53 protein-coding genes (1 of these 53 only partly in view) are annotated in these 56033 nt (G+C 69.9%); 35 read left to right on the forward strand and 18 right to left on the reverse strand.

From position 1 onward, the window contains the following. Nucleotides 1-476 precede the first annotated feature (476 nt). The 4 genes from ACZ3I4_RS40920 to ACZ3I4_RS40935 all read right to left on the reverse strand — a co-directional run bounded on the left by ACZ3I4_RS40920 (nucleotide 477) and on the right by ACZ3I4_RS40935 (nucleotide 4274). Entirely contained in the window at nucleotides 477-839 is a 363-nt protein-coding gene (locus ACZ3I4_RS40920) for a hypothetical protein (RefSeq protein ID WP_465387514.1), read from the reverse strand. A gap of 1127 nt (nucleotides 840-1966) precedes the next feature. Next, a complete protein-coding gene (locus ACZ3I4_RS40925) occupies nucleotides 1967-2635 on the reverse strand; it encodes an alpha/beta fold hydrolase (protein WP_465387515.1) in 669 nt (222 codons plus the stop codon). Then, nucleotides 2632-3183, reverse strand: coding sequence for a carboxymuconolactone decarboxylase family protein (locus ACZ3I4_RS40930; RefSeq protein WP_465387516.1), 552 nt, complete (start codon nucleotides 3181-3183; stop codon nucleotides 2632-2634). The genes ACZ3I4_RS40925 and ACZ3I4_RS40930 overlap by 4 nt, the downstream gene beginning before the upstream one ends. After that, complete coding sequence (locus ACZ3I4_RS40935; protein WP_465387517.1) at nucleotides 3180-4274, reverse strand: LLM class flavin-dependent oxidoreductase; 1095 nt, start codon at nucleotides 4272-4274, stop codon at nucleotides 3180-3182. Before ACZ3I4_RS40935 ends, ACZ3I4_RS40930 begins: the two co-directional genes overlap by 4 nt. 163 nt (nucleotides 4275-4437) lie before the next feature. Between ACZ3I4_RS40935 and ACZ3I4_RS40940 the strand changes: the two genes are divergently transcribed. The 3 genes from ACZ3I4_RS40940 (at nucleotide 4438) to ACZ3I4_RS40950 (ending at nucleotide 7283) form a co-directional block, all read left to right on the forward strand. Then, on the forward strand, nucleotides 4438-5931 hold the full coding sequence (locus ACZ3I4_RS40940) for an aldehyde dehydrogenase (protein ID WP_465387518.1): 1494 nt from the start codon (nucleotides 4438-4440) through the stop codon (nucleotides 5929-5931). Then, nucleotides 5931-6626: an enoyl-CoA hydratase/isomerase family protein gene (locus tag ACZ3I4_RS40945; RefSeq protein WP_465387519.1), complete on the forward strand. Its 696-nt coding sequence runs from the start codon at nucleotides 5931-5933 to the stop codon at nucleotides 6624-6626. The genes ACZ3I4_RS40940 and ACZ3I4_RS40945 overlap by 1 nt, the downstream gene beginning before the upstream one ends. Before the next feature lie 81 nt (nucleotides 6627-6707). After that, on the forward strand, nucleotides 6708-7283 hold the full coding sequence (locus ACZ3I4_RS40950; RefSeq protein WP_465387520.1) for a dihydrofolate reductase family protein: 576 nt from the start codon (nucleotides 6708-6710) through the stop codon (nucleotides 7281-7283). Nucleotides 7284-7356: 73 nt separating this feature from the next. Here ACZ3I4_RS40950 and ACZ3I4_RS40955 read toward each other — a convergent pair whose 3' ends face one another. Both ACZ3I4_RS40955 and ACZ3I4_RS40960 read right to left on the reverse strand, forming a co-directional pair. After that, nucleotides 7357-9033 carry a DUF262 domain-containing protein gene (locus ACZ3I4_RS40955; protein WP_465387521.1) on the reverse strand — a complete coding sequence of 559 codons (1677 nt, stop codon included), beginning with the start codon at nucleotides 9031-9033 and terminating at the stop codon, nucleotides 7357-7359. Between the two features lie 50 nt (nucleotides 9034-9083). Continuing rightward, nucleotides 9084-10373: an NAD(P)-binding domain-containing protein gene (locus tag ACZ3I4_RS40960; protein ID WP_465387522.1), complete on the reverse strand. Its 1290-nt coding sequence runs from the start codon at nucleotides 10371-10373 to the stop codon at nucleotides 9084-9086. Nucleotides 10374-10513: 140 nt separating this feature from the next. On the opposite strand from ACZ3I4_RS40960, the gene ACZ3I4_RS40965 reads away from it, so the two are divergent. From ACZ3I4_RS40965 to ACZ3I4_RS40975, 3 genes are read left to right on the forward strand one after another with little or no spacing between them, the layout of a single operon-like run. Next, nucleotides 10514-11209, forward strand: coding sequence for a cyclase family protein (locus tag ACZ3I4_RS40965; protein ID WP_465387523.1), 696 nt, complete (start codon nucleotides 10514-10516; stop codon nucleotides 11207-11209). Continuing rightward, complete coding sequence (locus tag ACZ3I4_RS40970; protein WP_465387524.1) at nucleotides 11206-11955, forward strand: SDR family NAD(P)-dependent oxidoreductase; 750 nt, start codon at nucleotides 11206-11208, stop codon at nucleotides 11953-11955. The genes ACZ3I4_RS40965 and ACZ3I4_RS40970 overlap by 4 nt, the downstream gene beginning before the upstream one ends. 17 nt (nucleotides 11956-11972) lie before the next feature. Next, entirely contained in the window at nucleotides 11973-12761 is a 789-nt protein-coding gene (locus ACZ3I4_RS40975; protein ID WP_465387525.1) for an inositol monophosphatase family protein, read from the forward strand. A 73-nt stretch (nucleotides 12762-12834) separates the two neighbouring features. On the opposite strand, the gene ACZ3I4_RS40980 is transcribed toward ACZ3I4_RS40975, so the two are convergent. Further along, nucleotides 12835-13827: a Gfo/Idh/MocA family protein gene (locus ACZ3I4_RS40980; RefSeq protein ID WP_465387526.1), complete on the reverse strand. Its 993-nt coding sequence runs from the start codon at nucleotides 13825-13827 to the stop codon at nucleotides 12835-12837. A gap of 117 nt (nucleotides 13828-13944) precedes the next feature. On the opposite strand from ACZ3I4_RS40980, the gene ACZ3I4_RS40985 reads away from it, so the two are divergent. From ACZ3I4_RS40985 to ACZ3I4_RS41005, 5 genes are all read left to right on the forward strand, one after another. Next, nucleotides 13945-15060: a flavin reductase gene (locus ACZ3I4_RS40985; RefSeq protein WP_465387527.1), complete on the forward strand. Its 1116-nt coding sequence runs from the start codon at nucleotides 13945-13947 to the stop codon at nucleotides 15058-15060. Nucleotides 15061-15200: 140 nt separating this feature from the next. Then, a complete protein-coding gene (locus ACZ3I4_RS40990; protein WP_465387528.1) occupies nucleotides 15201-15875 on the forward strand; it encodes a TY-Chap2 family putative peptide chaperone in 675 nt (224 codons plus the stop codon). A gap of 191 nt (nucleotides 15876-16066) precedes the next feature. Beyond that, nucleotides 16067-17275 carry a D-mannonate dehydratase ManD gene (gene manD / locus ACZ3I4_RS40995; protein ID WP_465387529.1) on the forward strand — a complete coding sequence of 403 codons (1209 nt, stop codon included), beginning with the start codon at nucleotides 16067-16069 and terminating at the stop codon, nucleotides 17273-17275. A 58-nt stretch (nucleotides 17276-17333) separates the two neighbouring features. Then, entirely contained in the window at nucleotides 17334-17930 is a 597-nt protein-coding gene (locus ACZ3I4_RS41000) for a bifunctional 4-hydroxy-2-oxoglutarate aldolase/2-dehydro-3-deoxy-phosphogluconate aldolase (RefSeq protein WP_465387530.1), read from the forward strand. Nucleotides 17931-18059: 129 nt separating this feature from the next. Then, nucleotides 18060-19826 carry a lectin-like domain-containing protein gene (locus tag ACZ3I4_RS41005; RefSeq protein WP_465387531.1) on the forward strand — a complete coding sequence of 589 codons (1767 nt, stop codon included), beginning with the start codon at nucleotides 18060-18062 and terminating at the stop codon, nucleotides 19824-19826. Nucleotides 19827-20041: 215 nt separating this feature from the next. Here ACZ3I4_RS41005 and ACZ3I4_RS41010 read toward each other — a convergent pair whose 3' ends face one another. Next, complete coding sequence (locus ACZ3I4_RS41010) at nucleotides 20042-21007, reverse strand: alpha/beta hydrolase fold domain-containing protein (RefSeq protein ID WP_465387532.1); 966 nt, start codon at nucleotides 21005-21007, stop codon at nucleotides 20042-20044. Between the two features lie 172 nt (nucleotides 21008-21179). Between ACZ3I4_RS41010 and dhaK the strand changes: the two genes are divergently transcribed. The 9 genes from dhaK to ACZ3I4_RS41055 all read left to right on the forward strand — a co-directional run bounded on the left by dhaK (nucleotide 21180) and on the right by ACZ3I4_RS41055 (nucleotide 30779). Next, complete coding sequence (gene dhaK, locus ACZ3I4_RS41015) at nucleotides 21180-22181, forward strand: dihydroxyacetone kinase subunit DhaK (RefSeq protein ID WP_465387533.1); 1002 nt, start codon at nucleotides 21180-21182, stop codon at nucleotides 22179-22181. A 5-nt stretch (nucleotides 22182-22186) separates the two neighbouring features. Further along, nucleotides 22187-22813, forward strand: a complete 627-nt coding sequence (gene dhaL, locus ACZ3I4_RS41020) for a dihydroxyacetone kinase subunit DhaL (RefSeq protein ID WP_465387534.1) — start codon at nucleotides 22187-22189, stop codon at nucleotides 22811-22813. After that, nucleotides 22810-25086, forward strand: a complete 2277-nt coding sequence (gene ptsP, locus ACZ3I4_RS41025; RefSeq protein WP_465387535.1) for a phosphoenolpyruvate--protein phosphotransferase — start codon at nucleotides 22810-22812, stop codon at nucleotides 25084-25086. The genes dhaL and ptsP overlap by 4 nt, the downstream gene beginning before the upstream one ends. 85 nt (nucleotides 25087-25171) lie before the next feature. Continuing rightward, a complete protein-coding gene (locus ACZ3I4_RS41030) occupies nucleotides 25172-26506 on the forward strand; it encodes a radical SAM protein (protein WP_465387536.1) in 1335 nt (444 codons plus the stop codon). A 24-nt stretch (nucleotides 26507-26530) separates the two neighbouring features. After that, nucleotides 26531-27484, forward strand: coding sequence for an AraC-like ligand-binding domain-containing protein (locus ACZ3I4_RS41035; protein WP_465387537.1), 954 nt, complete (start codon nucleotides 26531-26533; stop codon nucleotides 27482-27484). Nucleotides 27485-27497: 13 nt separating this feature from the next. Further along, the gene (locus tag ACZ3I4_RS41040) at nucleotides 27498-27959 is read left to right on the forward strand and encodes a cupin domain-containing protein (protein WP_465387538.1); all 462 of its coding nucleotides are present in this window, start codon (nucleotides 27498-27500) and stop codon (nucleotides 27957-27959) included. Further along, nucleotides 27956-28870 (forward strand): NADP-dependent oxidoreductase, encoded by a 915-nt coding sequence (locus ACZ3I4_RS41045; RefSeq protein WP_465387539.1) that lies wholly within the window; start codon nucleotides 27956-27958, stop codon nucleotides 28868-28870. Before ACZ3I4_RS41040 ends, ACZ3I4_RS41045 begins: the two co-directional genes overlap by 4 nt. A gap of 55 nt (nucleotides 28871-28925) precedes the next feature. Further along, nucleotides 28926-29684, forward strand: a complete 759-nt coding sequence (locus ACZ3I4_RS41050) for an alpha/beta fold hydrolase (RefSeq protein WP_465387540.1) — start codon at nucleotides 28926-28928, stop codon at nucleotides 29682-29684. A gap of 399 nt (nucleotides 29685-30083) precedes the next feature. Then, nucleotides 30084-30779 (forward strand): hypothetical protein, encoded by a 696-nt coding sequence (locus tag ACZ3I4_RS41055; RefSeq protein ID WP_465387541.1) that lies wholly within the window; start codon nucleotides 30084-30086, stop codon nucleotides 30777-30779. 3 nt (nucleotides 30780-30782) lie between these two features. Here ACZ3I4_RS41055 and ACZ3I4_RS41060 read toward each other — a convergent pair whose 3' ends face one another. The 3 genes from ACZ3I4_RS41060 to ACZ3I4_RS41070 all read right to left on the reverse strand — a co-directional run bounded on the left by ACZ3I4_RS41060 (nucleotide 30783) and on the right by ACZ3I4_RS41070 (nucleotide 32338). Further along, nucleotides 30783-31094 carry a hypothetical protein gene (locus ACZ3I4_RS41060; protein WP_465387542.1) on the reverse strand — a complete coding sequence of 104 codons (312 nt, stop codon included), beginning with the start codon at nucleotides 31092-31094 and terminating at the stop codon, nucleotides 30783-30785. A 125-nt stretch (nucleotides 31095-31219) separates the two neighbouring features. After that, the gene (locus ACZ3I4_RS41065) at nucleotides 31220-31549 is read right to left on the reverse strand and encodes a hypothetical protein (RefSeq protein ID WP_465387543.1); all 330 of its coding nucleotides are present in this window, start codon (nucleotides 31547-31549) and stop codon (nucleotides 31220-31222) included. Between the two features lie 15 nt (nucleotides 31550-31564). Continuing rightward, nucleotides 31565-32338 (reverse strand): IclR family transcriptional regulator, encoded by a 774-nt coding sequence (locus tag ACZ3I4_RS41070; protein ID WP_465387544.1) that lies wholly within the window; start codon nucleotides 32336-32338, stop codon nucleotides 31565-31567. A 91-nt stretch (nucleotides 32339-32429) separates the two neighbouring features. On the opposite strand from ACZ3I4_RS41070, the gene ACZ3I4_RS41075 reads away from it, so the two are divergent. The 5 genes from ACZ3I4_RS41075 (at nucleotide 32430) to ACZ3I4_RS41095 (ending at nucleotide 36685) form a co-directional block, all read left to right on the forward strand. Beyond that, entirely contained in the window at nucleotides 32430-32990 is a 561-nt protein-coding gene (locus ACZ3I4_RS41075; RefSeq protein ID WP_465387545.1) for a TetR/AcrR family transcriptional regulator, read from the forward strand. 73 nt (nucleotides 32991-33063) lie between these two features. Then, complete coding sequence (locus tag ACZ3I4_RS41080; protein ID WP_465387546.1) at nucleotides 33064-34959, forward strand: primary-amine oxidase; 1896 nt, start codon at nucleotides 33064-33066, stop codon at nucleotides 34957-34959. Further along, entirely contained in the window at nucleotides 34950-35285 is a 336-nt protein-coding gene (locus ACZ3I4_RS41085) for a hypothetical protein (protein WP_465387547.1), read from the forward strand. The genes ACZ3I4_RS41080 and ACZ3I4_RS41085 overlap by 10 nt, the downstream gene beginning before the upstream one ends. Nucleotides 35286-35309: 24 nt before the next feature. Continuing rightward, nucleotides 35310-35645, forward strand: a complete 336-nt coding sequence (locus ACZ3I4_RS41090) for a PadR family transcriptional regulator (RefSeq protein WP_465387548.1) — start codon at nucleotides 35310-35312, stop codon at nucleotides 35643-35645. Further along, nucleotides 35642-36685: a hypothetical protein gene (locus ACZ3I4_RS41095; protein WP_465387549.1), complete on the forward strand. Its 1044-nt coding sequence runs from the start codon at nucleotides 35642-35644 to the stop codon at nucleotides 36683-36685. Before ACZ3I4_RS41090 ends, ACZ3I4_RS41095 begins: the two co-directional genes overlap by 4 nt. A 63-nt stretch (nucleotides 36686-36748) precedes the next feature. Here ACZ3I4_RS41095 and ACZ3I4_RS41100 read toward each other — a convergent pair whose 3' ends face one another. Beyond that, nucleotides 36749-37708: a GlxA family transcriptional regulator gene (locus ACZ3I4_RS41100; protein ID WP_465387550.1), complete on the reverse strand. Its 960-nt coding sequence runs from the start codon at nucleotides 37706-37708 to the stop codon at nucleotides 36749-36751. Nucleotides 37709-37778: 70 nt separating this feature from the next. Here ACZ3I4_RS41100 and ACZ3I4_RS41105 point away from each other — a divergent pair, with 70 nt between their 5' ends. The 5 genes from ACZ3I4_RS41105 (at nucleotide 37779) to ACZ3I4_RS41125 (ending at nucleotide 46769) form a co-directional block, all read left to right on the forward strand. Beyond that, nucleotides 37779-38690 carry an EamA family transporter gene (locus ACZ3I4_RS41105; RefSeq protein WP_465387551.1) on the forward strand — a complete coding sequence of 304 codons (912 nt, stop codon included), beginning with the start codon at nucleotides 37779-37781 and terminating at the stop codon, nucleotides 38688-38690. Between the two features lie 142 nt (nucleotides 38691-38832). Beyond that, nucleotides 38833-42936 (forward strand): SpoIIE family protein phosphatase, encoded by a 4104-nt coding sequence (locus tag ACZ3I4_RS41110; protein ID WP_465387552.1) that lies wholly within the window; start codon nucleotides 38833-38835, stop codon nucleotides 42934-42936. Continuing rightward, complete coding sequence (locus ACZ3I4_RS41115) at nucleotides 42933-43235, forward strand: STAS domain-containing protein (RefSeq protein ID WP_465387553.1); 303 nt, start codon at nucleotides 42933-42935, stop codon at nucleotides 43233-43235. Before ACZ3I4_RS41110 ends, ACZ3I4_RS41115 begins: the two co-directional genes overlap by 4 nt. A 175-nt stretch (nucleotides 43236-43410) precedes the next feature. Then, entirely contained in the window at nucleotides 43411-43578 is a 168-nt protein-coding gene (locus ACZ3I4_RS41120; RefSeq protein WP_465387554.1) for a hypothetical protein, read from the forward strand. Between the two features lie 770 nt (nucleotides 43579-44348). After that, nucleotides 44349-46769 (forward strand): penicillin-binding protein, encoded by a 2421-nt coding sequence (locus ACZ3I4_RS41125; RefSeq protein ID WP_465387555.1) that lies wholly within the window; start codon nucleotides 44349-44351, stop codon nucleotides 46767-46769. A gap of 33 nt (nucleotides 46770-46802) precedes the next feature. Here the strand turns inward: ACZ3I4_RS41125 and ACZ3I4_RS41130 are convergent, their stop codons facing one another. After that, nucleotides 46803-47924 (reverse strand): glycoside hydrolase family 12 protein, encoded by a 1122-nt coding sequence (locus ACZ3I4_RS41130; protein WP_465387556.1) that lies wholly within the window; start codon nucleotides 47922-47924, stop codon nucleotides 46803-46805. A gap of 164 nt (nucleotides 47925-48088) precedes the next feature. On the opposite strand from ACZ3I4_RS41130, the gene ACZ3I4_RS41135 reads away from it, so the two are divergent. From ACZ3I4_RS41135 to ACZ3I4_RS41145, 3 genes are all read left to right on the forward strand, one after another. Next, nucleotides 48089-50452: a hypothetical protein gene (locus tag ACZ3I4_RS41135; protein WP_465387557.1), complete on the forward strand. Its 2364-nt coding sequence runs from the start codon at nucleotides 48089-48091 to the stop codon at nucleotides 50450-50452. A 77-nt stretch (nucleotides 50453-50529) separates the two neighbouring features. After that, the gene (locus ACZ3I4_RS41140) at nucleotides 50530-51174 is read left to right on the forward strand and encodes a DUF3159 domain-containing protein (protein ID WP_465387558.1); all 645 of its coding nucleotides are present in this window, start codon (nucleotides 50530-50532) and stop codon (nucleotides 51172-51174) included. Between the two features lie 59 nt (nucleotides 51175-51233). Next, entirely contained in the window at nucleotides 51234-51407 is a 174-nt protein-coding gene (locus ACZ3I4_RS41145) for a CsbD family protein (protein WP_465387559.1), read from the forward strand. 31 nt (nucleotides 51408-51438) lie between these two features. Here the strand turns inward: ACZ3I4_RS41145 and ACZ3I4_RS41150 are convergent, their stop codons facing one another. Then, complete coding sequence (locus ACZ3I4_RS41150; protein ID WP_465387560.1) at nucleotides 51439-51804, reverse strand: nuclear transport factor 2 family protein; 366 nt, start codon at nucleotides 51802-51804, stop codon at nucleotides 51439-51441. Between the two features lie 253 nt (nucleotides 51805-52057). Between ACZ3I4_RS41150 and ACZ3I4_RS41155 the strand changes: the two genes are divergently transcribed. Continuing rightward, complete coding sequence (locus ACZ3I4_RS41155; protein ID WP_465387561.1) at nucleotides 52058-52636, forward strand: DUF3455 domain-containing protein; 579 nt, start codon at nucleotides 52058-52060, stop codon at nucleotides 52634-52636. A 103-nt stretch (nucleotides 52637-52739) separates the two neighbouring features. On the opposite strand, the gene ACZ3I4_RS41160 is transcribed toward ACZ3I4_RS41155, so the two are convergent. Next, nucleotides 52740-53804 (reverse strand): hypothetical protein, encoded by a 1065-nt coding sequence (locus ACZ3I4_RS41160; RefSeq protein ID WP_465387562.1) that lies wholly within the window; start codon nucleotides 53802-53804, stop codon nucleotides 52740-52742. A gap of 12 nt (nucleotides 53805-53816) precedes the next feature. Next, nucleotides 53817-54398 (reverse strand): hypothetical protein, encoded by a 582-nt coding sequence (locus ACZ3I4_RS41165; RefSeq protein ID WP_465387702.1) that lies wholly within the window; start codon nucleotides 54396-54398, stop codon nucleotides 53817-53819. Nucleotides 54399-54547: 149 nt separating this feature from the next. On the opposite strand from ACZ3I4_RS41165, the gene ACZ3I4_RS41170 reads away from it, so the two are divergent. Then, nucleotides 54548-55147, forward strand: coding sequence for a mycothiol-dependent nitroreductase Rv2466c family protein (locus ACZ3I4_RS41170; protein ID WP_465387563.1), 600 nt, complete (start codon nucleotides 54548-54550; stop codon nucleotides 55145-55147). A 14-nt stretch (nucleotides 55148-55161) separates the two neighbouring features. Here ACZ3I4_RS41170 and ACZ3I4_RS41175 read toward each other — a convergent pair whose 3' ends face one another. Then, the gene (locus ACZ3I4_RS41175; protein ID WP_465387564.1) at nucleotides 55162-55575 is read right to left on the reverse strand and encodes a pyridoxamine 5'-phosphate oxidase family protein; all 414 of its coding nucleotides are present in this window, start codon (nucleotides 55573-55575) and stop codon (nucleotides 55162-55164) included. A gap of 77 nt (nucleotides 55576-55652) precedes the next feature. Then, a protein-coding gene (locus tag ACZ3I4_RS41180) for a LamG-like jellyroll fold domain-containing protein (protein WP_465387565.1) crosses the window boundary here: on the reverse strand, nucleotides 55653-56033 show its 3' portion. It continues 2763 nt past the right edge of the window; the window shows 381 of its 3144 coding nt (coding positions 2764-3144); the start codon falls outside the window, past its right edge; the stop codon is at nucleotides 55653-55655.

Below are 56033 nucleotides of genomic sequence, written 5' to 3' on the forward strand. Positions count from 1 at the left end.
GCACGTTGCCGGCCGCGCCAGCAGCAGCCGCGCTGCCGGTCACCTCCTGCACGTTGCCGGCCGCGCCAGCAGCAGCCGCGCTGCCGGTCACCTCCTGCACGCTGCCGGCCGCGCCAGCAGCAGCCGCGCTACCCGCTGCTGCGGGCTCGTCGCGCCGGTATCACGGGCCGATGGTGACGTGGCGCCGGGCGGTCATGACGGGGGGCCGGACTGCCATATCACTCGCCTGAACCACCGGCCGCCAGGTCCTGCGGCCGACAATCCCGTGCAGGCCAGCACTCGTTGCGCGCGTTCGGCTGTTCAGGGGTGCGTCGCTTGCCGCTTCCTGGAGGTAACGATGTCTGCGACAGCGATGGGTACCATCACGGCGATCCCGATCAAGGCCTTGGCCCACCAAGACCCCTCGATGAAGAGGCCGGCCACCAGGAGACCGAAGAACACCAGTAGATAAGCAACCCGCACTCTCGTGACCATGGTCAGGAGCCTATGAGCTCTGCGACCAGGCCGAAACGGCCGAACGGTCGGTGAGTCCGGGTGGTCCGCACCGGCACCGGACCGCAAGTCATGGCCGCACTCGCAACGCTGCCATCGGCGCCCTGCGTCTTGCCGGCGTCACCAACATCGCCGCCGCCGACACCACGCCCGCGATCCACGAAGGCGCTGAACACCGGCAGGAACGCCAGCGCGATCAAACGGCCACTCGCCTTACTCGGTATCGCCTGACGACTTCGCAGGGTCCAGACAGCGGGTCGCTTTCCCGGGATTCTCGGGCCATTCTCTTCTCGCGGCGCCTGATCGGATCTCGAGAGAATCATGGGGCGCTTCTTGGTGATTGGCATGATCGAATACTGACATTGCGGATTCGGGGTTCGGGATAATTGATTCATGGGTCAGTTGTCGTTCTTTGGTCGGGCCGAAACTGCTGCGATGCGGGATCGGACTGCAGCGCGTAACTATTCACCGGCGAACGATGAATTTCGACGTGTGCATGAGCGGCAGCGTGCTTGGGGTCTGCGGCGCCGTCATGCCGAAAAGCTGAGCCGGATACGAAGTGGTGTTCCGGCCGGGCCTGCCGTTCGCGACGATTCGAGCCGGCCTGGGAGTCGCGCGTCGTCATCGACGGCTATGAGTGGGCAGCGTGCCGCTTCACCGAGTGTCGCCTCGGCCCAGCGGGCATCGGGTCAGCGCGAAGTCTTGCCTTCTACGGTTTCGGGTCGTTCTTCGGCGGTGCCGCCAGAGGTTACGCCGTCTGCGGCCCCTGCCGTGGTGGCCCCACAGCGGACGGCATCACTCGCCGCTTCGGGTCGGCAGTCGGGGGCCGCACAACTTGCGCGGTCGGTCAGGCGGTTGCCTGGTCCGGCGATAAACGCCGCTGCGCCGTGTTTTCCATTGGCCGTAGTCCGCCCTCATCCTGCGGCGGGCATTGGTTGGGCCGTGGGTAAATCCGCGTTGGGTCCGGCTTTGAGTGAGGGCGACGCTGAGTGCATTTTAATGGATTTCTTTGGTTGCTGTCCTGGGGTGGTCGCGGTGACACTCAATGCTGCGTCCAGGCGCCGGGTGGGTGCAACTTACTGTGCTGTGGTTGCGGCGGAAAAGGCAATAGATGTCGCGTCGGGGCGTCAGGTGGGTGTAACTCGATGTGCTGTGGTCGCGATGGGGAAGGCAACAGTTCCCACGCCGCGCGGTCGGATGGGTGAAACTCGTTCAGCTGTGGTTGCGGCGGGGAACGCAATAGATGGCGCGTCGGGCGGTCGGGTGGGTGAAACTGTGGTTGTGGTGGGAAAGGCAGTTCATGCCGCGCCCCGGCACAGTGCGCGCCGCCTCCCGCAGGCGAAGTCGAATGGCGGCGTGGGTGCACGTGCTCCGCATTGGTTAGTTCGTCAGAGTTCCCCGCAACCACAGCACAGCAAGTCACACCCACCGGCCGGCTCGACGCGGCATTCCTCGTCGTTCCCACGGCTTGGTCTCACGGGTAAAGGAAGGTGGCCACCGCGTCGGCGAAGGAGGCTGGGTGTTCGTAAGCGGTGCCGTGGGCGCCTGGCAGCCATTTGACTGTGGGGTCGGGGAGGGTGGCGGTGAAGAAGTCGACGGCCTGGTGGAAGGGGGGCGCGTCGTGTTTGCCGCACAGGATCAGGGTGGGGGCCTTGATCGAGGGGGCCAGGTCTGTTGTGTCGGCGGCGGCCAAGGCCTCGCAATTGCGCGCATAGGTGGCTGGGTCGCCGGAGAGCAGGAGGGCCTTGATTCGCGATACCGCGTCGGGTGGGGCGGCTTCGGTGAACCACAGTTTTTCGGTGGGGGAGACGATGGGGGTGAGGCCCTCGGCTCGTACGAGGGAAGCTCTTTGCCGCCACATCTCGCGCATTGCGGGGGGATAGATGGCGACCGTGTCCACCAGCACAAGGCGGCGCACCCGCGATGGGTGGCGGGCGGCTATCACCTGGGCGACCAGGCCGCCGAGGGAGACGCCGCACAGGTCGATGGGGGCCGGGAAAGTGGCGACGGCGTCGGCCATTTCCTCGATGGTGGCGCCGTTCAGGTCGGGGGTGACCACGTCGGGCTGGAAATAGGGGCGTACGGGGTCCCAGAAACGGTGGTCGACGCCCAGCGGATGCAACAACACCAACGGGACCGTCATTGTGGCTCCCTGAGCGGCAGACGGGGGGCGTGCGGCGGGGGTGGGGTGCGCGCGACGTTCATCGTCATGGCCAGCGTCGTGTAATAGCCGGCCGTTCCGACCGCTTCGACCACTCGGGCCTCGCCGAGAAGCGAAACCGCGGCCGCGTACGTCGGGTCGGTGACCTGGCGTGTGCGGTGCAATTCGTCGAGCAGGTTCCACACGATTTCAAAGCGGCGGCCCGGTGGGCGTTGGCCGTGCGCGACCGCTTCTACGACTTCCGGTGGCAGCCCTGCCTTCAAGGCCAAGGGCTGGTGGAAACCGTACTCGAAATCCTGGTCCCAATGCCGGGCCACGGTCAGAATGACCAGCTCGACCAGGTCGTCGTCGAGGACGCTGTCGAAACGCAGGTATTCGCCGACCAGTTGCAGGCGCGTCATCAGTTCGGGACTGCGCAGCAGCGGCACGAAAGGGCCGAACAGGGCGCCGCGCGGGCCGGAAGCGATTCGTTCGGCCGCGCCGCGCTGTTCCGGGGTCATGTCCTCCAGCGGAGGCATCCGGTCGGTCACGCCAAAGCCGCGTTCACGTCCGGCATCACCTTCTGCGCCATCAGCTCCATCGACCGGCGGGCCAGCCTCGGGTCGGCCCAGTCGAGGCCGGCGTAGACCAGCTCGCCGAAATCTCCGGTCTCCTCGCGCAAAGCCAGAATCTGCTCGGTCACCGACTCCGGCGTGCCGGTGATTACCAGTTTCTCCAGCACATAGTCGAGGGTGATTTCCCCGTCGGGCTGGTCGCGGCGGGTCTTGAAAAGCTCGAGCCGGCCCAGCTTCCGCATCTTCTTCAGCATCTGCGAGTAGTAGAAGCGATAGGGGCTGTCCTCCGAGTCGCGCCCGTACGAGGCCGCCGTCGCCGGGTCGTCGGCCACGAAAATCGTTCGCGCCACCCGCCAGTCCGCCGGGTCCGCGGTTTCGCCGACGGCCTGCTTGCCCTCGACATAGTTGGGCCAGTGCGTCGCCACCCATTGCGGCAGCAGGAAGTTCGCCGACAACGGGTGGAAGTCGCGCTTGCCCATCGCGATGACGCCCTTCGAGAACGGCGCCACCACGGTCCCCACGATCTCCGGCCGCGGCTGCTGCAACGGTTTCGGCAGATAACCCACACCGAAATCCGTGTCCATGGTGGTTTCGGTCGTCACCTTGAAACGGTTCCCGGGCAGATCGATCGCGTACGGGGGTTCGGACTCCCAGATCGCGGTGATGACGTCGATCGCCTCGGCGAACATCTTGTTGCGGTCCTCGGCGAGAATGCCCAGCGCCTCGGCGTCCGACGTGAGCGCGCCCGGGCTGATGCCGAGAATGAAACGCCCGCCGGCCAGGTGGTCGAACATCGCCGAATTCGCGGCCACCAGCACGGGATGCTGCTGCGACAGGTTCGTCGTGCCGGTCGCCAGCTTGATCTGCCGCGTGTCCGAGATCAGCGTGGCCAGAAACAGCAGGCTGTTGGTGATGTTCTCGTGCCGGTCGGTCAGGTGCTCCCCGATGAACGCGTCGTGGAAGCCCAGCGAATCGGCCAGGATGACCGCCTCCCGGTCCTCGCGGAGAGTGTCGGCCCACGTACGGCCGAGCGGGTGCAGCGGCATCGAGAAGTAACCCAGTCTCACGGCGTGACCTCGCTTTCTTTCCGTGCAGTTTTTCCGGTGCCGCGGGGATAAGCAGTGTCGCCGCCTGTGAGCGAAAAGCCGCCGACTGACGTTCGCCGTCAGTGCCGCGGACCGGGCCCGCTGGATACCGTCCGGTCATTCGGCAACAGCCTCAGGAGGCGTGATGGAACTCCCCACCGGCCTGCGCATCGGCGGCCGGGTCGTCGCCGGGCGCGGCCCCCGGCTGGACGTCCTCAACCCCAGCACCGGCGGCGTACTGGCCGTCGCCGACAGCGCCGGCCCGGCCGACGTCGAGGACGCCATCCGGGTCGCCCAGGAGACGTTCGACTCCGGGGTGTGGAGCCGCATGCCGATCCACGAACGCTCCCGGATCCTGCACCGGTTCGCCGACGGCATCGCCGCCCGGATGACCGAGCTGTACGAGCTGGAGACCGCGAACAACGGCCGGCCGCTGACCGAGACGAAGGCGCAGATCACCCGGCTGCCCGAGTGGTACCGCTACAACGCCTCGCTGCTGCTGGCCGACCGGGACTCCGTGATGCCGATGCCCGGCCCCTACCACTCGTACACGACCCGGCTGCCGCTCGGCGTGGTCACGATCCTGGCGTCGTTCAACCACCCCATGATGATCGCGTCCAAGTCGCTCGCCCCCGCGCTGGCCACCGGCAACTCGGTCGTTCTCAAGCCGTCCGAGCAGACGCCGCTGACCGCGATGCTGCTGGCCGACATCGCCCACGCGGCCGGCATCCCCGACGGCGTCCTGAACGTGGTGAACGGTCTCGGCCCGATCGTCGGGGCCGCCCTCTGCGAGCACCCCCTCGTCAAAAAGGTCGTGTTCACCGGGGGTACCGAGCCCGGCCGGTCGATCGCGGTCGCGGCGGCCCAGCGGTTCGCCAAGACGACACTCGAGCTCGGCGGCAAGTCACCGGTGATTGTCTTCGGTGACACGCCGGTCGAGGTGGCGGCCCGGGGCGCGGCGTTCGCCGGGTTCATCGGCGCCGGCCAGACCTGCATCGCGGGCAGCCGCCTGATCGTGCACCGCAGCATCCACGACGAGTTCCTGGAAACGGTCGGCAAGATCGCCGAAAGCATCCGGATCGGTGACCCGGCCGACGCGAGCACCCAGCTCGGCCCGGTCATCTCGGCCAAGGCGCGCGACCGCATCCTGGCCCGGATCGCCGACGGCGTCGCCGGCGGGGCCCGCGTTGTCACCGGTGGCGGACCCGCGACCGTGCCCGGCTTCGAGAACGGCTTCTTCGTCCAGCCGACCGTGCTGGCCGATGTCACCAATGACATGGCCGTCGCCCGCGAAGAGATCTTCGGGCCGGTGGTCGTGGTCATCCCCTTCGACGACGAGGACGAGGCCGTCGCGATCGCCAACGATTCCCCGTACGCCCTGGGGTCGGCGATCTGGACACGCGACATCGCCCGCGGGCACCGGGTCGCGTCGCGGATCGAAGCCGGGATGGTGTGGGTCAACGACCATCACCGTCTCGACCCGTCGTCGCCGTGGGGCGGCCTGAAGGAGAGCGGCATCGGCCGGGAAGGCGGCTGGGAATCGTTCCACGACTTCACCCACGTCCGGGCGGTCACCGTGCGGACGGCCGCCGACGACGTGGACTGGTACGGCGGCATCGCGACCGGGAGGCTGAACTGATGCGGTTCGAGAACACCGACGGCGTGATCGTGGCCGAGCTGGACCGGCCCCCGCAGAACCTGTTCAGCATCGAGCTCTGCGCCGAACTGGCGGCCGTGCTCAGCGACCCGCCCGCCGGCGCGCACGTCCTGCGGCTGCGTGCCACCGGTGACGTGTTCTGCCTGGGTCGCGACCGGGGTGGCGCGACCCCGGCCGAGGTGAAGGCCGAAGCCGAGGCGCTCGCCGGTCTGACCCGGGCCGCCCGCCGCACCCGGCTGGTCACCGTGGCCGAGGTGCAGGGCGACGCGGCCGGCTTCGGCGTCGGGCTCGTCGCCGCGTTCGACGTCGCCGTGGCAACCCGGGCGGCGACCTTCCGCTTCCCCGAGGTGGGCATCGGCCTCGCCCCGGCGCTGGTGCTCGCCTGGCTGCCGAGGATCGTCGGGCGGCGTGAGGCGTTCTGGCTCACCGCGACCGGCGAGCCGTTGGACGCCGTACGGGCGGAAAGATATGGCCTGCTCAACGAGGTGGTGGAGGACAAGCAGGCGCTGACCAAGCGGGTCGACGAGATGGTCGCCGCCCTGCGCGCCCGCAGTCCCCGGGTGCACGCCGACATCAAGGACATGCTGCGGGCGTTCGGCGAACTGGGAGACGACAGCGCCCTCGACGCCAGCGTCGACCGGTTGGTGGTGGGCTCACTACGCCGGGGCGAAGACTGAGGCCGTTTTTTGGCCGGGCTCCGATGAGTTCGGCGGTCGTGCCCGGTCTACCTCGTGACACCGAATGACGAGGAGACCATCATGACCGCCACGTACACCTTCGACGTCTTCAGCAGCCTCGACGGCTTCGGCGCGGCCGGCGGAGACTGGACCGGCTATTGGGGCAAGCAGGGCCCCGAGCTGCTCGAACACCGTCTTGGCCTGTACAGCGAGCCGCAACGCATGGTCTTCGGCGCCAACACCTACCGGGCCTTCGTCGGCCTGCTGGCCTCGGACATCGACGAGGCCGTGTACGACCCGTGGGTCACCCGGATGGTCAACCTGCCCGCCACGATCGTGTCGTCCACCCTGAAAGAAGCCCCCGACTGGCCCGACGCGACCGTGGCGAACGGCGACGCCGTCGAGGTGGTGGCCCGGCTCAAGCAGGAGTCCACCGTCCCGCTGCGCTCACACGGCAGCCTGTCGATGAACCGCGCGCTGATGAAGGCCGGCCTGGTCGACTTCCTCCAGGTCAGCGTCTTCCCGGTGATCACCGGCCGCAACGGCCAGGACCCCATCTTCCGGGGCGCCGAAGACTTCGACCTGGAACTGGTCGACAGCACGCTCCTCGACGGCCGCACCCAGCAGCTCACGTACCGCCCGACTCTGCACGGCTGAGCGTCATGCCCGAGGCCAGCCCGGCCGCCGTACGGGAACAGGATGCCTGTCCGGCGGCCGAGTCCTCAGCCGGTCAGTCGGTCAGCCACGCCTGCTTCAGCACGCTGAGGAGCGCTGTCTGGCGCTTTCGCAGAACTTCCGGCGTCCACCGGTTCTCCACCAGCACCTGACTGGTGAGCGCAAACGCGGCGACACCATTGCGGCCGGTGAAGTAGCCGGCCTTCTTCTTGGCGAAGTCAAAATTGCGCGCCTGCGAGTTCTTGGTCCTGTTGAGCAGCACCAGGTTGGCGATCCGATGAGTCCAGTACTCCCGTTGGTCATCGGTGAAGTTGACCCGCCACAGGGAGTTGGCCGCCGGATTCTGAGGCAACACATGCTCGACTGTGACGCGCGCGTGCTCGTAAGTGACGCCGGGCGCCCGTGCGAGAAGCTCGTCCAGCCGGAGCAGCACATAGCGTCGCACCTTGTCCTGCAGGTAGACGTCGCCGTTCAGCTTCTCGAGGACCTCGGCCTTCTCGACCTCCGACAGGATCAGCGAGGGGGAGGCGAGGCCTTGCCCGTCCGCGAGATCCCGAAGCAGGCCGGCGTACCGCTGGGCCCGGGGTGTCGCATAGACACGGCGGATGAGCATGCTCGCGGCCAGCCGTTCGAGCGCTTGGAAGAAAGCGGCCAGCCAGTCAGGGTCGTCCTGGTGATAGCGGACGGCCCAGAGCGCCGGCGGCAGCCAGTCGCTGTTGTCGATCTGGGTGAGTCGCCGAAACCAGTTGTTGACCTTCTCCGCTCCGGCGGGAGCCGCATAGGTGAAGTCCCGGATCTGGCCGTAGGCCTCGGCGTAGGGCGTCAGTACATCGTCCACGAAGTCGGCGCCCTTGCTGGGCAGATAGTCGACGAGCACCTGCTCGGGGAACTCCTTGAGCAGTTCCTTCTCCGGGCGCTTCTTCGCAAAGATCATCCTGATGTGCTGGAAAAGCTCGGCGAAGAGTTCGCGCCCGACCAGTTCCTCGGCGTTCTCCCACTTGTCGGCGTACACATCCGACGAGCCCAGCTCCAAGTCACCGATAATTCTCGACTTGAAGATGTCGGTCGGCGACAGGTCGAGGCCGCGCGCGTTCATGACGCTGAAGATTCTGTGCGCGCTCGCCAGACTGGGCGTGCTCACCACGACCAAGTAGGTGCGGACGCTGAGCATTCGCATGAGCTCGACACGTCGCTCCGCCGGCCACTCGGCAAGCCGCTTGTACAGGGCGGAAGCATTCTCGAGGATCGCCTCCTGAGCTTCGTTCTTTGCCACGCTGGGCTTCAGTTCCAGCAAGCCGGTGACACCGTTGTTGGTTTGAATGCGGTCGCTGAAGAACGGACGGTCGCGCTTCCGTGGAGTGAGCCGCGGCTTGGGCTCGAGCCCCAGAATCTTGTCACCCGGTTCGGAAATCATCAGCGCCAGGCGGGAGCGGATCTCGTCGTCGTCCGCCAGGTCCCGGAGCACAGCCAGCAAGATGGTGAGGGTGGTGAGGCGCTGCTGACCGTCGATAACCTCGGCGGACGGATCGAGCTTCGTCTTCACCAGTACGAGGGAGCCCAGGAAGTAGGGCTCGGCCGCATCGCGCTCAAGAGCTTCGGTCAAGTCATCCAGCAGTTGAATTGCCTGTTCCTCGCGCCAGGCGTACGGACGCTGATAGTCCGGGATGACGAAGCTGTAGTCGCTGCAGAAGACCTTGTGGAGCGGCATTTCGTGCGCCTCGAGTTGTTGCATTGAGGCATTCTCCGCAGAAACCCTGACGGACTCCCTCACCCATCCGGGTGTCAACCGCCGGGCGAATCGTTCAATCCGGCGAGGGCGCAAGCCTCGTCCACGTCGGAAGTGTCGCCGCTGACGCCGAGGGCGCCGATGATGACACCGGAATCATCGCGGATCAGGACGCCGCCGGCGGCGGGGGCCAGGCGGCCGTTGGTGACGGCGGCCAGCGAAGTGAAGAAGGCGGGCTGCTGCTCGGCGCGTGCGGCGATGTCACGGGAGGACATGCCCATGCCCAGGGCCCCGTACGCCTTGGCGGTGGCGATCTCGACCCGCAGGATGCCGGCGCCGTCCTCGCGTTTGACGACCACGGGATGGCCGCCGGCGTCGAGGACCACGACGGCCAGCGGGGCCGCGCTGATCGAGCGGGCGTGGGCCAGGGTCGCGTCGGCCAGCCGGTCGGCCCGAGCCAGCGTCGTCATCGGCCTTCCTCCAAGACCTCTGTTTTCCTCAAGCACCTCTAGCAGCGCGGCGGCGTCGGCGTCGGCCCAGCCGGTCTCGGCGGCCCGCTGGTAGAGCGGCAGGGTGGCGTCGAGCACGGGGGTGGGGACGTTCACCGACTCGGCCAATTCTTGCACCAGGGCCACGTCCTTGAGGAACATCGAGACCTTGGCGGTGGCGGGGAGGTAGGCGCGGTCGACCATGAGGAGGCCGCGTTTGTCGAAGATGACCGAACCGCCGGCGCCGTCACGGACGGTGTCGTAGAGGACCGCCGGGTCGAGGCCGGCCGCCACGCCCAGGGCGAAGGCCTCGGCCGTGGACGCGTTGTGGATCGAGACGAGCAGGTTGGCGACCAGCTTCATGCGGGTGCCGTCGCCGAACGGGCCCAGGTGGCGTACGGACCGGGCGAACGCCTCCATGACCGGGCGGGCCGTCTCGAACGCGTCCTTGTCGCCGCTGCCGAGCACGACGAGATCGCGTACGCGGGCCTGGGCTCCGGTTCCGCTGATCGGGCAGTCGAGCAGCTCGACACCGGTGGCACTGAGGGCGTCCCGGCATTGCTGCTTCACGGCCAGGGACAGCGTCGACGTCTCGACGACGATGCGCGCGCCGGACAACGATCGGCACACCTCGAGCGCGGCCTGTGCGGTGGGGAGCGAGGTCACCACGACCGCTGATCGGGCGGCGAGGGTGGCCAGGTCGGGGGCGGCCCGGCCACCCCGCGCGACCAGCTCCTCGACGGCCCCGGGGGACACGTCGGTGCCGATCACGTCGAAGCCCGCGTCGAGCAGGTGGCCGGAGATGGCCGATCCCATGATGCCGAGACCGACCACGCCGACCGTCGTCACTGTCGTCATCGGGCCACCGTAGGGCGGTCGGGGCACCGTACGGCTGTCGCTTGCCGTCAGTGCGCAGCCGCCGGACTGCTGCTCGGCGGGAGTCGTCCCGGCGTACCGGAAACCTACGGTTCTTCTACCCGATCGGAAGGAGCGTTGCCGTGCGCCTCGTCGACCTGTCACAGGACATCTACCAGGGGATGCAGGTCTACCCCGGGCACTTGAAGACGGTGGTCTTCGATCACGCGTCGCACGAGGAGACGGCGCTGCGGTTCGTCGGCGGCTTCTCCTTCCAGACCAAGGGCTTCATGATGAACGACAACGGGCCGACCCACGTCGACTCGTTCTCGCACCTCGACCCGGACCCGTCGGCGCAGACCATCGACCAGATGTCGCTCGACCTGTTCTACGGCCCGGCGGTCTGCCTGGACGTGTCGCACGTCGAGGCCCACCAGGACATCACCGCCGAGCATCTGGACGCGGCGCAGGAGGCGTCCGGGCTGACCGTTGACCCCGGTGACATCCTGCTGCTGCACACCGGAACCCACGGCCGGTACGCCGGCACGTCGCGCTACCTCACCGACTTCCCGGGACTGGGCGAGACCGGCAGCGAGTGGATCGTCGAGCACGGCGTCAAGACGTTCGGTGTCGACAGCCCCACGCCCGACAACCCGGTCAGCAAGTCGTACCCGTGTCACATGATGTGCCGCCGTCACCACATCACCCACTACGAGAACCTGACCAACCTCGACCAGCTGCTGGGCAAGCGGTTCACCTTCGCCGGCTTCCCGCTCAAGGTGATCGGCGCCCACGGCGGCCCGACCCGGGCGGTCGCGCTGCTGGACGAGCCGGCATGACCGACCGGGTCGAGGGCCGGACCGCGGTTGTCACCGGGGCCGGCAACGGGCTGGGGCGGGCCATCGCGCTCGCCCTGGCCGCCCGGGGCGCGAAGGTGATAGCGGTCGGGCGCAACCGGGAGCGGCTGGACGCGGTCGCCGGCGAGAACATCCGCGCGGCCACGGCCGACGTCTCCGATCCGGCCAGCGTCGAGGCGCTCGCGGCCGAATTCCCCGACGTCGACATCCTGGTGAACAACGCGGGCGTTCCCGGCCCGGTCGCCGCGCTCACCGACATCGCGCCGGACGAGTGGGACGAGGTGTTCGCGGTCAACGTGCGCGGCACGTACCTGATGTGCCGCGCGTTCCTGCCCGCGATGGTCGCCCGTGGCACCGGTGACATCATCAACGTGGCCTCGGTCAGCGGCAAGCGGCCCCTCATCCGCCGTACGCCGTACACGGCCAGCAAGATGGCCGTCATCGGTTTGACGCGGACCCTGGCGTACGAGGTCGGCCCGTTCGGGGTGTCGGTGAACTCGCTCTCGCCCGGGCCGGTCGACGGTCCGCGGATGACCCGGAACTTCCGGCTCGAGGCCGAGCGCACCGGAGTCACGTACGAGGAAGCGGAAGAGGCCTTCGTGTCGCGCGCCGCCCTGCACCGCATGCTCACCGAGGACGAGGTGGCCGCGGCGGTCATCGCCATGCTGCACATGCCGGGCCTGTGCGCCGCGGACATCGACCTGTCGGCGGGCATGGTCGCACCCTGACGCGATAGCGTGCCGGTGTGGATCGAGACCTTTCCGCGGCCCGTGATCTGGCCGCCAAACTCGCCGTCCAAGCCGGTCGGCTGCAGCTCGAACGGCGCGGCACGCTGCGCATGGGCGCGCCCAAGGCGCACGCCAACGACGTGGTCTCCGATGTCGACATCGCCAGCGAGGAACTCATCGTGGACGCCCTCCACGCCGCCTGGCCGGACGACGCGATGCAGGCCGAGGAGGGGCACGGCCGCGAGGGCACGAGCGGCTGGAACTGGGTGATCGACCCGCTCGACGGCACGCGCAACTACGTCAGCCGTACGGGAGCCTGGTCGGTCTGCATCGCCCTCTACGAGGGTGACCAGGCGCGGGTGGCCGTCGTGCACGAGCCCGTGGCCGGCGAGACGTTCAGCGCCGTCGACGGCGGGGGAGCGTTCCTCAACGGCGAGCCTCTGCCGGTGCCGGGCGGCTCGTCGATGGACAAGGCGCTGGTCGGCGTGAGCTTCCAGCCCAACCCGGCCACCAAGGAACGAGCGGGCCGGATCGTCCGCGAGCTGCTGCCTGTCTCCGGTGACATCCGGCGGCTGCCCGCGGCCCTCAACCTGGTCTATCAGGCCGCCGGGCGCCTCGACGGCGGCCTGGCCCTGGACACGAACCTGTGGGACATCGCGGCCGGCGCCCTCATCGCGCGCGAGGCCGGCGTGATCCTGGGTGGCCACGGCCCCGACTTCACCACCGAACTGACGATCGGCGCCGCGCCCGCCCTGTGGGAGGAACTCTCAGAGCGGGTCCGAACGGCCGACCTCAGGCGGCGGTGAAGGAGCCGACGTAGGCCGAACGCGGCGCTATGTCAACGGTGTCATCGCGAGGGTCTACGGCGGGGAATACGGCCTACTTTCCGCGGAGGCGCTCGATCCGGCCGCTGCGGGCCGAGCGGGTGATGGCCTCGAAGGCGTCCGCGTTGGCCAGCATTTCCTCGTACGGGACGGGGTAGGGCGCCCGGCCCTCGGCCGCCGCCGCGAAGGCCTCGAGGTTGGCTCGCACCGAGGGGTGCGGCGGATAGAACTCGGACGACGGCTCGCCACCCCGGAACACGGTCGTGACGTCCCAGCCGCGTGGCCGCTCGGGGTGGTTGCGATCGCGAATCTCCATCCAGCCCCGCGAGCCCAGCACCGTCACGCGGCCCGCGAACGGTGTCGTCAGGATGGCCGTGATCAGGGCCGTACGCCCGTTCTCGAAGCCCAGCGTGACCGTCAGCGTGTCGCCGTTCGCGAACGACGTGGCATTCGTGCCCAGCCGCGCCCACACCTCGACCGGCCGGCCGAACACGGCGATCGCCAGGTCGACCAGGTGGATGCCGGTCGCCGAGAGCGGGCCCACCGGCGCGTCGGTCGCGGACAGCCGCCAGTTGTCCGGCGGCAGCGCCAGGAACTTGTCCTGACTGAAGTTGCCCTCGAACACCAGAGGCACGCCGAGCTCGCCGTTCCCGCACATGTCGCGCAGCAACTGGACGGCCGGCTCGAAACGCCGTTCGTGGCCGATGCCGAGCTGGACGCCCGCCTTCTCGACCGCGGCCACGGCGGCGCGCGCCTCCTGGCCGTCGGTGGTCAGCGGCTTCTCGCAGAAGACGTGCTTGCCCGCGCCCGCCGCCGCGACGATCTGCTCGGCGTGCCGGCCGTGCGGCGTACAGAGAATGACCGCCTCGACCTCGTCATCCGCGAGCGCCTCGTCGAAGGAGGCGGCCGTGCGCACGCCGGACAGCCGGTCCCGGGCTTCGCGGGAGGGGTCCACGCCGAGCACGACCCGGATCTCCTCACTTGAGGCCAGGTCGTCGACGATCTTCTGGCCCCACCATCCGAGGCCGGCCACCGCTGCTTTGATCACCCCTGCAGTCAAGACCTTCCCGCCCGTACGGGGCACTGACGCGAGCCGTCACATCCGGGCGCGACAGTGACGGCGCCGGACACTCCGTACGGGCGGGAGGCGTTATTCGATGGCCCCATGGACGCAGCGCATTTCCGGCACGTCGTGGGACACCTCGCCAGCGGGGTCACCGTCATCACGACCGGCACCGCCGACCACCGGCACGGCATGACCGCGAGTTCGGTGACATCGCTGTCGGCCGACCCGCCGATGATGCTCGCCTGCATCAACAACGCCGTGCCCACAGCCGGGGCGGTCACTGCTTCCGGCCGGTACGCCGTCAATGTGCTCGGCGACGGCCAGGGCGAACTCGCCCGTCAGTTCGCGTCGCCCGGCCCCGACAAGTTCCGCGGGGTCGCCGTGCATGCCGGAACGCTCGGGCTGCCGCTGCTCAGCGACGCGCTGGCCCACATCGAGTGCGAGGTCGTCGAGCGTGTCACCGGTGGCACGCACACGATCTTCCTGGGCCACGTCCGGTCCGCGACCGCCGGCAAGGGCCAGCCGCTCACCTATTTCCGCGGCGGGTTCGGCCGGTTCGCCTTCGCCAAGGACGACGAGGTCTACGGCCGGGCCCGCGAGCTGGTACTCAGCCGCGCGTACGCCGCCGACCAGGCCCTGCCGCTGGAAGACCTGGCCGCCCGCCTCGGCGTCGACCAGGCGGCCGCCTTCTATGCGCTCACCCGCCTCTCGTCCGACGGCCTGGTGCGCCGCGACACCGACCGCGGCTACGTGATCGCCCCGCTCGACGTGCGGACCTCCGACGAGACCTTCGACGCCCGCCTGACGGTCGAGCTGGGCGTTCTGGCTTTGGCCCTCGACCGTGTCACCGATGACGAGGTGGCCGAACTCCGCCGCCGTTTCGACACCATGGCGGCTTTGCTGGTGGGCGAGCGCTTCGTCGACTTCCACGGCTACCTCGACGCCAACTACGCCCTGCACGAATACCTGGTTTCGCTGGCCCGCAACCCGTTGCTGACCGCCACTTTCGGCCGCCTCGGCATCAAGAACGTCATGACCCGCTCCTTCGGCGTGACACCGGAGACATCACAGAAGTTCGTCGAGGCCCAGGGCCGCCTGGTCACCGGCGTGGCCGACCGCAACCCCGAGGCGGCCCGCCGCGGCGCCATCGAATACTGCGAGCTGGCCAAGGAACGGGTCCGCGAGATCCTGGCCTCCAACGGCGGAACCATCTGACCCGGCCCCACACGATTTGGGGCAGCCGCCGCCTTCCAGCCCGCGATGCCCGCGTGCGGTGCGTGCGCGGCCGGTATTCGTGCGGGCGGCTCGGGTCGCTTTCGCCGCGGGCCGGCGCCGATGGGCGATACGCTGCGGGAATGTCGGCCGGCCCGCTCGTGCGGATGCAGTCGTGGTCGCTGATCGCCGCGCTCGTGCGCCGCCATCCCGGCCTGCGGGTGCTCGAGATTCAGCCCGGCGCCGAGGGCTGCTTGTACCTCAGCCTGCATCGCGACGGGCAGATGCTGATGTCCGTCTCGGAGGACGGCCTGTTCAGCGCCAACAGCGAGGGATACCGTCCGCCGCCGATCGCGGAGCTGCTGCCGCCGGCCGGGCACGCCGACCTGCTGGCCGAACTGGAGCGGGCCGCGGGTCTCGACTCACCGGCCCGGACCCCGTCCTCGACACCGGCGGTGCTCTGTTTCCGCGCGATCGCCGACATTCTGGCGCTCGGCCCCACCGACAAACGGCCGTGGGACGTCCGCAGCATCTGGGAGGACAACTCGTACGGCGGGGGCCTGCGGGAGGAGTACGTCCGGCCCTTCCCGATCGCCGCTCAGCGGGCTCGGATCGAGCAGCCCAACGATCCGTACTACGAGACTCCGGCGGCCCGTTTCTGGGCCGTCCTCCGCGCGGGCGAGCCGATGGCCCTGCTCGACATCGACGGCTTCGCCTACGCCGGTGAACAGGTGCTTTCGCTGCCCACCTTGTACGCGGCCCACGACCGACGCCTGACCTCGACGGTCGCCGCGGCCCTGGGCCCGGTGCTGCCTTGATTCTCCGGTGCCCGCCGGTGAAGGGCGCCGGCAGCGGGCCGCACGCAGGCGGAATCCAAAGCGTCGACTGCGCCCGGGCCGCCGGCCTCACCTGGTGAAGCGCCGCGATGGAACTCATCGACGTCTATGCCGCGGCCTTGACAGCGTTGGCGCGCGGCACTTGTATACAAGGCATCGGAAGGAGCCGTCCGATGGCCACGATCGAGCGCGCCGAGGTGCTGGTCACCTCGCCGGGGCGCAACTTCGTGACGTTGCGGATCACCACCTCCGACGGCGTCACCGGGCTGGGCGACGCCACGCTCAACGGGCGGGAACTGGCCGTGGCGGCCTACCTGCGGGAGCACCTGGTGCCGCTGCTGATCGGGCGTGACCCGGCGCGCATCGAGGACACCTGGCAATACCTCTACAAGGGCGCCTACTGGCGGCGCGGGCCGGTCACGATGACGGCGATCGCGGCGGTCGACGTCGCGCTGTGGGACATCAAGGGCAAGGTTGCCGGGCTGCCGGTCTACCAGCTGCTCGGCGGGCGCTCGCGGGACGGCGTGCTGGTCTACTGCCATGCCAGCGGCGGCAGTGTGGACGAACTGCTCGACGACGTGGCGGCGTACGCGGAAAAGGGTTTTCGGGCGATCCGGGCCCAAGCCGCCGTTCCGGGGCTGAGCGGCAGCTACGGCGTGCGAAAGGGGGCCTTCTACGAGCCCGCGTCGACCGCGCTGCCCGACGAGCAGGCGTGGAGCACCGAGGCCTACCTCGACTTCACCCCGGGCTGTCTGGCCAAGGTGCGCGAGAAGTTCGGCTTCGGCCTGCACCTGCTGCACGACGTGCACCACCGGCTCACCCCGATCGAGGCGGCCCGGTTCGGGCGGAGCGTCGAGGAGCTGCGCCTGTTCTGGATGGAGGACCCGACCCCGGCCGAGAACCAGGAGGCGTTCCGGCTGATCCGGCAGCACACGACGACCCCGATCGCGACCGGTGAGGTGCTCAACTCGATCTGGGACGTGCGGTCGCTGATCACCGAGCAGCTCATCGACTACGTACGCACCACGGTCGTGCACGCCGGCGGCATCACGCACCTGCGCCGCATCTTCGACCTCGCCGCGCTCTATCAGGTGCGCACCGGCTCGCACGGCGCCACCGACCTGTCCCCGGTGACCACCGCCGCGGCCGTGGCCGTCGACATCTCGGTGCCCAACTTCGGCATCCAGGAACACATGGGCCACACCCCCGAGACGTACGAGGTCTTCCGCGGCACGCCCCGGCTGTCCGGCGGCATGCTGTTCCCATCCGAGGCGCCGGGCCTGGGCATCGAATACGACGACGCGGCGGCCGAGCGTTTCCCGTACGAGCCGAAGTATCTGCCCGTGGCGCGGCGCCTCGACGGCTCCATGCACGACTGGTGAGCGCTGGTTGTTACCGTTCGCCGCGTAGCCGTCCGTGCCCATGCAAAGAGGTGATCCGATGAGCAGCCCGATCCTGCCCGTGGTGGTGCTGGACGAACCCGGCCAGGCCGTCCCGCTGGGCCAGGCCTTGCTGGCCGGTGGCATCGACAGCGTCGAGATCACCCTGCGCACGGCGGCCGGCCTGGAGGGCATCCGCCGGGCCCGCGCGGTCGAGGGCCTGCGGGTCGGTGCCGGCTCGGTGCTGACCCCCGAGCACGTCGACCAGGTCGTCGAGGCCGGCGCCGAGTTCATCGTCTGCCCCGGGCTGTCCGAGGCGGTGGTCGGACGGGCCCGCGAACACCGGGTCGACATCCTCCCCGGCGTGGCCACCCCATCCGAGTTGATGGCCGCGGTCGCTCTGGGCCTGGACGAGGTCAAGCTGTTCCCGGCGGGTCTGCTCGGCGGCCCGGCCTACATCGAGGCCCTGTCGGCGCCGTTCCCCGGCATGCGCTTCGTCCCGTCGGGCGGCGTCAGCCTGACCACGCTCCGCGACTACCTGTCCCTCCCGGCGATCCGCACCGTGAGCGGCACGTGGATGGTCGCCCGGAAACTCCTCGCCGCGGGTGACTGGGCCTCGGTCGCCAGGCTGTCGGCCGAAGCCATCGCGGCCGTCTGAGCCTTCGGAATGATTAGTCCGCCCGTCCCTTTCGCGGGGGTCGCGCGCGGGATATCCGAATAGTGCCGCCCGGCGTTAACGTTCTTCACGGCTCTCTTTTAAGTGAGGAACTTTATGCGATTGGCAAGAATGGCGATACCGATCGTCGGTATCCTGACCGGCTCCTTGCTCGGCGGGCCCGCCCAGGCCGATCCGGGACCCCTGGCGGCGGTCGGCTCAGCCTCGGTCGCCGACGGCGTGGTGCGGCTCACGAACGGGGAATTGTGGCAGGCCGGGGCGGTCTGGGACACTGAACCGGTCTCGCTTTCGGGCACGTTCGAGACCTCGGCCCGGCTCAGCATGGCGGCCTCCAGCGGTCGTGCCGACGGCATCGTCTTCGTGCTCCAGGCCGCCGGCACCGAGGCGGTCGGCGCACCCGGGATCGACCTCGGATACACCGGGATCACCCCCAGCTTTGGCGTCGAATTCGATATCTACAAGAATGACTTCGACCCCGATGGCAACCATGTCGGGCTCATTGTCGGCGGCCAGGTCAGTTCGCATGTGAAAACCGCCGACCCGGGATTCGATCTGACGGGCGGCGAATTCAGTACGTGGATCAATTACGAGGCCGGCACCCGAACCGTCGACGTCTATGTCAGCCAGTCGGCCGACAAGCCGGGCCAGCCGGTGCTGAGCGCGAAGATTCCGGCGGAGACGGAGCTCCCGACCGGGAACGTCTACGCGGGATTCACCGCCGGCACCGGCACGGAGTCGGCCGTGCAGGAGGTCAAGGACTGGAAGTCTGGCAACTCCACCCGTCGTTACGTGGCGCTCGGTGACTCGTTCGCATCCGGTGAGGGGGCGGTGGAGCACCTGTTCGAGAAGTACACCGAACGGACGGGTGGCAGCAGCACGATGCCGGACCCGGCCTCGGGCGGGCGTACCAGCACGGGCTGCCATCGGTCGGTCAGTTCCTGGGCGTACGGCGTCTTCGCGGCGGCCAAGAAACGCGGGCTGGTCGACGACATGACCCTGGCCGCCTGCTCGGGCGCCGAGGGCACCGACCTGTTCAACGACAACGACGGCTACACCAACGCGGGCGCCCCCGTCGAACCTCCGCAGATCGACTCCGTCGACCGGACGACGACGCTGGCGACCCTGTCGATCGGCGGCAACGACGCCAACTTCGTGAACCTCCTCAAGAGCTGTACGTCCGGTCTGAGCAGCGGTCACTACGACTGCCGGCAGAAGAAGGAACCGCAGGACTGGGCGGCCACGGGTCTGGACAGGTTGAGCACCAGCGGCCTGAAGGCCCCGTTGAACGGACCCTCCACCTTCTGGATCAGCGATCGCGAACGGCCCGGCCGGATGCAGCTGAACCAGATCTACGTGAACATCGCTCGTGCGATGGCGCCGGGCGGGCAGCTGATCGTCACCGGCTACCCGAAGATGTTCGCCGAGGCCAAGGGCGGATACCGGAAGGTCGGGCCGCTGCGTACCTGCCATGTGGGCTCGGTGGTTCCGGTTGTGACGTACTGGGTCAAATACGAGGACGCCCAGTGGTTGAACGGGCTGGCCGCGCAGGCCAACGAGGCGATCAGCAGGCAGGTGGAGGCGGCCAACGAGTACTTGCGCGCGAATGGCTCCAGCACCTCGGTGGCTTTCGCGCCGACGGTGGACGAGTTCGAGGACAGTCACCGGATCTGTGGCGGCGACAAGTGGATCAACGCGGTGCAGTTCCCGGCCGATCCACGGGCCAAGCAGCAGAAGCGGACCAGCTATCACCCCAGCCTCGAGGGCCAGTTCGCCTACTGCCGGGCCGCCGTCTCCAAGATGCCGCCCGGGCCGGACGACTCGACGGAGGACTGCGCGTTCGACCGTAAGGCGGCCACGTACGAGCAGGCGGCCGAATGACGGCCGACCACGAGCAGGCGGCCGAATGACGGCCAACCACGAGCAGGCGGCCGCATGACGGCCGGGCCCGTGCCCTGGCGGGGGTGCGGGCCCGGCTTCCGCCACCGGCCAGGCCGGTCGGGCGCTACGGCCCGGAGTTTCGCGGAGGTCGCCGTCACAGCGGGTTCGGCCCCGGCGCGGTTGCCGCGCTCGACGAGGCGTACGTCTGCGGTGGGTTATTGCAGGTGGCGGTCGAAGAAGTCGGTGACGTAATCCCACGACAGCTGAACCGGGCCGTCGTGGCCGGACCTCCACTCGTGGGCGCCGGCGTTGATGGCCGGGTCGGTCAGGAAGCCGTTCCACTGGGCGTGATGACCGTTGGGCAGCAGCACGAGGGTGGCGTTGTGGGCGGCCTCGTAGAGCAGGCGGCCCTGCTGCCAGGGGACCAGGGTGTCCTGCTGGCCGTGCAGGATCAGCAGGGGCGGGTCGGCTTCGGAGACGTACGAGATGGGGTTGGCCCGGGCCACGAGATCGGGACGCGTCGTGATCGGATGGCCGAGCAGCAGCGACTCGGGGGAGCGCGCGTCGGCGTGGCAGTCGGTCAGGCCGAACGGCTCGTTGAACGGGCGGCAGCCGTCGAGCATCGCCTCGTCCATCCGCAGGAAGTCGGTCGGCGGATAGAACGCGACCGCCGCGCCGACCCGGGTCGCCGGATCGCCGCTGCCCGTGACCGCGGCCATCGCGGCCGTCCAGCCGCCGGACGACTCACCCATGATGCCGATCCGGTCCGGGTCGAGGCGGAACCGCGCGGCGTTGGCCCGCAGGAACCGGATCGCGGCCTTGATGTCGTTGAGCTGGCCCGGGAACTGCGCGTGGGCGCTGGACCGGATGGCCACGCCGGCCACCGCATACCCGCGCGCGTTGAGCCGGGCCGCCACCACGTCCGCGCCGTCCCGCCCGTTCTCGGACAGCCAGCCCGACCCGTGCGACCAGATGACCAGCGGCGTCGGCTCCCCGGTGCGCCGCGGCAGATAGAGGTCGAGCAGATGCCCGGCGCTCTCCGCGGGCTCGGCCGGCGCGTACGGGATCCGCTTGATCACCCGCCCGCCGCCCACGGCCGGCACCGGGGCCGCGAACAACAACGACGCCGTGAGCCCGACACCGCCCACCACAATCAGCCAGCGCCGTACCGTTCGACCCATCGATGCCCCCTTGGCGACATCTTGCGACCTTTGGTCAAGCTCCGGCATCCCCCGAAGGCGCAGACTCCCTCGACCGGAGCCCTGGTGGAACGTCGCGTGACGGGGTCGTAACGGAGCGATCTCCGGCGTAGCTTGAGGACGGAAGGCCGGTCCCCAGCGGTGAGGAGCCACCATGAAGAAGCTCATCAACGATCCCGCTAACGTCATCGCCGACGCGCTGCACGGAATTGCGGCCGCTCACCCGGAGCTGCGTGTCGACTTCGAGAATCGTGTCATCGTGCGCGGCGACGCCCCCGTACGGGGAAAGGTCGGTCTGGTGTCCGGGGGTGGCTCGGGGCACGAGCCGTTGCACGGTGGGTTCGTCGGGCCGGGCATGCTCGACGCGGCGTGCGCGGGGGAGGTCTTCACGTCGCCGGTGCCGGATCAGATGATGGCGGCCACGCAGGCGGTCGACGGTGGCGCGGGGGTGCTGCACATCGTCAAGAACTACACCGGTGACGTCATGAACTTCGAGCTCGCGGCCGAGATGGTGGCGGCCGACAGCGGCACCGAGGTGACCGCGGTGGTGATCGACGACGACGTGGCGGTGCAGGACAGCCTCTATACGGCCGGGCGGCGCGGGGTGGGGGCCACCGTGCTGGTCGAGAAGATCGCCGGGGCCGCGGCCGAGGAGGGCCGGCCGCTGAGCGAGGTGGCCGAGGTCGCGCGCAAGGTCAACTCGCACGCGCGAAGCATGGGTCTGGCTCTGACCTCGTGCACCGTGCCCTCCTCGGGACGGCCGACGTTCGATCTGCCCGACGACGAGATGGAGATCGGCATCGGGATCCACGGTGAGCCCGGACGGCGGCGGGTGCCGCTCGCGCCGGCCAACGAGATCGCCGAGATGCTGGTCAGCCCCATTCTGAGCGACCTCGACTTCACCGGGGGCGACGGCGTGATCGCGTTCGTCAACGGGATGGGCGCCACCCCGCTGATCGAGCTGTACGTGATGTTCAACGAGGTCAGCCAGCTGCTGGCCAAGAACGGGATCCCGGTCGCGCGGTCGCTCGTGGGGCCCTACATCACCAGCCTCGACATGGCCGGCTGCTCGGTCACGCTCCTCAAGGCCGACGACGAGCTGCTGCGATTGTGGGACGCGCCCGTCAACACGCCGGCCCTGCGGCGCGGGGTCTGACGCCGGTGGACACGACGGCGCTCACCGCTTGGATCCGCGAGTTCGCCCGCCTGATCGCGGAGAACCGGGACGAGCTCACCGCGCTCGACTCGGCCATCGGGGACGGCGACCACGGAGTCAACATGGACCGCGGGCTCACCGCGGTGGTGGCGGCTCTCGACGAATCGCCCCCGGACACGCCGTCGGCACTGTTCAAGAAGGTCGGCATGACCCTGATCAGCAAGGTCGGCGGGGCCAGCGGGCCGCTCTACGGCACGGCGTTCCTGCGCATGTCGGCCGCGGCCGACTCGGTGCTGGACGGGGCCGGGTTCGCGAAGGTGCTGCGGGCCGGTCTGGACGGCGTCGTGGCCCGGGGCAAGGCCGCGCCCGGCGACAAGACGATGGTCGACGCGCTGACCCCGGCCGTGGAGGCGCTCGAGGCCGCCGCCGAGTCGGGTTCCGGCCTGCAGGCGACGCTGCAAGCCGCCTCCGACGCCGCCGGTAAGGGCCGGGAAGCGACGATCCCGCTGGTCGCGCGGAAGGGCCGGGCCAGCTATCTGGGCGAGCGCAGCGCCGGCCATCCCGACCCGGGGGCGACCTCGGTGACCCTGCTGATGCGGGCGGCCGTGTCGACGCTGGGCGCCGCCGGATGACCGTCGGGCTGGTGGTGGTCTGTCACAGCCGGCCCCTGGCCCGGTCCGCGGTGGCCCTCGCGGCCGAGATGACGCAGGGACGGCCGGTCGCCATCGAGATCGCCGCGGGGCTGGACGAGGCGACCTTCGGAACCGACGCGGTGGCGATCAGCGAGGCGATGGCGGCCGCCGACGGCGGGGACGGCGTGGTCGTGCTCATGGACCTCGGCAGCGCCGTCCTCTCCGCCGAGACGGCCCTCGAACTGCTCGACGACGACTTGCGGGAGCGGGTCGTGCTGTGCCCGGCGCCGCTGGTCGAGGGCCTGGTCGCCGCGGCGGTCACGGCCGGTTCGGGTGGTTCGCGGGACGAGGTGGCCGCCGAGGCGCTGTCCGGGCTGGCGGGCAAGGAAGCCCACTTCGGGTCGTCTTTGCCACCAGTTTCCCGTACGGGGTCAGCGGCGCCGCCGGTCGTGGTCCGGGTCCTCAATCCGCACGGCCTGCACGCGCGCCCGGCCGCCCGCCTGGTGACCGAGCTGCGCCCGTTCGACGCGCTGGTCGAGCTGCGCAACGAGACCACGGGTTCCGCCTGGGTCCCGGCGTCCAGCCTCACCCGGGTGGCCACCTTGGGCGTGCTGAAGGGCCACGACCTGGCCGTACGCGCCTCGGGCGATCAAGCTCGGGAGGCCGTCGACCGGTTCGTCGCCCTGGCCGCCGACTCGTTCGGCGAAGCCCCCGCCCAGGCCGCCGGGACCGCCGTCGCCTCCTCGCCCGGAATCGCTGTCGGGCCCGCGCTCCGCCCGCACGAAGTGGCGCTCGAGGTGCCCGACGAGCCGTCCCGGGGCAGCGAGGCGGAGCTGCGGCGGCTCGACGAGGCTCTGACCACGGCCCGGCGCGAGATCGGCCGGCTGGCCGGGGACATCTTCCAGGCCCACCTCATGCTGCTCGACGACGACGCCCTGCTCGACGACACCCGCGCCCGGGTCGAGCGCGGCGCGACCGCCCCGGCCGCCTGGCGCGACGCCACCGAGCGGGTCGCCGCCGAGTTCGACGCCCTGCCCGACGCCTACCTGCGCGGCCGCGCCGACGACGTACGCGCGGTGTCGGCGCAGGTCCTGCGGGCGCTGCTCGGTGTGGCCGCCGCCGCGGTCGAGGGCGAGGGCGTGCTGATCGCGGCCGATCTGACGCCCGCCGAGGCCGCCGGACTCGACCCGGACCGTATCGCCGGCGTGGTGCTGGCCAACGGCAGCCCCACCTCGCACGCCGCGATCCTCGCCCGCACCCGCGGCATCCCGGCCGTCGTCGGCGCCGGCCCGCAGGTGCTCGAGATCGCCGAGGGCGTCCTGGTCGCCCTGGACGGCGGCACCGGCGAGGTGGTCGCCGAGCCCGGCCCGGACGTGCTGGAAGACTTCCGCAAGCGAGCCGAGCAGCAGAAGACCTACCGCGACGAAGCCCTGACAAAGGCCGCAGAACCGGCCCGCACCCGGGGCGGCGTGACGATCCATGTGGGCGCCAACATCGGTTCGGTCGCCGAGGCGGGCGTCGCGGCGGAGCACGGCGCCGACCTGGCCGGGCTGGTGCGCACCGAGTTCCTGTTCCTCGATCGCGAAACCGCGCCCGGCGCCGACGAGCAGATCGCCGTCTATCGCGCGATCGCGCAGGCTCTGGGCGGCCGCCGCATCACCCTGCGCACCCTCGACGCGGGCAGCGACAAACCGCTGCCCTACCTGCCCGCGCCGGCCGAGGCCAACCCCTTCCTGGGCGTACGGGGAATCAGGCACTCCCTGGCCCATCCCGAGATGTTCGCCGAACAGCTGCGGGCGATCGTCACCGTGGCCCGGGAGACGCCGGTCAGCGTGATGTTCCCCATGGTCACCACCGTCGGCGAAATGGTCGCGGCGCGCCGGATGCTCGACGACGCCATCGGCGGGGAGGCGCCCGGGGATCTGCGGGTCGGCATGATGGTCGAGGTGCCGGCGGCCGCGCTCCGGGCGTCCGAATTCATCCCGTACGTGGATTTCCTCAGCATCGGCACCAACGATCTGACCCAGTACACGCTGGCCGTCGAACGCGGCAACGCCGACCTGCTGGCGCTGGCCACCGGGCTCGACCCGGCCGTGGAACAGCTGGTCGCGGCCGTCTGCCGGGCCGCGGGGGACCGGGTGCTGGTGGCGGTCTGCGGCGAACTGGCCGCCGACGAGGCCGTCCTGCCGCGTCTGCTGGCGGCCGGCGTACGGGAACTCAGTGTCGCCCCGGCCCTCGTTCCGCTGACCAAGCAGGCGGTCCGCGGCACGTGACCGAAGGCTCACCTCGGTCCCGCCGCTGGGAGTTGTCGGACCCGTGAGAGAGGATGGGACCGAGGCTGTGGATCTGGAGGGGCTCATGACGTCACGCACCGAGATCGTCGAGGATCTGATGGGGCGGTTCCCGCACGTGCCGCGGGAAGCTGTCATCAAGGAGGACCTGCTCCGAGGCGGGCTGGCCTTCGACGATTCGGCGCTGACCGACAACGAGCACGGCGACGTCAAACCGAAGTCGTATTTCATCTTCTCGTTCGACCACCGCACCCTGCCCGAGCTGGGCACGGCCGCGCTGCGCCGCCCGCCGGAGGAGATCGTGCTCACCGGCGGCCCCTACGAGCTGCGCCGGACGGTCGTGTCGGTCCGCACCAACCCGGGCTCGCCCTACCGGATGAAGACCGACGACGACGGTCGCATGCGTCTCTACCTGGACGGCAAGCCGATCGCCGACGTGGGCCTGCCGCCGATGCCGGACTACTACCGGCACACGCTGGCCAACGGCAAGTCGGTGATGGAGGTCGCCCCGACGATCCAGTGGGGCTACCTGATCTATCTGACCGCCTTCCGCGTCTGTCAGTATTTCGGCGCCAAGGAGGAGTGCCAGTACTGCGACATCAACCACAACTGGCGCCAGCACAAGGCGGCCGGCCGTCCCTACACGGGCGTCAAGCCGGTCGACGAGATCCTCGAGGCGCTCGAGATCATCGACAAGCACGACACCGGGCGTACGTCGCAGGCCTACACGCTGACCGGCGGCAGCATCACCTCGCACGTGGGCGGCAAGACCGAGGCCGACTTCTACGGGCAGTACGCGCAAGCCATCGAGGAGCGGTTCCCCGGGCGCTGGATCGGCAAGGTCGTCGCGCAGGCGCTGCCCAAGGCCGACGTCCAGCGCTTCAAGGACTACGGCATCCAGATCTACCACCCCAACTACGAGGTGTGGGACAAGAAGCTGTTCGAGCTGTACTGCCCGGGCAAGGAGCGTTACGTGGGCCGCGAGGAGTGGCACCGCCGCATCCTCGACTCGGCCGAGATCTTCGGGCCGCGCAACGTGATCCCGAACTTCGTGGCGGGTGTTGAGATGGCCGCGCCGCACGGCTTCACCACGGTCGACGAAGCCATCGCGTCGACCGCCGAGGGTCTCGAATACTTCATGTCGCGCGGCATCACGCCCCGGTTCACCACCTGGTGCCCCGAGCCGACCACGCCGCTGGGCCGCACCAACCCGGAAGGCGCGCCGCTGGAGTACCACGTGCGCCTGCTCGAGACCTACCGCGCGGTCATGGAGGCCAACGGCCTGAGCAGCCCGCCCGGGTACGGCCCGGCCGGAGCCGGCCGGGCGGTGTTCTCGGTGAGCTCGTTCATGGACTCGCTGGCCCCCAACGAGGAGCCCGTCTCAGCGCCAAGTGATGTCTGACGCCGAATAGAGGCAGTTGACGCCGTGATCGGCAACCTTGAGACGTTCCAGGACGCGCTGGCCGCCAGCGGTTTTCCGCCGCTGGTCAACAAGCTGGCCGGGGCCGGCTTCCGGGGCCGGGTCGCCACCCGTGACCTCGGGCCGCTGCGGCTGGTCTCCCTGGGCACGCCCGAGAGCGCCTGCATCGGGCGGGAGCGTGACGCCCTTGACGGCGACAACCTCGCGGTCAAGGTGATGACCCGGGGCCGGACGCGGATCGAGCAGGGGCGCGGCGACGCCGAACTGGGGCCGGCCGACCTGGTGCTGCTCGATCCCACGCGTACGGTCCGGTTCGAGAGCACCGCCGCGGAGCACGTCACCATCCTGGTTCCGCGCCGGGAGCTTCGGATCCGGCCCGCGCAGATCGACCGGCTCATCGGCCAACGCATCGACGGCAGCCACGGTCCGGGCGCTCTCGTCTCGGTGCTGGCTCGCGAATCAGCGCGGTCGGCGAACGAGTTCCGTGAGGCGGAGGCGCTGCGGTCGGCGGCGGCCGTCATCGAGCTGATCGCGGTCGCCCTGGAGGCCCGGCTGGGCGACGAACAACCGGCCCCGGACGAGTGGCTGCGGAACCGGATCGCCGGCTACATCGAAGCCCGGCTGGCCGATCCCGATCTGTCTCCGCTGGGCATCGCCGCCGCCCATCACATTTCCGTACGCCGGCTGCACAAGCTGTTCGAGGACCAGCCGCTCACCGTCGCGGCCCTGATCCGGCGCCGCCGCCTCGAGCGCTGCCGGGCCGAGCTGACCGGAGGCGGACACACGGTCACCGCCGTGGCCGCCCGGTGGGGCTTCTCCGACCCCGCCCATTTCAGCAAGCTCTTCAAGACGACGTACGGCTACAACGCCCGCGCACTGGTAACCAACAACCGTGCGCGGACGACCAAGACGCGCACGGCCGGCTCGGAACAGGATGGTGGTGACCAAGGCAGGCAATAGCAATGGAGAAGTCGTGGCAAAGGTAAACATCGTCCGCCCCGGTGAGGGCGAGATCCTCGGCAGCGGGGCGCAGCAGATCCGCATCCTGGAGAACGGCGAGCACACCGACCACCGGCTGGGGTTCGCCGAGGTCACCATTCCGCCGGGCACCCCGAGCCCGTTGCAGCACCGCCATGCCCAGCACGACGAGGGCTTCTACGTGCTGGCGGGGACGTTCCGGTTCACCGTCGGCGACGAACAGTACGACGCCGGGCCGGGCACCTGGGTCATCGTGCCGACCGGGGCGCCGCACACGTTCGCCAACGTCGGCGACGTGAACGCGGTCATGCTGAACACGTTCACGCCGGACCTGTACGTGCAGTACTTCCGCGACTTCAAGGCCATGATCGATTCCGGGCAGCCGGTCAACGCCGAGACCATGAAACCGCTCTGGAAGAACTACGCCACCGAGATCTCGAACGAATACGCCTCGTGAAGCGCCTCCAGTACGACCGCTACGGCGGCCCGGAGGTGATGCGGCTCGCCGAGTTCGAGCCACCACACCCGGGTCCGGATGAGGTTCTCGTCTCCGTCCGGGCGGCGGCTTCCAACGCGCTGGACTGGAAGATGCGCAACGGCGAGATGAAGCTGTTGACCGGTCGCTCCTTTCCCCGGGCGATGGGGCACGACTTCGCCGGAGTCGTCGAGGCGGTCGGCGCCGGCGTCACCCGCTTGAGGGCCGGCGACGCGGTGCTCGGCGGGGCCCGTTTCCGCCAGGCCGGGGCGTTCGCCGAGATGGTGACGGTCCCGCAGAGCGCGGTCGTGGTCAAACCTGTGGACCTTTCGTATGAGCAAGCCGCCGCGCTGCCGACCGTGGGCGTGACCGCCTACCAGGCCACGGCGCAGGTCCGTCCCGGGCAGGCGGTCTTCGTCAACGGGTGCCTGGGCGGGGTGGGCCGGGCCGCCGTCGAGTTTGCCCGGGCGCGGGGAGCCTCGGTCGCCGGCAGCTGCCGTGATACCGCGACTGACGAGGCCCGCGAGCTCGGCGTCGAGCCGGTCGTGGGTTTCGGGTTCGACCCGGCCGCCCTCGCCGGACGGTTCGATCTCGTCTTCGACACGCCCGGCCTGCTTCCCTTCGCCGCGGCCCGGACGCTGGTCAAGCCGGGCGGAACCATCGTCGACATCGTCCCGACTCCGGCCAAAATGATCAGGAGCGTCCTGCCCGGACCGTTCCGGACGATGACGGGCCGGCCGGTGACCGCCGACCTGGAGGAGGTGGCCCGGACCCTGCGCCTGCCCATCGCCCTGACGGTCCCGTTGGCCGAGGCGATCTCCGCCCTGACCGAGCTGGAGCGCGATCAGCGCCCGAAGGGCGGCAAACTGGTCATCACCATGGCCGGAAGCTGAACCGCCGGTCCGTGTCCGGATGGTGCTTGCCACTGCGGAACGGCAAGATCGGGGGGTGATTCGGACGCCGGATGGGTTCCCGTTGGCTGTGCAGGTCAGCGGGGTTGCGGACGGGCCGCTGCTGCTTCTGCTCTCGGGTCAGGCCAACTCGCACGAGTGGTGGACCGGGCTGCGTGAGACCTTCGAGAGCCGGTTCCGCGTCGTGACCTTCGACTACCGCGGGACGGGCGGGAGCCGGGGGCCGGTGGGGGAGTGGACGACCGAGAGCTTCGCCGAGGACGCGGCGTGGGTGTTGCGCGACCTCGGCGCCGGCGCGGCGGTTGTTTACGGCACGTCGATGGGTGGCCGGGTCGCGCAGCATCTGGCCGCGCGTCATCCGGGGCTGGTTGAGCGGCTCGTGCTCGCCTGCACCTCGCCCGGGGGCCCGCATGCGGTGGAACGCTCGGCCGAAGTGCGGCGCCGGCTGGCCGACCCGCACAACCGCGGGGCGATGCTGCGCGAGCTGTTCTACACCGGGGCCTGGGACGGCGAGAGCCACCTGTTCGGCGACCCGAGCATGACCGTCGAGGAGAGCCGCGCGCACCTGCGGGCCAGCAATCGGCATGATGCGTGGGAGGTGCTGCCGCTGATTCAGGCGCCGACGCTGGTGCTGCACGGAACCGACGATCTGATGGTGCCGTCGGCCAACGCGCCCCTGCTCGCGCGGCGCATTCCGGGGGCGACCATGCACCTGTACGAGGGGGGCCGGCACGGCTTCTTCGACGAGTTCTCGGCCGATATCGCGCCCGTCCTCGACTCCTTTCTGGACGCTTGAGGGACCTCGCGGCTTTTGCGCGTTTACGCTCCGTGTTGTAGACACCGAGTACTGGACTCGGCGAGGTGATCTCTTCCATGATCGGGACTCTCCGTGACCGGGAAATACGAGTCAACCATTCGGCCGGGCGGTGAATGCGGCATTGAGCTGCCATTTCCGGCCCGTCCGGCCTCACCTGACCAGTCAACCGCGGCAATTCGCCAATTGATCAGTCCGAAACGCGCTGAGCTGCACAGATATGGCTTCAGGCAAAAGTCAAGTGAGCATTTACGCGTACGGGAATGGGGTGTTGACCGGCTGTGCAAGATGTGGGTCGTGGCAGCCGAATTAACTGATCTCACCAAACCACGACGTCGGCATCGGCAGAGTTACACACCGTCACCGCCTCGGCATTCGTATGTGATTCCGGTCGAGGCGTCGCCTCCTGGTGCCGTTCGCGGGGACGGCATTCAGGCCCTGAGCCATGACGTGCTGGTCCGCCGTTCGCTCGAGATCTCCCCGGGCGGATTCATCACGATTATCAGCATCATCCAGGGTGTCGCGCTCGCGCTCCTGGCCGAGAACACGTTCGAGAAGCCGAGCCTGCTCGTCGCCGTGCAGAGCATTTCCACGCTGCTCATCTTCGTGGTCGTCTTCTACTGGTACCTGACGATGAGCGTGCTGCTCCGCTGGGCGCCGTCGTTCCTCGACTCGTTCCTGCCGTTCGCGATCGCCGGGCTGGAGATTCCGCCCGCGTTCTTCCTGGGCGACGCCCGCGCCTGGAATCTGTGGCTGGGCCTGTTCTGGTTCGGCACGATGACCGGCCTGATCATCACCAAGAAGTGGTCGCCGCAGTCCCATTTCGGCGATCACGTGGAGGCCCACCGGACCCTGCACTCGCTGCTGCGCGAACTGCAGACAATGGCCGGCATCACCGCGTTCGCCGTCGCGCTGTGCGGTTTCTTCGCCTTCCTCGACTGGACCAACCAGCTGTTCTGGGGCCTCACCGGTTCGATCATCGTGCTGTTCACGGTCGGCGTCATCGTGGCCCGTACGGAAGTCTGCTCGGCCCAGATCCACGGCTATTTCGGAGTGAACCGCCCGCCGTTCAACTAAGAGCTAAGAGTCGGGGTCGAATTCGCGCAGTCCCTGCTCCCAGCGCGCCCGCCGCTCGTCGTCGGACTGCTCCCACCACGGCGTGCCCCGCTCGCCCAGAGCCACCTTCGCCGCCTGAACCCGGGCCCGCGCCGGCGCCGTGTCCGACCCCGCCCGCAGCGCCGCCCCGACATCGCGTCGCGCGGACATCAACGCCTTGCGCAGTTGCGCGGCCACCTCGTCGGGAATGGCCGGATCGGTGGCCCGCCACCGTCGTCCCTTGATGACGACATAACGCCCGTCCTCGGTGGGGGTGGCGGCGGAGGACGGCGGCATGAGCCAACTTTAGGACCCGGCCTGCAGCAAGGCGCGCAGGACGGGTTCCGTGTGCGTCCACAGCAGCGCGCTCCCGGCGTCGGGCAGCAGGTGGCGACGCCCGTGGCGAACACGACCGGCCAGCGTCACGCCGAAGTCGGGGGAGTGCACGGGACTCGTGTCCTGGGCGCCGTACCAGATGTCGACCGGCGGCCCTCGAACGCGGGATGGGCGATCTCGTCGGTGCCGGACACGACGGCGACCGCGTCGAACACTCCGGCCGCCGCGCAGGCCAGCGCGAACGGAGCACCCTGCGAGAAACCGATTCCCCGTACGCCGGTGAACAGCGCGGCGCCCGGGCAGAACACGACGACGGTGCCGGTCGGTGGTCCCCATTCGGCCCAGCCGAGCCGGCGCCCGTCGGGGAGGGGTGTGCTGCCGAGTCGCTGCGGCGGGGCGATTCCGTAGTCGGTCACGGGTCCCCATTTTCATCAGGCGGCCGGCGACTGTCCTCCGATTAACGAGGGCGAGCGGCTGATGTGCGCCGCCGTCGTCCACAGGGCCCGCACCACCTGCTGGTCGTCCCGGCGGCCGATCGGCAGCGTGACCGCTACGGCCGCCACGACCTTGTGCGGGCCGCCGAGGGTGACCGGGACGGCGTACGACTTGTAGCCCTCGACGCATTCCTCGTGCTCGGCCGACCACCGCCGCTCGCGGATGGTGGCGATCTGGGCCCGCAGCTGGGCGGCGCTGCGCACGCTGTGGTGGGTGCGCGGGGTGGCGTCGCCGCGGTCGAAGGCGGCCAGCAGCGGGCCGGCGTCGGGGCTGTGGGCCAGGAACAGCTTGCCTGACGCGGCGTACCAGAGCGGGAGCCGGTTGCCGACGGCCGTGTGCAGGCGGGCGTCGCGCCGGCCGACGAGCCGCTCCAGATAGAGCGTGTCCGAGCCGTGCGGGACGGCCAGGTGCACGACCGCGCGCGTCGCCGAGTGCAGGTCCATCAGCACCGGGCGGGCGACGTGGCGCAGGTTGGCCGGGCCGGGCACGAGCTGGCCCAGCTCGTACATGCGCCAGCCGAGCTGATATCCGGCCCCGGCCCGTTCCAGCAGGTTCAGGTCGACGAGTTCCTGGGCGAGCCGGTGCGCGGTGGCCTTCGGAATGCCGGAGCGGCGACTGAGATCGGTCAGCCCGAGCGTGGTGCGCGCGCCGTCGAACGCTCCGAACAGCAGAAACGCCTTGCCCAGCACGGACGGCGGATGGTCCTGCACGCCGGCCTCCCCTCGAATTGTCCACGTGGACAATTCACATTCTGTGGCCACCGGACGTCACAAGTCCAGGCCGCAATGTAAATTCTGGGAAATGAGCGACCGGCACGAGAAGGCCCCCGTACGGGAGCGGCTGCTCGACGCGGCCATCCACATCGCCGGCGCCGAGGGGCACGACAAGGTCACCTACCGGTCGGTCGCGGCGCTGGTCGGCACCTCGCACAGCCTGGTCCGCTTCTACTTCGGCACCCGCGAGGCCATGCTCACCGAGGCCTTCGAGCGGGCCGCCCGCCGGGACGCCGCCGAGGCCGGTCTGCGAGCCGGCAGCGTCGAGGAGTTCGGGTCCCACCTCGTAGGCCTGATCACCGAGGCCCGGGACAGGCAGCTTCTGCAGTACGACTTCCTGCTGCGCGCGGCCCGCGGCGACGGCCCGATGGAACCGGTCGCCGAGCTGTACGACCACTACGTCGCGCAGGTGGCGGGCACCCTCGGCGCCCTGGGGATCGACGATCCGGACAACCGGGTCGCCTCGCTCGTGTTCGCGGCCCTCGACGGTCTGGTGCTCCAGCACCTGGTCTACGGGTCGGACGCGCGTACGGAAGCAACGCTCGACGTTCTTCGCGACGTGCTGACCCGGATGAAACCGGCCCACTGAGCGGACCGGACCAACGAGACAACCCGGAGGAGCGTGTTTCGCTGAGGCCCAGGACACGAAAGGACCTCACCTGATGCGCAACCCCCTGTTCGACTCCCTGACCGCGGACGAGATCCGCCGTGCCGCGGCCGTGATCCGGAGCGAGAAGATCGGCGGCGACCGCCCCGGCTTCAGCGCCGTCTTCACCGACGAGCCGGACAAGTACGCGCTGCGCGCCGGCGAGACGGTCGCCCGCCGGGCCCGGGCCATGATCCTGGACCGCGACACCGCCCGGACGTTCGACGTCGTCGTCGATCTGGAGGCCGGCAAGCTGGTCTCCACGATCGAGATCACCGACGGTTCGGCGCCGGTGCTGCTCGAGGAGTTCGACCGGGCGCCCGAGCTCATCAAGCAGGACCCGCGGTACGCCGAGGCGCTGGCCAAGCGGGGCATCACCGACCTGTCCAAGGTGCAGATCGACCCGTGGGGCGTCGGCAACATGGCCGGCGTGCCGGTCGACGGGCGGCGCATGTGCGGCTCGGTCTCGTACTACCGCGAGTTCCCCGACGACAACGGCTACGCCCACCCGATCGAGGGCGTCATCGCGATCGTCGACCTGACCAGCGGCGAGGTCGTCGACGTGCACGACTTCGGGGTGCGGCCGATGAATCCCGACCTGTGCAACTACACGGCCGACGCCAACCAGCCCATGCGTACGGACATCGCGCCCCTGGAGATCACCCAGCCCGAGGGCGTCGGCTTCACCCTCGACGGCCCCGAGCTGAGCTGGCAGAAGTGGCGCTTGCGGATCGGCATGCACCCGCTCGAGGGCCTGGTGCTGCACGCCGTCGAATACGCCGACGGCGGGGACTACCGCTCGGTTCTGCACCGCGCGTCGCTGTCCGAGATGGTGGTCCCGTACGGGGATCCGTCGTCGGAGCACTTCTGGCGCAGCGCCTTCGACGTCGGCGAGTTCGGGCTGGGCAAACTGGCCAACCCCCTGCGCCTGGGCTGCGACTGCCTCGGCGAGATCGTCTACATGGACGCGGTGCTCGCGGGCGAGGACGGCGAGCCGGCCACCATCCCGAACGCGATCTGCATCCACGAGGAGGACGACGGGATCCTCTGGAAGCACACCGACTGGGTCACCGGCAAGGTCGACGTACGCCGGTCGCGCCGCCTGGTCGTCAGCTTCATCGCCACCGTCGGCAACTACCACTACGGCTTCTTCTGGTACTTCTATCAGGACGCCTCGATCCAGGTGGAGATCAAGCTGCTCGGCATCGTGCAGACGCGGGCGGTCGCGGACGGCGAGCCCACCCCGCACGGCACCCCGATCGGCACCAACCTGGTCGGCACGTACCACCAGCACCTGTTCTCGTTCCGCCTCGACATGGAGGTGGACGGCTGGCAGAACACCGTGGTGCAGAACGACGCGTACGCCGTGCCGGTGGGCCCGGAGAACCCGCACGGCAACGCCATCGGCGTACGGCGGACCGTCATCGATCGCGAGAACGCCGGCGACTGGGTCACCAACACGCAGAGCTCGCGCAACTGGACCGTCGTCAACCGCGGCAAGACCAACCGCTGGGGCGTGCCGGTCGGCTACAAGTTCCTGCCCGGCTGGAGTTCGGCCACCATGCTGGCCCAGCCGCCGTCGCTGATCGCCCAGCGGGCCGGGTTCGCCACCCGCAACATGTGGGTGACGCCGTACCGGCCCGACGAGATGCGCTCGGCCGGGGAGTACCCCAACCAGAGCCGCTCCGGCGACGGCCTGCCCCGCTGGACCACCGCCGACCGCCCGACCGAGGACACCGATGTGGTGCTGTGGCACACGCTCGGCGTCACCCACATCCCGCGGGCCGAGGACTGGCCGGTCATGCCGGTCGAGAAGGCGGGCTTCCACCTGCTGCCGGCCAACTTCTTCGACAAGAACCCGGCCCTCGACGTCCCGGCGTCGAGCCCCGTGAAGGCCCCGCATTGCCACTGATCGCCCGGGCCGCCGCCGCCCTCTCGGTGCTCTGCCTGCTCGCCCACGCCGCGCTGGTCGCCACGACCGGCGCGGCGGCGGCCCCCATGCTGGCGCTGTCGATCGTCTGCGCGGTCTGCGCCCGGGACGGCTGGCGCGGCCGCACCACACCGGCCGAGCGCCTGACCATGGCCGTCCTGAGCGCCCTGATGCTGCTCCTGCATCTGCAGGGCCACGCGAGCCACCACGCGTGGATGCCGGCCCTCGCCGCGGGGCAGATCGTCCTGGCGCTGGTTTCCGGACCACTGACCCGGTCCGCCCCGGTGGCCGCGTCGATTGACGCATAGTCAGATCATCTTTATATTGCCTGCATGGCGAAAGCGAAGGCGATGCGCGAACCCACCTTCTGGATCCTGACCGCGCTGGTCAAGCAGGCCCGGCACGGTTACGGGATCATCCAGGAGGTGGCCGGTCTCTCCGAGGGTCAGGTCACGCTGCAGGCGGGCACGCTCTATGCCGCGCTCGACCGGCTGCACGCCGAGGGGCTGGTCGAGGTCGACCACGACGAACGGGTCGACGGCCGAGACCGGCGCTACTACCGGCTCACCGAGGGCGGGATCGCCGCGCTCGAGGCCGAGACCGCGCGGCTGCAGCGCAACGTGCGGACGGCGTCGACCCAGCTCGCCGCCCGGCCGGCCACCGCATGAGCCGCGCGTACCGCCTGCTGGTGCGGGCCTACCCGGCGGGCCGCCGCCGCGGCGAACTGCTGGACACCCTGGCCGAGATGGGCCGGGCGCGCCCCGGCGTAAGTGAGGCGCTGAACCTGCTGCGGCACGGCCTGCGGGCGCGCCTGGGCCGCCCGGCCAGCCGCGGCGTGGTCGTGCTGGCCATCCTGATCGCCCTGGTCACCGGTTTTGCCGGCGCGGCCGTGGCAGCCCGGGTGGCGTGGGAGTTCGCGCCGGGCTACCCGACCGGCGCCCGCCTCGAGGCCATCGAGGAATCGCTCTTCCCGGGGCTGCGGCCGAGCTCCGAGCGCAACGGCGACGGGCTGTTCGAGGACGTCAGCGAGCGGTCGTACGCCGAGGTGTTCCTCTACGGCCACGACGAGGACTTCAGCTTCTCCGCCGTCTGGATCGGGCCCGACGGCGGCTTCATCAAGGGCGACTACCCGGCCTGGACGGCGGCCGCCCAGCAGCGCCTGGTCGCCGAGGGCTGGCAGGTCAGCGAGGCCGAGGTCACCGGGGCCACGTTTATCGCCACCGGCGAGATCGACGACAGCGGCCGCCTGTTCACCGCCACCCGCGACGGTCTGTCGCTGAGCGTGCAGACCGAGACCGACGTCGTCGACACCCCGCCCGGCTCGTTCTACGCCACCGCCGAACTCAACCGTCTCACCCCCGGCTGGATCACCGGGGCGGGCGTGCTCGGACTGCTCGCCGGCGGCCTGATCGGCTGGCTGATCACCGGCTGGGCCTCGCGCCGCACCCAGGACTCCCGCGGCGCCGTCCGCTCGCTGACCCGCGAACCCGCCGTGCTCGCGCTCGTCCTGCTGCTGCCGCAGGCGTTGCTCGGCCTGGTCGGCATGGTGTTCGAGGCGTACTCCGGCGGGCCGCCGGGCAAGCCGTTCTGGTGGCTCTTCGTCACCTATGGCTTCGGCTGCTCCTACCTGGGTCTCCTGCTCTTCGCCGTCTCGCTGATCACCGCCGCGGTCGCCGGCCGGCCCACCCGGGTGGGGGTCTCGGCGTGAAATACCGGCCGGCCCGGCCGTCCTGGGCGCCTGGCTGCTCGGTGCCGCGATGACAGCGCTGCGCTATGCCCCGGCGACGGTGCGGAACGCCGCCCGGTAGGCCTCCGGCGCGACACCCCGTACGCGCCGGAACTGACGCCGCAACGTGTCGGCACTGCCGAAACCGCAGCGCCGGGCGACCGAGGCGATCGTCGAACCGTCCCGCTCCAGCAGTTGCTCGGCGTGGCGCACCCGCTGCTCCCGCACCCAGGCAGCGGGGGTCGAGCCGGTGGCCGCCGCGAAATGCCGGACGAACGTCCGCGCCGACATCGCGGCCCGGGCGGCCAGCGCCTCCACCGACAGGTCGGCGTCGAGGTGGTCGCCGGCCCAGTCGAGCAGCTCGGCCAGCCCGTCGCCGCGGGGGACGTCCACCGGCCGGCGGGAGAACTGCGCCTGGCCTCCGCTGCGGTGCGCCGGCATCACCATCTCGCGGGCCACCCGGTTGGCCACGTCGGCGCCGTGCTCCCGGCGGATCAGATGCAGGCACAGGTCGATCGCCGCGGACGCGCCGGCACTGGTCGCGATCGGCCCGTCGACGGTGTAGATGCGGTCCACGTCGACGGTCACCTGCGGGAAACGGGTCGACAGCTCCTCCGCGTACGCCCAATGGGTCGTCACCGTGCGCCCGTCGAGCAGTCCCGTGGCCGCCAGCGTGAACGTCCCCGTGCACAGGGACGCGATCGTGGCCCCGCGCCCGGCCGCCCGGTGCAGGGCGCCGACGAGCTCGGCCGAGGGCGGCGGCACCGGTGGGGCGGCCCCGGTCACGATGATCAGGCCGGCCCGGTCGAGCCGGTCGAGGCCCGCGCCGGGCGTGATGTGAAAGCCGGTCGACGTGCGGAGCGGTCCCGGTTCCGCGGCGCAGACCGCGTAGCCGTACTGCGGCAGCGACGGGTCGGCGCGACGCACCCCGAACACTTCGCTGGCGATGCCGAGCTCGAAGGCGGGCACCGGTTCGGCCACCACGACCACCACGTCGACCGTCATTCTTGCCATCATGGCACGAACTGCCGGTTGCATGGCAGAACTGCCATCCAGGGCCGGGTACGAGCGGGACATGACTTTTCTCGGGCCGCTGCTGATCGTGTACGTCGTCTGGGGTTCCACCTATCTGGCGCAGAAGGTCGGGCTGGAGGGGCTGCCCCCGCTGACCATGAACGCCTTCCGGTTCCTGATCGCCGGGGCGCTGCTCTACGCGTACTGCCGCCTGCGCCGGATGCCGCGACCGGACCGGCCGCAGTGGCGCGCGGGAGCGATCCAGGGGCTGCTGCTGCCCGCGGCGGGCACGGGCGGCGCGGCCTGGGCCGAGCAGTGGCTGTCGTCCGGGATCACCGCGTTGTTCCTGGCCACGATCCCGTTGTGGATCGTGCTGGGCCGCCGGGTGACCGACCGCGAAAAGATCACCTGGCCGGTCGCGCTGGGCCTGGCCGCGGGCTTCACCGGCGTGGTCGTGCTGGCCCGGCCGTCGGGTGGCGGCGACGCGGCGGCGATCGCGGTCGCCCTGGGCGGCGCGCTCTGCTGGGGGCTGGGCACGGTCTACGCCGGGCACGCGCCACGCCCGGCCTCGGCGCTGATGGCCAGCGCCATCGAGATGCTCTGCGCGGGCGCGATCCTGGTCGTGCTGTCCGGCGTCACCGGGGAGTGGTCGCGCATCGAGGTCACCGCCCGATCGGCGGCCGCCGTGGCCTACCTGATCGTCTTCGGCAGCCTGGTCGCCTACACCGCCTACACCTGGCTGCTCGACCACGCGGCGCCCCGGATCGTCGGCACCTACGCCTTCGTCAACCCGGTGGTCGCCGTCCTGCTCGGCTGGTGGATCCTGAGTGAGCCGCTGACCACCCGCACCTTGCTGGCCACCGCGATCATCGCGGCCGGGGTGGCCCTGATCGTGCTGGCGCCGGCGCCGCGGGCTCCCGAGCCGGTGGCGCCCCCGGCTGCCGATTCCGGCGGCCGGCTCGGCCGAGTATGAGAAGCGGAGATCAGGGTATAGGCCACCCGCCCGGAGGACGTTCCGCGCAAGCCAGGCCGAGTATCCTGCGGGAGGATTGACGCGGCGTGGTGCGTAGCGGCCCGGGCCTGGTGGCGGTCGACGAAACGGGAGAGCTCGCACCATGAGTGGGCAGGGGACGGCCGCCGGCGCGGAGGTTTTCGCCGGGGGCGGTGACGTCGGCCGTGATCTGATGGCCGTGTCCTGGCAGGAGACTCCTCTCGGGCCGCCGGAGGAGTGGCCGCAGAGCCTTCGGACCGCGGTCAGCATTCTGCTGTCGTCGCGCTTCCCGATGTGGATGGCGTGGGGGCCGCAGCTGACGTTCTTCTGCAACGCGGCGTATCGCAACGACACGCTGGGCAGCAAATATCCGTGGGCGCTGGGCCGCCCGGCCAGCGAGGTGTGGGCCGAGATCTGGGACGACATCGGCCCCCGCATCCTGAGCGTGCTCGACACCGGCCAGGCCACTTGGGACCAGGGGCTGCTGCTCTTCCTGCAACGCTCCGGCTACCGCGAGGAGACCTACCACACCTTCTCCTACAGCCCCCTGCGCGACGACGACGGCACCCGGGTCGGCATGCTCTGCGTGGTCAGCGAGGACACCGTACGGGTGATCGGTGAGCGCCGGATGGCGACGCTGCGTGACCTCGGCTCCGACCCGAATGTCATCCGCACCGAGGACCAGGTGCTCGCGTTCGCGGCCACCCAGCTCTCGCACAACCGGCACGACCTGCCCTTCACGCTGACGTACCTGTTCGGTGGCGGCGACCCGCGGCTGGCCGGAAGCACCGGGTTCGCCCTCGATGACCCGGCCACCGACCCGGCCCGGTGGCCCACGGCCGAGGTGGCCCGGGGCGAGTCCACCATCGTGGATCTGACCGGCGAGCTGCCGTACGGGGACTGGCACGAGCCCCCGTCCCAGGCCCTGCTCGTGCCTCTGCTGCAGCAGGGCGACATCCCGTACGGCTTCATGGTCGCGGGTCTCAACCGCTTCCGCGCCCTCGACGACGGCTATCGAGGGTTCGTCGAACTGGTCGCCGGGCACATCGCGGCCGGGATCGGCAGCGCCCGCAGCTATCAGGCGCAGCAGCGCCGGGCCGAGGAACTGGCCGAGCTCGACCGGGCCAAGACGGCGTTCTTCTCCAACATCAGCCACGAGTTCCGCACCCCGCTGACCCTCATCATGGGGCCGCTCGACGAGCTGCGGGCCCGGCCCGACATGGTCGACGACGGCGTCCGGGCCGAGCTCGACGTCATCCACCGCAACGGCCTGCGGCTGGGCAAGCTGGTCAACACGCTGCTCGACTTCTCGCGCATCGAAGCCGGCCGCATGCAGGCTCGCTTCACGCCGGCCGACCTGGCCGCCGCCACGGCCGAACTGGCCAGCGTGTTCCGCTCGGCCATCGAGCGGGCCGGGCTGACGTTCGAGGTCGACTGCCCGCCGCTGCCCGAGCCGGTGCACATCGACCGCGGCATGTGGGAAAAGGTCATCCTCAACCTGCTCAGCAACGCGCTCAAGTTCACCTTCGACGGGGGAGTGCGCATCGCCGTACGGGCGGAGGCCGGCACCGCCGTGGTCACCGTGACCGACACCGGCGTCGGCGTGTCCGAGCAGGAGATGCCGCAGCTGTTCGAGCGTTTCCACCGCATCGAGAACTCCCGCTCGCGCTCCAACGAGGGCAGCGGCATCGGCCTGGCCCTCGTCAAGGAGCTCATCGAGCTGCACGGCGCCACGATCACGGCGAGCAGCGTGCCCGGCGAGGGCACCACGTTCACGATCCGGCTGCGGTTCGGCGCCGAGCACCTGCCGCCCGGCTCGGTGACCTCCGACGGCCGCCGCACCTCGGTGTCGTCGGCGGTCGAGCCGTACGTCGAGGAGGCCCTGCGCTGGCTGCCCGGCGTGCCCGAGGAGTCCGCGCCCGAGGACTCCGCGCCCGAGGAGCCCGCGCCCGAGCGGCCGGGCAAGCCGGCCACGGTGCTGGTCGCCGACGACAACGCCGACATGCGCGACTACCTGACCCGGTTGCTGCGCTCGGCCGGCCACCGCGTGCAGGCGGTGCCGGACGGGCAGGCCGCGCTCGAGGCGGCCCGGCTGCGCAACCCCGACCTCGTCGTCAGCGACGTGATGATGCCCCGCCTCGACGGGTTGCAGCTGGTGGCGGCGTTGCGGGCGGATTCGCGTACGGCGGGAACTCCGGTCTTGCTCTTGTCGGCCCGCGCCGGGCAGGAGGCGTCGATCGAGGGCCTGGAGGCCGGGGCCGACGACTATCTGGTCAAGCCGTTCTCGTCGGCCGAGCTGCTGGCCCGCGTACGAGCCAATGTGGAGCTCTCCCGGTTGCGCAACCACCACGCCCGCTGGCGCACCGCCCTGATCGACTCCTTGCAGGAGGCATTCTTCGTCTGCGACGAGGACGGCGCCATCATCGAGATCAACTCGACCTTCACCGACGTCATCGGCTACGGCCCCGAAGGTCTCCCGTACGCACCGACCCACCCGTGGTGGCCCGACCGGGAATCCGACCCCAAGGGCTTCCAGCAGGTCACCGAGGCGTTCGAGATGCTCACCGGGCGCACCCACGGCACCTGCACGGTCCCGGTCAAACACCGCGACGGGCACCGGCTGTGGGTCGCGGCCTCGTTCAACCAGGCCGAAGACCCCGACACCGGCCGCCGCGTCGTCGTCGGCACCTTCCGCGACGTGACCGCCGAGCACTACTCGGTGCAGCGGGAGAGCGCCGTGGCCGCGCTCAGCGTCCGGCTGTCCCAGGCCGACAGCGTCTCGGGCGCGCTCGCCGGCGTGCTGCCCGCGTTCCAGGAGCTGTGGCAGGCAACCCGGGTGTACGCGGCCGTCTTCCACGGTGGCGCCGACCCCACGGTGCTCACCACCGAACCGCAGACGACCTGGGAAACCCTGAGCGACAACCGCCGCCACAGCCTGACCGTCCTGCGCGACAAGCCGCTGCTGACCCCCGTCGCCGAACAGGCCGGTGGGGCCGGCATCGCGCTCGAGCACCCCGACGGCGCCATGGTCCTCTGGATCGAGCTGGCCGAGAAACGGCCGTTCACCGAGCAGGACCAGACCCTGCTCGCCCTGCTGGCCGGCCACCTCGGCCAGGGCCTGCACCGCATACACCAGATCGACCAGCAGCGCGAGACCGCGCTCGCCCTGCAGCACGCCATCCTCGGCCCGGCCCAGCTGCCGGCCGGGTTCGCCGTCCGCTACTCACCCGCGACCCGCCCGCTCAAGGTCGGCGGCGACTGGTACGACACGGTCATGCTGGCCGACGGGCGCATCGGCATCGTCGTCGGCGACTGCGTCGGCCACGGACTGCAGGCGGCCACGGTCATGGGCCAGCTGCGCAGCGCCTGCCGGGCCCTGCTGCTGCAGAACACCGACCCCGCGCAGACACTGACCGCCCTCGACCGGTTCGCGGCCCAGCTGCCCGGGGCGATGTGCGCGACGGTCTTCTGCGGCGTGCTCGACCCGGCCAGTGGCGAGCTCACCTACGCCAGCGCCGGGCACCCGCCGGCCGTCGTCGTCCACCCCGACGGCGAGACCGACCTGCTCGACCAGGGGCGGTCACGACCGTTGGGCGTACGGTCGGCGACGCCCCGCCCCGAGGCCCACTACACCGTCCCGGCCCGCGCCACGCTGTTGCTCTACACCGACGGGCTGGTCGAGCGCCGCCGCCAGCCGCTGACCGCCGGCATCCAGCGGGCGGCCACCGCCGTGCAGAACGCCCGGTCGGCCGCCCTGGAGGAACTGGCCACGGTGGTGATGGAAAGCATGGCCCCCGAAACCGGATACGACGACGACGTGGCCCTGCTGCTGTACCGCCACCCCGGCCCGCTGGAGGTGGACTTCCCGGCCGAGGCGACCCGGCTGGCCACCGTACGCGGGATGCTGCGGGGCTGGCTCGCCCGCTGCGGCATCGACCCCATCACCACACAGAACGTGCTGGTCGCCGCGGGCGAGGCCTGCGCGAACGCGATCGAGCACGGGCACCGCCAGCTCCCCGGCGGCCTGATCCGCCTGCGAGCCGCGGCCACCGCCCACGACCTGCATCTGACCATCACCGACAGCGGCCTGTGGAAAACCCCCCAGCCGGCCGCCAATCCACACAGGGGACGGGGATTCACGCTGATGCGGTCAATGATGACCGAAGTAACCGTGACCACCGGCGCTGCCGGAACAGTCGTCGGCCTGCAAACGAGGATCCCCCGATGAGCACACCACTGACTCTCACCCCGGGCCGCGGCCCCGACGGCGCTGTCGTGCTCACCGCCGTCGGGGAGATCGACATGAGCAACTCGGCCTCGTTCGCGGCCGCGCTGACCGACACCGAGCGCGAAGCGGACGGCAAGTTCATCGTCGACTTGACCGAGGTCGAATACATCGACAGCGCTGGTTTGGCCGCTTTGTTTCCCCACGTTGACCGCTTGCGGTTGCTGTCCAATGACCTATTGGCGCCGGTTCTGACGATCGCCGGCCTGGAAGACATCACAACTTTTCCGGACGGCGCTTAGGAGTCTCGTCCTGTCGCCGGCGCGGCGCTGCCTGCCTTTGCCGACTGAGCCAGCCCGGCTTGATCGCGCCGGGGGTGCCGCGGGCGGGTGCGGTGCTGCGGGAGTGGATCGGGCTGATCTACAGATTCGCGGCAGGCTCGTTGTGGGCTGGGTGGGCCGCTCGCTGGTCCGGTGGGTGGCTCTTGACGAGACATTGGCTTGTCACGGCATGCTGGCTCGTCAGGACGCGCTGGCTTGTCAGGGCGCGCTGGCTCGTCAGAACGCGCTGGCTCGTCAGGACGCGCTGGCTCGTCAGGACGCGCTGGCTCGTCATGAGACGTTGCGATCTGATTGCCTCGCCTGACGGTGTCGATTTGGCACTGCTCGGGCGGCCGGATGCGTATGGCACGGCTCGGCTGGCAGGATACGTATGGCACGGTTTGGCCGGAGCATATGTATGCCACTGTCCGGCTGGCAGGATGCGTGTTTCGTCCCCCACGGCGCGGGCCGGCGTAATCCGGCCGACGCGGCCGGATTGGGCATGCAAACCACCAAAAACAGGGCCCACCCTACCGGGGGACCCCCGCCCACCTCGGATTTTATCGGCCTGCGCTGATCTTGGAGGCGCTGGGACGGGCGGCCTGTGGATAACCGGGGATTGTGGACGACGCGCCGTTCGGGCCGATCTTGTGCTATCCGCTGATGAGGCTGGCGAAGCGCTGGTAACCGGTCCTTTGATCGGGTTTCCGGGGGTTCTGCTCACGGCAGTGCGATTGATCGAGACGCCGCGTACGTCACCACGCCCCCCACGCGAACACATCGGCCGCGGCGCTCTGTTCGATTCCTTGTGGGTCGGGTCGCTGATCTTGACTGGGCGTCCAGGAGCGGCTCCTTCGTCTGCTCGGTGATCCTGTCAGGTGTGGTGGGGCTTCGATGACGGGTGGTTCTGGCTCGGTCAGGTGAAGAAAAGTGACCGACCGGGTGGATGTCGCCAGTGCCCACCCTTGAGGTTCAATATGACCGGCCGGGCGGTCGAAATGCGGGCGCTTGGCCGGGTAAAGACCGCCTTGGGCTTGACAGGGTGGGGTGAAATAGACGGGGCTCGCTTCCGACGTCGCACGGGTGGGTGGTTCGGTGGGTTCCTGGTTTCGCAGGCGCGATCACAACGTGTTCTTCAACGTGTTCGCGCTGCTGACGTGTGGGCTCGTGGCCGGTGTGGTGGTGGCCGCGGCCGCGTTCCCGGTGGCGGCCATGTCGGGGCTCACGGCCAAGGCCGGCGGTGACGCGTTCGCCAGCCTGCCCAGCGAGCTGAAGGACTTTGCCTCGCCGCAGATCACCCGGGTTTACGCGTCGGACAACAAGACGCAGATCGCGCAGTTCTACGACGAGTTCCGCAGCGACGTACGGCTCAAGGACATCTCGAAGCCGATGCGGGACGCGATGGTCGCCGCCGAGGACCGGGATTTCTACAACCACAACGGTGTCGACCTCAAGGGTGTCGCCCGCGCGGTGGTCAACAACAGCGGCAAGTCGGACTCCAAGCAGGGCGCCTCGACGATCACCATGCAGTGGGTGCGCATGTCGCTGGCCTACTCGGCGACCAGCCCGTCCGAGGTGGTCAAGGCGACCGAGGACACGAACAAGCGCAAGGTCACCGAGATCAAGTACGCCATGCAGGTCGAGAAGAAGTTCAGCAAGGACGAGATCCTCGAGCGCTATCTCAACATGGCGCCGTTCGGCAAGGCGACGTACGGGATCTTCGCGGCCAGCAAGGTCTACTTCAACAAGAAGCCGAAGGACCTCACGGTCGGCCAGGCCGCGATGCTCGCCGCGATCGTGCGGGCGCCGTCCTACTACGACCCGACGACCAAGAGCGGGCACGACGAGATCCGTCAGCGCCGCAACAACTACGTCATCCCGGGCATGGTCGAGGCGGGGGCCATCACCGCTTCTCAGGCCGAGGCGGCCAAGAAGGAAGCGATCCCGCGCAAGGTGCAGGCGATCGGCAACGGCTGTGTCTCGGTGGCCAACAACAACTGGGGCTTCTTCTGCGACTTCTTCTACCGCTGGTGGATGGAGCGCCCCGAGTTCGGCGCGTCCCAGTTCGACCGGGAGCGGCGCCTGAAGAGCGGTGGCTACCGCATCACCACCACGATCGACCTGAAGGCGACCGAGCAGGCCCGCGGCCGGATCGCCGACCTGATCAAGGAGAAGAGCAAGAACGCCCTGCTCCTGGCGGCGGTTGAACCCCGTACGGGCAAGGTCAAGCTTCTTGCCACGAACCGTAAGTACAAACTCGACAACTCGGACAACCCGCTGTCCAGTGATCCGGCCAAGCGGCGCGAGAAGGTCAAGGCGACCTACCCCAACACGGTGAACCCGCTGCTCAGCGGGGGTGGCGACATCACCGGCTATCAGGCCGGCTCGGTCATGAAGATCTTCACGCTGATCGCGGCGCTGGAGAAGGGCTATCCGCTGCACTACACGATCAAGGCGGAGAAGTTCTTCCGGTCGAAGTACATCGTCGAGCGCAGCAGCGACTCGGCCTGCCCGGGCACGCATTTCTGGTGTCCGCAGAACTCGGGCGGCGGCGGCGAGGGCGTCTACAACATGTGGACCGGCTTCGGCCGTTCGATCAACACGTTCTTCGTGCCGCTCGAGGAGCGCGTCGGCGCCGAGAACGTGGTCGACGTGGCCAAGCGTTTCGGCATCAAGTTCCGCGACCCCAGCGACGCCCGGTACGCCTCGCCTGGTTACTCGAATCAGTGGGGCGCCTTCACGCTGGGCGTCTCGGCGACCACCCCGCTCGACATGGCCAACGCGTACGCCACCCTGGCCGCCGACGGCATGTATTGCGAGCCCACCCCGATCGAGCAGATCACCACTCGCGACAACGAGAAGCTCGACATCGGCAAGCCGCACTGCGTCAAGGCGACCAGCCCCGATGTGGCCCGGGCGGCGGTCGACGCGGCCCGCTGCCCGGTCGGCGACCAGGCCCGTACGGGAAGCTGCGGCGGCGGGACGGCCCGCCAGGTGCGCAGCGTCGTCGACCGCCCGGTGTTCGGCAAGACCGGCACCACCGACCGCGACCGCACGGCCTCGCTGATCGCCGGCACGACGTCGCTGGTCGTCGCGGGTTACCTGGTCAACCCTGACTACCAAGCCCACAAGGACAGGCTGCGCCACGATCAGGTCAACCCGGCGGTCTATCGCACGCTCGCCGACTACATGGAGACCCGCCCGTACGTGCAGTTCAAGCGGCCCGAGAACCGCAAGCTGGTGTACGGCGAGCAGCGGCGCATCCCGAACGTCGAGTGCGACTCGCTGCGCAGCGCCCGCAACCGGCTGGGGGACGCCGGCTTCTACCCGGTGATCAGCTCGCAGGAGGTCGAGTCCGAGTGCCCGGCCGGCACCGCGGCGGGCACCGAGCCGAGCGGCCGCACGGTCAAGAACGGCGTGGTCGTCATCAACGTCAGCAAAGGCAAGGGCGCCACCCCGCCTCCGGGCACTCCCGGCGCCCCGCCGACCTCGGGGCCGCCCCGGCCGCCGCGCTGAGCGCGGCGGCGGGGTGGTCGCCCGCGGCGGGCTTCAGCTGTAGTTGAGCGAGAAGCTGTTCGTGGTGAAGTTGGACTGACCGGCCGTGCCCGTGATCTCGAAGCCGAACTGCAGCTCACCCACGGTCACGTCGCCCCACCAGTTGTTGGTGCGCAGCCACTTCATGACGGCCAGCAGGTCGATCGTGCCCGAGCTGGTGTTGGTGCGGATGAACGAGAACACCGCGTTGGCGCCGTTCGAGCCGCGGTAGACGTTCCACGTGTGGCCGCCCACGGACAGGTTCCGCACGATCGGCACGGCCCCGTTGGCGTCGTACTGTTCGGCGATCGGACCGACCGCGCCGTGCTGGTTGGTCCAGATCATTACCTCGTACGCGTGATTGTTGGCCCAGATGTCGTAGGTGGTCGCGTAGTCCCCGTCGGCCGGCACCGAGACGTTGAACGAGCTGGTCACCGACGACAGCGAGCTGAGCGTGCGGTTGAGCGTCTTGCCGGTGTTCGGGTACGACTTCACACCGCTGGTGCGCGGGTGGTTGGCCACCACGCCCCAGTTCGTGCCGCTGCGGGCCCAGATCGTCTGCGCGCCGGCGCCCGAACCCCAGATGTTGTTGTAAAGCGTGTACCCGTTGTTCTGCCAGGACGCCCACTGACCCGCGTCGACCCAGGCGGCATCGGACGGGACGCCGGACGTCGGTGGCGGTGTGGACGGGCTGGTCGGCGGGGTCGGCGACGGGGTGGTCGGGGTCGTGCTGCCGGTGCACGCCGTCCCGTTCAGCGTGAAGGCGGTGGGCGCGGGGTTGGTCCCCGAGGCCGAGGCGTTGAAGCCGAACGACACGGTTCCGTTCGTCGCCAGCGAGCCGTTGTACCCGGCGTTGCGGGCCGTGACGGTCGACCCGCTCTGCGTCAGGGCGGTGTTCCAGGACTGGGTCACAGTCTGCCCATTCCCGTACGCCCACACGAGCGTCCACGAGTTCAGCGGATCCCCGAGATTCGTGACCGTCACGTTGGCGCCGAACCCGCCGGGCCACGTGCTGCTGACCGCGTAGGTCACGCGGCACCCGGCCGCCGCTGACGCCGGAAGCGCGGTGAGGACGGCCGCCCCTCCGGTCATCGCCGCCGTGCCGGCCAGCGCGACCGCAAGCATGCGTCTGCGCATGTCTTTCCCTCCGATCGGACGTCATCGAAGCGCTTCGACGGTGGCGCGAGCAGTTCGAAGGACGTCAATGGGTATGTGCCGCGATGGTAGGACGTGACGTACGTCTCGGCAACAGAACCGCCTGCGCTAAGGGGCGGCTAAGAGCGCGCGGCCATCGTCGTCTGATGCTGACCACCTCGTACGCCGCCCACCGTCTCGACTTCGTCCCGGGCGCCGGCTTCCAGGCCCGCCCGGCCGGCCCGGCCCGCCCGGCCGACCTGGCCCGTCCGGCCGACCCGGCCTGGCCTCCGGCGCGTTCGCTCCGCCCAGCCGCTACTACCGTTTCACTGCCGCTCGGCCGGGAGCCGCAGATTGCTCTGGCGCGACAGGCTTTGTCGCAGGGTCACGTGGTCAACGTGCGCGGCCCGTGCGGAATCGGCAAATCCACGATGCTGAAACACCTCGCCGGGTCGGCCCGCCACGGCGTCTATCTGCAGGTGGGTGCGGGTGACTCGCCCGGCGACGTGATGGAGGCGCTGCTCGGGAGCCTCGGCTGTGCCGGACGCCCGGAGGCGCTGGCATCACTGCGCCCGGTGGTGGCCCTCGACTGCGACGCCGGCGCGGCGGCGGCCGTGGACGCCCTGCGACCGCACTGCGCCGTGATCGTCGGCTCCGAGCAGCCGGTGGCCGGCGTGCCCTGCGAGCTGCCCGGCCTGGACGGGGACGACGCGGTCCTGCTGCTGACCCGCGATCTCGGCCGCGAGCTGACCGCCTTCGAGCGGATGGCCGCGGCCCGGCTCGTCGTGGCCGTCGAGGGCAGCCCACTGCGCCTTCGGCAGGCCGCCGCCGTCGTGCGTGCGGGCCTGCGCACCTTCGAGGATCTGGCCGACGTCGTCACGCGTGACCCGGCGGCGCTGACCCGGATGAGCCTGCTCGGTCTCGACCGGGCCGACCGCCGTGCCCTGACCGTGCTCGGCGCGCTGGCCGGGATGCATCTGCCGTCCGAACTGGTCGAGATCATCACGGACACCGGCCAGGCTCGCGGAGCCCTGATCAAGCTGCGTGACCGCCGCCTGGCCGACGCCGAGGGGGACCGTTTCGGCCTGCCCGTCTGCCGCGCGCCCGGGAACGCCGAGCTGCTGTTCCGTACGATCGATCTGGTCTCGGCCGTACGCGACATCGCCGAGTTCGTGCGGGCCGCCGACCCCGGCGCCGACGGGACGATCTCGCTGGCCAAGGCGCTCGTCACGCTGACCGGCGAACTGGCCCGGCGCCGGCAGTGGGCCGCGGTCGTCACCCTGGTCGAGGCGGCCGAGCCGATCCTCACCGTGGCCGGTCGCTGGTCCACCTGCCGCCGCTTGCTGACCCTGGGCATCGAGGGCGCGCAGCACGCCGGCGACCTGGCCGCCGAGGCCCTGTTCCGCCACGAGCAGGGAACCCTGGCGCTGTGCTCGGGCGACCACGCGCAGGCCCGGGAGCAGCTCAGCCGGGCCTGCGAGCAGCGCGCCCGCCTGGGCGACGTGCAGGGCCTGGAAGTGAGCACGCACAACCTTGGCCTGGTGCCGGATGTGCCGGAGGCGGGAAACGCGGCCCGGGAGGACGAGCCGTCGGCGGAGGCGGGAAACGTGGCCCGGGAAGGCGCGCCGGCGGTGGCGGCACAAACCCCGCCGCCGGCCAGGGTCGTCGCGGCGCGGCGCAAGGGCCGTCTCCGGGCGGCCGCGGGCGCGCTCGTCGCGGTGGTCATTCTGGGGCTCGGCGTCGCCGATGCTCTGTGGGACACCAGCGAACAGACGCGGCTCTCGACGAATCCAACCGTGTCGACGAGCCCGGTTGCCTCGCCGCCGACCACGGTTTCCCCCACGCCGGCCGGGCCGGGCCTCCCGGGCTCGACCGGTGGGCTGACCTTCGGCCCCACTCGTCCGCCCTTCACCCCGCAGACCCAGCCGCCGCCGGCCACCACGACGTCGATCAGCGACCCGCCGCCCCCGACACCGCCGGTGCTGACGCCGGCCGAGGTCGACTTCGGCCAGTTCCACCTGGGCGATCGGCTCGTCGAGCGCGTTCTGACCCTGCGCAACGACCGGGACGTTCCCGCGCCCTACGACGCGCCGGAAGTGACGGGTTCCGCCTTCGTGGTGGCCCGTCCGGATTCCTGCGGGGGAGTGGTGCCGCCCCGCGGTAGCTGCACGTTCGCCATCGCGTTCGCCCCCAAGGAATCGGGTGCCGCCCGGGCCGGCATCACAATTGCGATGGCCGGCTTCCCCGTCATGCGGAGCACCCTGATCGCGGCTGCCTTCCGAGAACTGACCCTTACTGTCGATGTTCCGAAGGGGGCCTCCGGCGTTCTCTCCGTCCCCTCCACGCAGAGCGAATGCAACGGGACGGACTGCCCACCCATCCGGATCTTCGAACCGGAAGTCGAAGTGACGGCGAAATTGGGCGAGGGCAGCACGGTCGATTGGAGGTGCAAATCGACGACATCGTGTCCGATCGACATGTCGGCAGATCGGACGGTGTCGGTCATCGGCCAGCCGCCTCAAGAGGGGTGATCCTCAACCCCTACCTGCGGTGAGGCACGGCTCCGGCTGCGGTTAGGCTTTCCTAACCTGGGGGGAACGGGGTGGGGATGACGCAGCCGGAGTCGCTCGCACAACTGCTGAACGGGCGGCGCGCCGCGATCGACGCCACGCTGCCCACGGTCGGGTTCGTGGCGGGCTGGCTGGTGTTCGGCCGGTCGATCGTGGCCGGCGCGATCGTGGCCGTCGTCTTCGCGCTGGCCTTGTCGGCCTGGCGGCTGCGTCACGGCGACAAACCCCGGGCGGTGGTCATCGGCCTGCTCGGCGTGTGCGTGGCCGCGCTGATCGCGCTGTACACCGGCCGGGCCGAAGACTTCTTCCTGATCCAGCTGTTCAGCAACGCCGCCAGCGCGCTGGCCTGGGCGGTCAGCATCGTGATCCGGTGGCCGTTGCTGGGCATCGTGGTCGGCGGGGTGCTCGGGCAGAAGACCCGGTGGCGGCGTGATCCGGCGCTGCTGCGGTCGTACGGGCTGGCCAGCTGGGTGTGGGTGCTGCAGTACGTCGTACGGGTGGCGGTGTTTCTGCCCCTTTACGCGGCCGGAGAGGTTTTCGCCCTGGGGGTGATGCGGGTGGCTCTCACCTGGCCGCTGGTGGCCGCCTGCCTGGCCGTGAGCTGGTGGGTCATCCGCCGTACCCTCCCGCCGGGCCACCCCGGTCTGCGACACCCTGTGACCGAGTCGGTGGCGGCAAAATGATTGCCGCTCAGCAAGCACGGGTACCTCCTCATCGTTCGCACGACGATGTGGAGGCTGTCATGGCATTCGACGACAAGGTTGACAACAAGGCCGAGGAAGTTGGCGGCAAGGTCAAGGAGGGCGTCGGCCGGGCCACGGACGACGAGCAGCTCGAGGCCGAGGGCAAGACCGACCAGAGCAAGTCGAAGCTCAAGCAGGCCGGCGAGAACATCAAGGACGCTTTCAAGTCCTGATTCGCCCGAACGTCAAGGCCCCGGATCGCCGTCAGGCGGCCGGGGCCTCGTTCACGATGGTGTAAAGCTTGGCGATCCGGTCGTTCTCCATGATCGAGATGTCCACCCCCGTGACCACCGGCGGCGCGCCCGCCGGGCCGAGCTGCCAGGCCAGCATGGCGAGGTTGCCCACCGTCTGCACCGGGCCCAGCGGCTGGAACACGAAGCCGGGAGCCTGGTCGAGCAGCTTCTGGGCCTTGGCGTCGAGGGCGTCGCGGCCGGTCAGCTCCTCCTCGGCGTCGGTGAAGACGACGTCCTCGGCGTAGATCTCGGCGATGGCCGCGGCCCGCGCCTGCGGGTCACGCTCGCCGAACACGCGGAGCAGGGTGTCGTGGGCCAGTTGCGTCAGACGATCCATGATCAGATCGTCGCAGGGCCGGCCCGATCGCGCCGTCGTCCGGATCACTTTCCCGGCTCTTTAGTTGTCCTCTCGGTTAAGCCCGCATTAACGATGCATCCCTGGTTTGAGCAGCGTAAATACAAGATGGTCCGTTCGTACATTCCATGAGGGACGAACGGACCTCATTGACGTTCATCTCAATCCGCCGGGCTCGAAGATCCGTGTTGCCGGGCGAAGGGGCGACGCTCACGCCCCCAAATGAGGAGTTCTCATGCTCAACACGAAGCGTTCTCGTGTCCGCGCCGCCGCAGGGGTGGGAATGGTGGCCGTAGTGGCCACCGCCGGCGCCGTGACCTTCAACGCCTCAGCCGCGGAGCGGGCGCCCGTCGCGCCGGCCGCCGTCGGACCGGACGCCCGAGCCGTCTCGATCCCCGGCATCCCCGCGGCCATCAAGCCGCCCAAGGGCTCCAAGCCGATCGGCGCCTACATCGTCGCCTCCGGCACCCAGACCTACACCTGCGCCGGAGGGAAGTACGGGACCGCCTCCACCCCCGAGGCGCAGCTGATCGGCACCGGCGGCCGCGTCCACCACTACGGCGGTCCGACCTGGGAGTCCACCCGCGACGGCTCGAAGGTGACGGCCAAGAAGGAGGCCGAGAGCGTGCGCGCCGGCACGATCGCCGAGCTGCTGCTCAAGGTCGACTCCAGCACCGGTTCGGGCGTCCTGGGCAAGGCCACCTACATCAACCGCCTGCTCACCTCCGGCGGCACCGTCCCCACCGAGGCCTGCACCGGCACCCAGACCAAGGCCGTCAAGTACGGCGCGGTCTACGTCTTCTGGACCAACTGAACCAACGCGCTGTCCCGGGGCACCGGCCGCACCCGCGGCCGGTGCCCCGCGCGCTGCCGGGCCCGGGACGAAACCGGCCCGGGACGAGGCCCGGCGCGGCGGTTCAGGCGCGGAGCCGGCGGTATTCGTGGACCGGCCGCCAGCGGTCGTGCAGCGTCGTGATCAGCGAGATCATCACCAGGAAGACCAGGGTGTCGTAGCCGTCGATCTGGTTGTCGAGGATCCAGTTGGCCACGGCGGCCAGGGCGACGTTCACGAGCAGGCGGGCGAGGAAAGCCAGCACGGTGGAGCGGATCGTCCAGCTGCGGCGGGCGACGGCCAGCGAGATCGCGGCGTTGACGACCACCGTGACCGCGACACCGGCGAACAGGTTGCTCGTCGAGCCGGTGTAATCGGGCAGCATCCGGGCGAAGATGCTGCAGATCAGGCCGAGCAGTACGGCCTTCTCGAAGGTGTTCCACGACCAGACCCGGTCGTTGCGGACCCGCCAGGCGCTCTGCTCGTGCGGCTCGTCGATCGCCTCGGGCAGCCGCTCGGGGCGGAATTGCCAGTTCCAGTCGGTGGGGCGAAGCCGGGGCCGGACCGCCCGCTGGAACACCACGGCCAGCCCGGCCGGCAGCGCGACGAGCACGACGACGGCCCACCGGTGCGCGGCCAGCTCGTCGGTGACGTCGAGCTGCGCGACGTGCAGCCACCACTCCTGCGGCAGCTTGACGACCACCCAGATCAGCCCGGCCGCGCTCAGCCACCAGCCGACGAGCAGCGTCATCGGAGACCATCGGGAGCGAATTGTCTCGTACGCGATGAAGAAGTACTCGAAGACGTTGGGGAACACGAGCAGCAGCCACCGCAGCTGCGTCAGCTCGAAGATCAGCGCGCCGGCGAGCCGGAAGTAGAACAGGAACCGCGCGATCCGGAACGCCGGCTCGACGGCCCAGTTCCGCAGCGTCGACAGATAGGCGATGGCCAGATAGAACACGTCCATCGCCTTGTCGTACGCCTGGTAGCCGGGCGGGTCGTAGCCGAACGACTGGAAGATCGTCTGGTCGACGCCGTCGAGCACCAGGCAGGCGAGGACGGCGGGCAGGGGGTAGTACGGGATGGCCAGCGGCAGCAGGAACCGCGCCGCCACGACGATGACGAAGGCCAGGGCCGCACCCGTACTCACCCAAGCAGACTGTCAGAGGCAGGGCGGGGTGTAGCGATCGACCCGCAGGCCGCGGAACTCGAGCTCGTTCGGGGTCTTGCCGACGAACACGAAGCCCCGCGCCTCGCTCACGGCCGTGGCGAAGGAGTGCGCCGGGGCGCCCAGCTCGGGCACGGAGGTCCACGCGGACGGGCGGAAGCTGAAGAACCGCGTCACCGTGCGGCCGTGCGTCGACGGGATCCGGGTGGCCCACTGGGCGCCGCCGCTCCAGTGTGAGGCCGGGCGCAGCTGCAGATAGACGTCGTCGGTGGCGCTGTAGGTCAGGCGGAAACCGGCCGATCGCGACAGGTCGGCCTGCGCCTCGAACTCGTTGGCCAGCCACAGCACCGCCACGTGCCACTCGTCGTTGCGGAAGCTGATCTTCGCGGTGTAGCGGCCGTGGCGGCCGGGGACGAGCATGCTGCCGGTCGCCGGGACCGTGGTGCCCTCGCCGCTGGCCAGCCACTGCTGATAGCGGTCGATCGACGGCGCGGCGCACTCGCGGGCCGGGGCGGGGTGCGTCACCGCCACGGGGGAGCCGGCCAGCATCACAACCGAGAGCAGCGCCGCGAGCATCGACAAGACCTCCTGCGTACGAATTAGTAAGTCTTGTTCAGAGTAGTCGGATTGCCGACCTCGCAGTCAAGGGCGTCGATGGAATTGGTCCGGTCGGACAGGCCCGGATTGGCGCCTCGGACCGGCCGCCGGCTGAGTACCGTTGAGCCGTGACGAAAGTTGACTTCTTCTTCGACCCGGCCTGCCCCTTCGCCTGGATCAGCTCGCGCTGGATCCTCGAGGTGGAGAAGCAGCGCGACCTCGACCTGCGCTTCCGGGTGATGAGCCTGTACGTCCTGAACGAGAACCGCCACCTCGACGACTGGTACCGCGACCTGATCGACCGTTCCCTCGGCACGGTCCGCGTGGTCATGGCGGCCGCCGAGCAGCACGGCCAGGAAGTGCTGCGCGACCTCTACACCGCACTCGGCACCCGCATCCACAACCAGGGAAACAAGGACTTCGAGGCGGTCATCCGCGAATCGCTGGCCGAAGTGGGTCTGCCGGCCGAGCTGGCCGGGGCCGCGACCAGCACCGACTACGACGAGGCCCTGCGCAAGAGCCACCACGAGGGCATGGACCCGGTCGGTGAGGACGTCGGCACCCCGACCATCCACATCGACGGCGTGGCCTTCTTCGGCCCGGTGCTCACCAGCATCCCGCGCGGCGACCAGGCCGCCAAGATCTTCGACGGCGCCGTCGCCCTGGCCGGATATCCCGACTTCTTTGAGCTCAAGCGCACCCGCACGGGCGACCTCAAGTTCGACTGAATCGCCGCCGGCCCTCAGGCCGAGAAGCGGTTCACCCTCACCGGGTGCAGCACGATGCGGGTGACGCCGCCGGCCCGCCACTGTTCGACCAGCTTCTGGTGGGCCGGGTCACTCATGTCGTAGTAACGGTCGGCCAGGCGGGCGGCCAGTTCGGCGCCGCCGTCGTCGTGCAGGGTGACCGTGCCCTCGACCGAGACCCAGTGCTCGGGCTCGCCGGTGGGGGCGGACACGACGACGGACGCCCGGGGCTGCTCGCGAAGCTGCTTCAGCTTCGGTGCGTCCGGGTCGGAGAACATCTGCAGGGTGCGGTCCCCGGCCTGCTCGAACCACACCGGGCGCGGTGCGGGCCAGCGGTCGCCGCGCGGGGCGACGGTCAGGAAGGCGTAGAGCGGGCGGGCGAGCAGGGCCAGGTCTTCGTCGCGAAACATGCGATCAACCATAGGCACACGAACAGGCCCGGCCTTTCCTGACGGGGAAGGGCCGGGCCTCGTACGGGGAAACGGGGTCAGGGGGTCTCGGCCGTGTGCAGGGCCGCGACCTCCTCGTCGGTCAGCGCGCGGTTGTAGGCGTGCACCTGGTCGACGCCGCCCGACCAGAAGTCGGTCTTGTTGCCGGCGTACTTGGCCCGGCCGATCGACAACGGGCCGGTGCTGATCACGTCGGGACCGGCCGGAACCGCGGCCACCCGCTTGCCGTCGACGTACAACCGCGCCTCACCGGTGGCGTGGTCGCGCACCCCGGTCAGGTGATACCAGCGGTTGAGCTCGGGCGTGACCGCCAGCCGGGCCCGGTTGCCGCCGGGCGTGCTGAAGGCGAACGCGCCCTGCCCGTACTGCAGATAGAACGGGTTCTCGCGGGCGCGGCCGTCCTGGCTGACCGCGGACGC

The organism is Actinoplanes sp. NPDC021490 (genome assembly GCF_055562135.1).

Bases quoted from the DNA above. Each gene is read 5' to 3' on its own strand.
- ACZ3I4_RS40920 (WP_465387514.1), bottom strand. From the start codon at position 839: ATGCCAATCACCAAGAAGCGCCCCATGATTCTCTCGAGATCCGATCAG.
- ACZ3I4_RS40925 (WP_465387515.1), bottom strand. From the start codon at position 2,635: ATGACGGTCCCGTTGGTGTTGTTGCATCCGCTGGGCGTCGACCACCGT.
- ACZ3I4_RS40940 (WP_465387518.1), top strand. From the start codon at position 4,438: ATGGAACTCCCCACCGGCCTGCGCATCGGCGGCCGGGTCGTCGCCGGG.
- ACZ3I4_RS40945 (WP_465387519.1), top strand. From the start codon at position 5,931: ATGCGGTTCGAGAACACCGACGGCGTGATCGTGGCCGAGCTGGACCGG.
- ACZ3I4_RS40950 (WP_465387520.1), top strand. From the start codon at position 6,708: ATGACCGCCACGTACACCTTCGACGTCTTCAGCAGCCTCGACGGCTTC.
- ACZ3I4_RS40955 (WP_465387521.1), bottom strand. From the start codon at position 9,033: ATGCAACAACTCGAGGCGCACGAAATGCCGCTCCACAAGGTCTTCTGC.
- ACZ3I4_RS40960 (WP_465387522.1), bottom strand. From the start codon at position 10,373: ATGACGACAGTGACGACGGTCGGCGTGGTCGGTCTCGGCATCATGGGA.
- ACZ3I4_RS40970 (WP_465387524.1), top strand. From the start codon at position 11,206: ATGACCGACCGGGTCGAGGGCCGGACCGCGGTTGTCACCGGGGCCGGC.
- ACZ3I4_RS40985 (WP_465387527.1), top strand. From the start codon at position 13,945: ATGGACGCAGCGCATTTCCGGCACGTCGTGGGACACCTCGCCAGCGGG.
- ACZ3I4_RS40990 (WP_465387528.1), top strand. From the start codon at position 15,201: ATGTCGGCCGGCCCGCTCGTGCGGATGCAGTCGTGGTCGCTGATCGCC.
- manD (WP_465387529.1), top strand. From the start codon at position 16,067: ATGGCCACGATCGAGCGCGCCGAGGTGCTGGTCACCTCGCCGGGGCGC.
- ACZ3I4_RS41000 (WP_465387530.1), top strand. From the start codon at position 17,334: ATGAGCAGCCCGATCCTGCCCGTGGTGGTGCTGGACGAACCCGGCCAG.
- ACZ3I4_RS41005 (WP_465387531.1), top strand. From the start codon at position 18,060: ATGGCGATACCGATCGTCGGTATCCTGACCGGCTCCTTGCTCGGCGGG.
- ACZ3I4_RS41010 (WP_465387532.1), bottom strand. From the start codon at position 21,007: ATGGGTCGAACGGTACGGCGCTGGCTGATTGTGGTGGGCGGTGTCGGG.
- dhaK (WP_465387533.1), top strand. From the start codon at position 21,180: ATGAAGAAGCTCATCAACGATCCCGCTAACGTCATCGCCGACGCGCTG.
- ptsP (WP_465387535.1), top strand. From the start codon at position 22,810: ATGACCGTCGGGCTGGTGGTGGTCTGTCACAGCCGGCCCCTGGCCCGG.
- ACZ3I4_RS41030 (WP_465387536.1), top strand. From the start codon at position 25,172: ATGACGTCACGCACCGAGATCGTCGAGGATCTGATGGGGCGGTTCCCG.
- ACZ3I4_RS41060 (WP_465387542.1), bottom strand. From the start codon at position 31,094: ATGCCGCCGTCCTCCGCCGCCACCCCCACCGAGGACGGGCGTTATGTC.
- ACZ3I4_RS41075 (WP_465387545.1), top strand. From the start codon at position 32,430: ATGAGCGACCGGCACGAGAAGGCCCCCGTACGGGAGCGGCTGCTCGAC.
- ACZ3I4_RS41080 (WP_465387546.1), top strand. From the start codon at position 33,064: ATGCGCAACCCCCTGTTCGACTCCCTGACCGCGGACGAGATCCGCCGT.
- ACZ3I4_RS41090 (WP_465387548.1), top strand. From the start codon at position 35,310: ATGGCGAAAGCGAAGGCGATGCGCGAACCCACCTTCTGGATCCTGACC.
- ACZ3I4_RS41095 (WP_465387549.1), top strand. From the start codon at position 35,642: ATGAGCCGCGCGTACCGCCTGCTGGTGCGGGCCTACCCGGCGGGCCGC.
- ACZ3I4_RS41100 (WP_465387550.1), bottom strand. From the start codon at position 37,708: ATGACGGTCGACGTGGTGGTCGTGGTGGCCGAACCGGTGCCCGCCTTC.
- ACZ3I4_RS41105 (WP_465387551.1), top strand. From the start codon at position 37,779: ATGACTTTTCTCGGGCCGCTGCTGATCGTGTACGTCGTCTGGGGTTCC.
- ACZ3I4_RS41110 (WP_465387552.1), top strand. From the start codon at position 38,833: ATGAGTGGGCAGGGGACGGCCGCCGGCGCGGAGGTTTTCGCCGGGGGC.
- ACZ3I4_RS41115 (WP_465387553.1), top strand. From the start codon at position 42,933: ATGAGCACACCACTGACTCTCACCCCGGGCCGCGGCCCCGACGGCGCT.
- ACZ3I4_RS41130 (WP_465387556.1), bottom strand. From the start codon at position 47,924: ATGCGCAGACGCATGCTTGCGGTCGCGCTGGCCGGCACGGCGGCGATG.
- ACZ3I4_RS41135 (WP_465387557.1), top strand. From the start codon at position 48,089: ATGCTGACCACCTCGTACGCCGCCCACCGTCTCGACTTCGTCCCGGGC.
- ACZ3I4_RS41140 (WP_465387558.1), top strand. From the start codon at position 50,530: ATGACGCAGCCGGAGTCGCTCGCACAACTGCTGAACGGGCGGCGCGCC.
- ACZ3I4_RS41145 (WP_465387559.1), top strand. From the start codon at position 51,234: ATGGCATTCGACGACAAGGTTGACAACAAGGCCGAGGAAGTTGGCGGC.
- ACZ3I4_RS41150 (WP_465387560.1), bottom strand. From the start codon at position 51,804: ATGGATCGTCTGACGCAACTGGCCCACGACACCCTGCTCCGCGTGTTC.
- ACZ3I4_RS41155 (WP_465387561.1), top strand. From the start codon at position 52,058: ATGCTCAACACGAAGCGTTCTCGTGTCCGCGCCGCCGCAGGGGTGGGA.
- ACZ3I4_RS41165 (WP_465387702.1), bottom strand. From the start codon at position 54,398: ATGCTCGCGGCGCTGCTCTCGGTTGTGATGCTGGCCGGCTCCCCCGTG.
- ACZ3I4_RS41175 (WP_465387564.1), bottom strand. From the start codon at position 55,575: ATGTTTCGCGACGAAGACCTGGCCCTGCTCGCCCGCCCGCTCTACGCC.